This window comes from Caballeronia sp. INML3B (assembly GCF_023631305.1).
In the GTDB taxonomy this organism is placed as follows: Bacteria; Pseudomonadota; Gammaproteobacteria; order Burkholderiales; family Burkholderiaceae; genus Caballeronia; species Caballeronia turbans.
In genome coordinates, this window is record NZ_JALQDI010000008.1 from 1 (window position 1) to 57,671 (window position 57,671).

Consider the following 57,671-nt stretch of genomic DNA (forward strand, 5'->3'; position numbering starts at 1 on the left):
CCCCCCCCCCCCCCCCCCCCCCCCCCCCCCCCCCCCCCCCCCCCCCCCCCCCCCCCCCCCCCCCCCCCCCCCCCACGGCGCACCCCTCGCAACATTCGCGGTGCGGTGCCGGTTTCAAGGCACTACACTTGCTCGATGGTCCTGGTTGCCCGCTGCGGCGCCTTTCGCCACAGCGCGCTCTTCGCAAAGGAGTCGTCGCTCATGTCTCAAGCAACACCTCAGGCCAAAGATCTCGATCGCCTCGCGATCGACACCATCCGTACCCTCTCGATGGACGCCGTGCAAAAGGCCAATTCCGGCCACCCCGGCACGCCGATGGCGCTCGCGCCCGTCGCGTTCCATCTCTGGCAGAACCATCTTCGTTACGACCCCGACGCGCCGCTCTGGCCGAATCGCGACCGCTTCGTGCTGTCGGTCGGCCATGCGTCGATGCTGCTTTACTCACTGCTGCATCTGGCGGGCGTGAAGGAAGTCGACGATGAGGGCAAGCCGACCGGCAAGCCCGCCGTGTCGCTCGACGACATCGAGCATTTCCGCCAGCTCGACAGCAAGACGCCGGGTCACCCGGAATACCGCATGACGACCGGCGTCGAAACCACGACCGGCCCGCTCGGACAGGGTCTCGGCAACAGCGTCGGCATGGCGATGGCCGCGCGCTGGAAGGAAGCCCACTTCAACAAGGGCGAGGACACGATCTTCGACTACCGCGTCTACGCGCTGTGCGGCGACGGCGACATGATGGAAGGCGTGTCGCACGAAGCCGCGTCGCTCGCGGGGCATCTGCGGCTTTCGAACCTCATCTGGATCTACGACAGCAACCGCATCACCATCGAAGGCCATACGGATCTCGCGTATAGCGACGACGTCGAAGCGCGCTTTCACGGCTACAACTGGCACACGCTGCACGTCGACGACGCCAACGACGCGCAGGCGCTCGAAGATGCCATCAACAAGGCGAAGTCGCACACGGACAAGCCGACGCTGATCGTCGTGAAGAGCATCATCGGCTGGGGCGCGCCTAACAAGCAGGACACGGCGAGCGCGCACGGCGAGGCGCTCGGCGAGGAAGAGGTGAAGCTCGCGAAGAAGTTCTACGGCTGGCCGGAGGACAAGCAGTTCTATGTACCCGATGGTGTGATGCAGCACATCGCCGACGGCATGGGCGCGCGCGGCAAGAAGCTGCATGCCGAGTGGAAGCAGCGTTTCGACGCCTACGAGAAGGCCAATCCCGAGCTCGCGAAAGAAGCGTGGCTGATGCTCGGATCGAAGCTTCCCGACAACTGGGACGCCGATATTCCGACCTTCGAGCCCGACGCAAAAGGCATCGCCACGCGCGATTCGTCGGGCAAGGTGCTGAACGCCATCGCGCCGCGTCTTCCCTGGCTCATCGGCGGCGCGGCGGATCTCTCGCCATCGACGAAGACGAATCTCAAGTTCGAGGGCGCGGGCAGCTTCGAGCACGACAGCTACGGCGGACGCAATCTGCACTTCGGCATTCGCGAGCACGGCATGGGCGCGGTCTGCAATGGCCTGGCGCTCTCCGGATTGCGTCCGTATGGATCGACGTTCCTGATCTTCAGCGACTACATGAAGCCGCCGATCCGCCTCTCGGCGATCATGGAAGTGCCGGTGATCTACGTGTTCACGCACGATTCGATCGGCGTCGGCGAAGATGGTCCGACGCACCAGCCGATCGAGCAGTTGGCCTCCCTGCGCGGCGTGCCGGGCCTCTGCACGCTGCGCCCCGCCGATGCGAACGAGGTGAGCGAAGTGTGGCGCGTCGCGCTGTCGCATTCGAAGGAGCCGTCCTGCATCGTGCTCACGCGCCAGGCGCTGCCGACTTTCGATCGCAAGAAGTACGCATCGGCTGATGGCGTGAAGCATGGCGCGTATGTGCTCGCCGATGCCGAAGGCGGCAAGAAGCCCGAGGTTCTCCTGCTCGCGACCGGCAGTGAAGTGTCGCTGTGCGTCGAGGCCTACGAAAAACTGAAGGCCGAAGGCATCGCGGCGCGCGTCGTGTCCATGCCGTCGTGGGACATCTTCGAGAAGCAGGATACGGCGTACAAGGACTCGGTGCTGCCGCCGGACGTGAATGCGCGCGTCTGCGTCGAGCAGGCCGCGACGCTCGGCTGGGATCGCTATGTCGGCCGACTGGGAACCCAGATCGTGATGCACACATTCGGCGCATCGGCGCCGTTGAAGGCGTTGAAGAGCAAGTTCGGCTTCACGCCGGAAGCGGTCTACGAAGCCGCGAAGAAGCAGATCGAACGCGTGAAATCCAACGGCAAGGAGTGAATCATCATGCAGATCGGCATCGTGGGACTGGGGCGCATGGGCGGCAACATCGGGCGGCGGCTGATGCGCGGCGGGCATGCCTGCGTCGCGTACGATCACAATCCGCAAGCGACCGAAGCGCTCGCAAGCGACGGCGCGACGGGCGCGAAGGACCTGGGCGATCTCGTCGCGAAGCTGGCCGCGCCGCGCGTCGTCTGGCTGATGCTGCCCGCGGGGAAGATCACCGAAGACACGCTCAACGATCTGCACAAGATTCTCGGCGCGGACGACGTGATCATCGACGGCGGCAACAGCTTCTATAAAGACGATATCCGCCGCGCCGCGCAGTTGCGCGAGCAGGGCATCCATTACGTCGATGTCGGCACGTCGGGCGGCATCTGGGGACTGGAGCGCGGCTACTGCATGATGATCGGCGGCGATGAGGCGGTCGTGCGCCGGATCGATCCGATTCTCGCGACACTCGCGCCGGGACGCGGCGACATTCCCGAGACCCCCGGCCGCGAAGGGCGCGATCCGCGCGTCGAGAATGGCTACATGCATTGCGGACCGGTCGGTTCGGGGCACTTCGTGAAGATGGTCCACAACGGCATCGAGTACGGTCTGATGCAGGCGTATGCCGAAGGCTTTCACATCCTGAGGCACAAGGAGTCGAAGGACCTCGCGGAAGGCGAACGCTATACGCTCGATCTTGCGGATATCGCCGAAGTATGGCGGCGCGGCAGCGTGGTGTCGTCATGGCTGCTCGATCTGACCGCGGGCGCGCTCGCCAGCGACGGCACGCTCGAGCGCTTCTCGGCGGAAGTCGCGGACAGCGGCGAAGGGCGCTGGACGATCGAGGCGGCGATCGAGGAAGCGGTGCCCGCGCAGGTGCTGTCGGCGGCGCTTTACACGCGCTTCCGTTCGCGCGATGCCGAATCGTTCCCCGAACGCATGCTTTCGGCAATGCGCTTCGGCTTCGGCGGACATCACGAGTTTCCCGCGAAGTAGCGTTGCTTCGTCGACGGTGTAAATACGGCGATGGACTTGAGCGGTCCATCGCCGTTTTTCATTTCATCATGCGCCGCCGGAAGAGCCATGCGCACAGGAAGAACGGCACGAGCGCATACGCGAACAGCACGAGCACATGGAGGGCTGCGCCGTCGAACGGGCGGCCGAGCATCGCGGGGCGGATCAGTTCGACCGCGTGAAAGAGCGGCAGTACCTGCGTGACGCGCTGAGCGAGCGCGGGCAGTTGCGCGATCGGAAAGAACACGCCGGAGAGCAAGAGCATCGGCGTGAGCGCGAGCGTCTGATAGAACATGAAGAAGTCGTAGCTCGGCGCGAGCGCGGTGATGACCATCGCGGTGCTGGCGAACGCGAGTCCCGTCAGCGCGATGACGGGCAGCGCGATCAGCATCGACGGAAAGCTCGCATAGCCGAGCACGCCCGCGACGATCATGATCGCCACGCCAGAGAGCACCGACTTGCTCGCGGCCCATACGATCTCACCGAGCACGATGTCGCCGAGCGTGAGCGGCGTATGCATGATGGCTTCCCACGTGCGCTGAACGTGCATGCGCGAGAAGCCCGAGTACATCGCCTCGAAGCTCGCGGACATCATCACGCTCGATGCCGCCGTGCCCGCCGCGAGAAACGCGATGTACGACACACCGTCGACATGCCCGACCATCAGCCCGAGACCCAGTCCCAGGCCGAAGAGATAGATCATGGGGTCGGCGAGATTGCCGATCATCGAGGCAATCGCGAGCTTCTTCCAGACGAGATAGTTGCGCCGCCAGACCGACATCCAGTGCGTTGCATTGGCGGGCAGCGCGCTGGCTAGCGGCGTCACGCTTTGCGCGTGTTTCGGCTGCGCCCGCTCGCGTTTCTTGTTCTTGTCGATGCGGGATGGTTCGAGCGTATCCATTGAGTCAGTCCACCATTTCCCGTCCCGTGAGACGCAGGAAAACATCTTCGAGATTCGCCGGACGATGCAGATAGCGCACGTCCGCGCGGCCTTTCACGCGCGCATGCACGGGCTGCGGATCGTCCACGTAGCAAAAGAGCGTTTCGCCGCTCACTTCCATGCGCTCGACGAACGGCTCGAGTTCCGTCGCGAGCGCCTGCGGATCGGGCCCGTAAATCTCGATGACATCCGAGCCGATCACCGATTCGATGAGATCGTGCGGACGTCCTTCGGCAATCTTGCGGCCTTCCTCGATCACGCAGACGCGGTCGCACAGACGTTCGGCTTCTTCCATGAAATGCGTCGTCAGAAGGATGGTCTTGCCGCGCGTGAGCAGCGAGCGCAGGCGCTCCCAGATGAGATGCCGCGCTTGCGGATCGAGTCCGGTCGTTGGTTCATCCATCACGAGGACATCGGGATCGTTGACGAGCGCGCGCGCGAGCGTGAGACGCCGCTTCATGCCGCCCGACAATTCGCCGACGCGCGCATTCGCCTTGCTCTCCAGACGCGCGAATTCGAGCAGCGAAGGCACGAGCGCATCCATGCGCGCGCCGGTCAGACCAAAGTAGCGGCCGAAGACAGTCAGGTTTTCGCGCACCGTGAAATCGGGATCGAGGTTGTCGAACTGCGGCACGACGCCCACGCGTTCTCTCGCGAACCGGGCGCGCGCGGGGACCGGCTCGCCGACGAGACGAATCGCGCCGCTATCGGGCGAGGTGATGCCGAGCAGCATCTTGAGCGTCGTCGTCTTGCCCGCGCCGTTCGGGCCGAGCAGTCCGAAACATTCGCCGGGCCGCACATCGAACGAGAGACCATCGACGACGGTGCGTTCACCGTAGTGCTTCCTTACTTCGCTGAACTCGATGGCGGGCGCGCCGCTTTCATCGGACCCGCGTGCAGTGCGCTGTTGCAATGTTTGATCAGTCATGCATTCGTGCCGGGAAAACCGCGTGGGGAAATCCAGCGGGCTAGTGTAATCCATTGCACCAAGGCGATGCCTGGCGTGCAACCGCGTGCGGCGGGCGCGTTTCAAACCTGTGCGGCGAGCGTTGAACCGGTTCCGGCCGAAAGTGCCAGAGGCTTGTCCGTTGGCGTGTTCAGAGTTCTGGCACGGTGCGAGCTAGCATGTTCGCGCCGGTAAGCGTTTTCCAGCGTTGCCACGCATGTGGCGACACACGATGATGAAGCAACGCCGCGGGTAAATCGCGCTGTGGTCGCATCGAGCGGGCGCGAAGGGCAAGTTGGCCAGGGAGGTCATGATGGAAAGCTACCGAAAAATCCTGCTCTGCTATGACGGTTCCAGAGAGGGTCGCAAGGCATTGCGGCAAGGCGCGAATCTCGCGCTGGACCTGAATGCCGAGACGCACGTCCTCGCGGTGGTGGACATGCGATCGAGCATTGCGCAGAGCGCCGGACTGCTAACCGATATGGCCTGCGGACGCTTCGAGGAGGCCGCGCGCGATATTTTGCAGGAAGGCGTCGACTGGCTGCGCGAGCGGGGTCTTCAGGCGCAGGGACACTTCGCGTTCGGGCACCCGATCGACGAAATCGCGGCGCTTGCGGAAAGCCTTCAGGTCGATCTCGTCGTGGTGGGGCATCGCTGCCGCAACGGTCTCGCGCGCTGGTGGATGGGCGCGGGCAACACTCCGTTGCTCGACCGCGTGAAGTGCAGCATTCTTGTAGCCGTCTGTCAGGCCGGTGAATCGGCGGAGGCCGAAGATGAAGCGGCCTACGCCGCGAAACCGGTCAAGGCCGAAGCCGGCGCCTGAAGAGGACGTTCGACGCGTCACCCGTTGAGATCGACCGCGACGAGCTTCCATGTCATGAGGCCGTAGCGATGGAAGATCGCCGAGTAACGCGCATCTCCGGCGCCGTGCTGATACGTGACGACGAACGTGTTCAGGCTTCGATAACCGGCCGTGGTCTGGGGCGGCACCTTCGGTGTCTGCTGCGCGGTCGTGACGCCGGGGGCCGGCGCGTCCGGGTGCGCCGCCGATGAGCCGCTCCCGGCCGGCGGCGGCTGCTCGCCCGGATCGCCGCGCGGCGGAATGCCGTTCAGAATCGCCGCGACGCCGTCCGGTGTCGCATAGGAGTCCACCAGAGGACCGACGAGCGCTGCGCCGATCATCGCCCCGATGATCGCGAGCGGATTGCCGCTCTTTTGTATATCGACGCGGCGCGTGAGCAGCGCGCCGACCTGCTCCTTGAGGCTCGCGCGCAGCGCGGGAAAATCGACGTACTCGTTGACGGTCTGCGCATCGCGCGCATCGGCTGCGCGTTTTACGCGGTTCAGCGCGATGTAAGGCGACGCATAGATAAAAGCGAGCGCCGCGGCGAGAATCAGGACGACGACTGCGGCGGCGACGGAGCGGCTAGTGCGGGACATGCGACGGCGAAGCCTCTCTGCAAAACGTGAATCTGAAATTGACCTCGCAGGCGCGTGATAAATCCCGTTAATTCACATTCTGCGGGCGGTGCGCCTCGTTTCAGGCGAGGATGCCGCCGGTGAGCCCCGCGTTTTCCTCCGCGATGCAACGGTCGATCATGCGCGACACTTCGTCGATCTTGCCTACCAGAATCACGCGTGACTGGCCGCGATAGACACGCACCGGCGCGCGCTGTTCCGGCTCCGCATGCACTGTGCTGTTCAACGACACGCGCGCGAAAGCCGGCTGCTGGGACGGCAGCGCGGGCATTTCGTCGAAGAGATCCGACGTAGTTTCGGCGCGCGGCATGCCGCAGGCGATCAGCGCGCGCAGATGGCGCAGGCGGCCGAATTGACGGAAGGGCAGCAGCCGGGCAAAACGTTCCATGATGACTCTCCAGACGATAGGACGCACCGCGGCGCACCGCGCACGGCGGCCGTCATGCTTGTTATGTTTGAACCGGCTCGACTGAACGTCGAAAGCGGTTGGTGAGGCTATCTTGCGATGTCAATGAGACATTTCTTGTCCCGTTGCGAAAGTGAGCGAATGATTTGCCTCCGACTTTCGCTTCCCGCCCATGTCGCGCGGAGACCTCAGAACTCGCCTGAACGAATCAGCCCGACCGCGATGCCTTCCAGCGCGAAATCGCTGCTGCCGGAGCGCACGAAAATATTCTCGTAGTCCGGGTTTTCGGCGATGAGCTCGACGCCGTCCGGACGGCGTTTCCAGCGTTTGACCGTCACGTCGTCGCCGAGACGCGCGACCACGATCTGTCCGTCTTTCGCTTCGGTGCGCTTCTGCACGGCCAGCAAGTCGCCGTCGAGGATGCCGGCGTCGCGCATCGAGAGGCCGCGCACTTTCAGCAGATAGTCCGGCCGGCTGGAAAAGAGCGCGGGGTCGCAGGCGTAATGCTGCGAGATGTGTTCCTGCGCGAGGATCGGACTCCCGGCCGCGACACGCCCGACGAGCGGCAGCGACAGCTGCATGATGCTCTGATGCGGCAGCGTGAATTGATGGGGCATGTCCTCCGAACGATCGGAGCGCGAGGCATCGCCGAGCAGCCTGATGCCGCGCGACGAGCCCGCCGCGAGTTCGATCACGCCCTTGCGCGCCAGCGCCCGCAAGTGCTCCTCCGCGGAATTCGCCGAGCTGAAGCCGAGTTCCGCCGCAATCTCGGCGCGCGTCGGCGGAAAGCCCGTGCGGTCGATCGCGCGCTGGATCAGTTCGAACACCTGCTGCTGCCGCGCGGTAAGTTTTGATGTCTTGGTCACTGGCTCGGGCCCTTGGTGCACTGTATGGATGGACAGATGACTGTATTTTTATACAGTATTTCGCGCTTTTCAAGCTTTACTTTAAGTTCGCCCGTCTGCGGCTGCCGCGCGCACGCTTAGCGGCCGCGATCGCTTTTTCCATCCAGGAATATCGTTCTTAGCAGTTTTACGTATAAAAAAGTGAATAACGATTATTTCTAATCATATAGACGCCTCGATAGACTGATTCCGTCAATTCGATAAGACGGAGAACGGGGAATGCAAAGCATCAGACTGGGATTGGGCAAAGGCGCGCGGCGCCTGCTCGCGGCGGCGGCGCTGACGGCGGCGGGCGTTGGGATGGCCGCGTCGGCCTTCGCGCAGACGTCGTTTCTGAACGTCTCATACGACCCGACCCGCGAGCTGTATCAGGACTTCAATCAGGCGTTCGCGAAAAAGTGGAAGGCCGATACCGGCGAGACGGTGACCTTCAAGCAATCGCACGGCGGCTCGGGCGGACAGGCTCGCGCGGTGCTCGACGGTCTGCAGGCCGACGTCGTCACGCTCGCGCTCGCTTACGACATCGATGCGCTCGCCTCCAAGGGACTCGTCGGCGCGGATTGGCAAAAGCGCCTGCCGGACAACGCGTCGCCGTACACGTCGACGATCGTGTTCCTCGTGCGCAAAGGCAATCCGAAGCACATCAAGGACTGGGACGATCTGACGAAGCCCGGCGTGTCGATCGTCACGCCGAACCCCAAGACCTCGGGCGGCGCGCGCTGGAATTACCTCGCGGCGTGGGCGTATGCGCAGCACAAGCCGGGCGGCAACGAGCAGACCGCGAAAGATTTCGTGACGAAGCTCTATAAGAATGCCGGCGTGCTCGATTCCGGCGCGCGCGGCGCCACGACGAGCTTCGTGCAGCGCGGCCAGGGCGACGTGCTGATCGCGTGGGAAAACGAAGCGTTCCTTTCGGTGAAAGAGTTCGGCACCGACAAGTTCGAGATCGTCGTGCCGACGGTGAGCATCCTCGCGGAACCGCCGGTCGCGGTGGTCGACAAGGTCGTCGACAAGCACGGCACGCGCAAGCTCGCCGATGCCTATCTCAAGTACCTGTATAGCGACGAAGGACAGCAGATCGCCGCACGCAACTTTTATCGGCCGCGCTCGGACAAGGTGCCCGCCGAACTCACCAAGCAGTTTCCGAAGCTGAAGCTCTACACCATCGACGACACGTTCGGCGGCTGGACCAAGGCGCAGAAGACGCATTTCGCGGACGGCGGCGTGTTCGATTCGATCTATCAACCGCAGTAACAGAAGAAGCGGGCGACGCGGCGCATCCATGACGCCGCGCGCCCGAAGCAGCAACGCGCCTCACCCCGGCGCAAAAAAGGATCAATCAAGGATGACGACCCTCACATTCAAGAAGCCGAGCGCGCTTCCCGGGTTCGGCCTGACGCTCGGCATCACGGTGGCGTACTTGAGCCTCGTGGTGCTGATTCCGCTCGCCGCCACCTTCGCGAAGACGGCGACGCTCGACTGGGCGCAGTTCGTACGCGCAGTGACCTCGCCGCGCGTGCTCGCGTCGTATCGGCTCACGTTCAGCGCGGCGCTCGGCGGCGCACTCATCAACGCGGTGTTCGGCTTTCTCGTCGCGTGGGTGCTTGTGCGCTACACGTTTCCGTTCAAGCGCATCGTCGATGCGATCGTCGATCTGCCGTTTGCGCTGCCGACTTCCGTCGCGGGCATCTCGCTCGCCGCGGTCTATGCGGGCAACGGCTGGATCGGGCAATATCTCGCGCCGCTCGGCATCAAGGTCGCCTTCACGCCGCTGGGCGTGCTCGTCGCGCTGACGTTCATCGGCTTGCCTTTCGTCGTGCGCACGGTTCAGCCCGTGCTGGAAGAATTCGAACGGGAGCAGGAAGAGGCCGCCGCGTGCCTTGGCGCGACGCGCTGGCTGACGTTTCGCCGCGTCGTGCTGCCTTCGGTCTTTCCCGCGCTACTGACGGGTTTCGCGCTCGCGTTCGCGCGCGCACTCGGCGAGTACGGCTCGGTGATCTTCATCGCGGGCAATGTGCCGATGAAATCCGAGATCACGTCGCTGCTCATCATCACGAAGCTCGAACAGTACGACTATGCCGGCGCGACCGCGCTCGCCGTCGTGATGCTGTGCGTGTCGTTCCTGATGCTGCTCTTCATCAATACGCTGCAGTGGTTCCTGCAGCGGCGCACGAGCAGGACGGGCGCGGCGCCTGCCGTCGCGGCCGGCCCTTCGCTGCACGTCGGACATCCGGGCGGAGGTCACGCATGAGCACGCCCGATAGCAAGGCGCTTCCGGTGCACGCACCCGTGCGCGTGCGCAAGCACAGCCTCAACCCCGTCACCGAGCCGCGTGCCGTGCGCTGGCTGCTCACGGGCATCGCGCTCGTGTTTCTTGCGCTCTTTCTCGTGGTCCCGCTCGTCGCGGTGTTCGTGCAGGCATTCGCGAAAGGCATCGACTATTACTTCGAGTCGCTGAAGGATCCGGATGCGTGGTCCGCGATCAAGCTCACGCTGGTCACCGCCGCGATCGCCGTGCCGCTGAATGTCGTGTTCGGACTGGCGGCGTCGTGGGCGATCGCGAAGTTCGACTTCCGCGGCAAGGCGCTCTTGACCACGCTCATCGATTTGCCGTTCTCGGTCTCGCCGGTGATCTCGGGTCTCATTTACGTACTGATCTTCGGCGCGCAGGGCTGGTTCGGCCCGTGGCTCGCCGCGCATGACGTGCAGATCATCTTCGCGGTGCCGGGCATCGTGCTCGCGACCATCTTCGTGACGTTCCCGTTCGTCGCCCGCGAGCTGATTCCGCTGATGCAGGCGCAGGGCAACGACGAAGAGGAAGCGGCGCACGTGCTCGGTGCATCGGGCTGGCAGATCTTCAGGCGCGTGACGCTGCCCAACGTGAAGTGGGGCCTGCTCTACGGCGTGATCCTCTGCAACGCCCGCGCGATGGGCGAGTTCGGCGCGGTATCGGTCGTGTCGGGCCACATCCGCGGCCAGACCGACACGATGCCGCTGCACGTCGAAATTCTCTATAACGAATACAACTTCTCGGCCGCGTTCGCGGTGGCGTCGCTGCTCGCGCTGCTCGCGCTCGTCACGCTCGCGCTCAAGCTCCTCGCGGAGCGGCGCATGTCGCAAGCCGTCAGCGAAGCCCGGAAACCCGCACAGCATTGAAGAGGCCGACAACATCATGAGCATCATCGTTCGCAATCTGCAAAAACGCTTCGGCGATTTCACCGCGCTCGACAACGTCACGCTGGATTTTCCTGCAGGCGAACTGGTCGCGCTGCTCGGGCCTTCCGGCTGCGGCAAGACCACGCTGCTGCGGGTCATCGCAGGCCTCGAGTTCGCCGATGCGGGACAAGTCGTGCTGCATGGAGAGGACGTCGCGGCAGTCGGCGCGCGCGAGCGGCAAGTCGGCTTCGTGTTCCAGCATTACGCGCTCTTCAGGCACATGACGGTGTTCGAGAACGTCGCGTTCGGCCTGCGTGTGAAGCCGCGCCGCGAGCGTCCGAGCGAAGCCGCGATCCGCGAGAAAGTGCATGAACTGCTGAAGCTCGTGCAGCTCGACTGGCTCGCCGAACGTTTTCCGTCCGAGCTGTCGGGCGGACAGCGGCAGCGCATCGCGCTCGCACGCGCGCTCGCCGTCGAGCCGAAAGTGCTCCTGCTCGACGAGCCGTTCGGGGCGCTCGACGCGAAAGTGCGCAAGGAACTGCGCAGCTGGTTGCGCCGCCTGCACGACGATCTGCATATCTCGACACTCTTCGTCACGCATGACCAGGAAGAGGCGCTCGAAGTGGCGGACCGCATCGTCGTGATGAATCATGGGCGGGTGGAGCAGGTAGGTAGCCCGCAGGACGTGTACGATCATCCGCAGACGTCGTTCGTGTACGAGTTTCTCGGCGCGGCGAACCGGCTACAGGGCAATGTCGATGCGAACGGCTTCGTCGCCGATGGCGCCGCGAGCCCGATCGCCACACAGGCGCATTTCAGCGGCCGGGCGCTTGCGTATGTGCGCCCGCATGATCTCGCACTGTATCCCGCCGACGGCGCGCATCGCGATGGCATCGTGGTCGGCGTGCGGCGCGTCGTGACGCTGGGCGGCTCGGTGCGCGTCGAGCTCGAAGGCAGCGCGGGCAGCGTGATCGAGGCGGAGCTGGATCGGGAGGCATGGCGCGCGCTCAAGCTCGATATCGGCGATGGCGTGACGGCCGTGCCACGCGCGCTGCGGGTCTTTCCGGCGCCATCGCCGGCGCAATGACATAACGACATAAAAGGATCGCGGAGAGGTTCACATGAATTTTCAGCAACTGCGCTTCGTGCGCGAGGCCGTGCGTCAGAACATGAATCTGACGGAGGTCGCCAACGTGCTCTACACGTCGCAATCCGGCGTGTCGAAACAGATCAAGGATCTCGAGGACGAGCTCGGCGTCGATATCTTCATTCGACGCGGCAAACGTCTCACGGGACTCACCGAGCCGGGCAAGGAGGTGCATCAGCTGATCGAGCGCATGCTGCTCGACGCCGAGAACCTGCGGCGCGTCGCGCGCCAGTTCGCGGATCAGGACAACGGCCACCTGGTCGTCGCGACGACCCACACGCAGGCGCGTTACGCGCTGCCGAAGGTCATCCGCCAGTTCACGGAAGTGTTCCCCAAGGTGCATCTCGCGTTGCGCCAGGGCAGCCCGCAGCAGATCGCGCAGATGATCATCAATGGCGAGGCGGATATCGGCATCTCGACCGAAGCGCTCGACCGTTACCCGGACATCGTCACGTTTCCGTGCTATTCGTGGCATCACACGGTCGTCGTGCCGAAGGATCATCCGCTCGTCGGCCGCGAGAACATCACGCTCGAGCAGATCGCCGAATATCCGATCGTCACCTACGACCAGGACTTCACCGGCCGCTCGCACGTCGATCAGGCGTTCGCGAGCGCGGGCGCGATTCCCGATATCGTGCTGACCGCGATCGATGCCGACGTCATCAAGACGTATGTCGAGCTGGGCATGGGCATCGGCATTGTCGCGGCGATGGCCTACGACGCGAAGCGGGACACCGAGCTTGTCGCGCTCGACACGCAGCATCTTTTCGAGGCCAGCACGACGCGCGTCGGGCTGAGAAAGGGCGCGTTCCTGCGGGCGTACGCGTATCGATTGATCGAGATGTTCGCGCCGCAACTCGAAGAAGCGCAGATCGCGGCCCAGCTTCGCGAAACGGCGTGATTCACATGCCGGCTGATTTACAATCGCCGGCATGAATACTTCCTCTCTCCCTCGCATTGCCGTGCTGGCAACGGGCGGCACCATCGCCGGGTCCGCCGGTGATGCATCGAAGACGGCGGGCTACAAGGCGGGCGTCGTCGGCGTCGACAAATTGCTCGATGCCGTACCCGCGCTAGGTACAGTCGCGCGCATTCACGCCGAGCAGATCGCGAGCATCGACAGCAAGGACATGAGCGTTGCGCTGTGGACCGCGCTCGCCTCGCGCGTCAATGAACTGCTCGCGCAGGACGATATCGATGGCGTCGTCGTCACGCATGGCACCGATACGCTCGAAGAAACCGCGTATCTGCTGCATCTCACCGTGAAGCACGCGAAGCCTGTCGTGCTGACGGCGGCGATGCGTCCATCGACCGCGCTGTCCGCCGATGGCCCGCTCAATCTGCTGAACGCGGTGACGGTCGCGGCCTCGAAGGACGCGGCGGGCAAGGGCGTGCTCGTCGCATTCAATAATCAGATCCACTGCGCACGCGATGTCACCAAGACGAGCACCTACGCGGTCGATGCGTTCCGTTCGCCCGAGACCGGCGTGCTCGGCTTCGTGCAGGACGGGCGCGTCGAGTTTCAGCGTACGGTCGTGCGGCCGCATACCACTGCCAGCGAGTTTTCCGTGACCGATGAATGGCCGATGGTCGAGATCGTCGCGAGTTACGCGGATGCATCGCGCGTGATGGTCGATGCCCTCGTGGCGGCGGGTGTGCGCGGGATCGTCGTCGCGGGCACGGGCAACGGCTCGATGCATGCGACGCTCACGCAGGCGCTCGCCGATGCGGTAAGGCAGGGCGTCGCGGTGGTGCGCGCGTCGCGCGTGGGGTCGGGGCATGTGATGCGCAACGGCGCCGCGAATGATGACGCGCTCGGGAGCGTCAGTGCGGGGACGCTTAATGCCTATAAGGCGCGGGTGTTGTTGATGCTTGCTCTGGCTTCGGGGGTCGGAGACCTGCAGCGCGTTTTCGATGCTTACTAGTTTTTGTTTTGTTTGATTGATTGCAAGACAAAAAAACGCGAACCGAAGTCCGCGTTCGAATCGTCGAAACCAAGAAAAATCAGTTCGCCGCCGGAATACGCAGCACCTGCCCTGGATAAATCTTGTCCGGACTCTTCAACATCGGCTTATTCGCTTCGAAGATCACATCGTTCTTCGAGCCGTTGCCATAGTATTTCTCGGCGATCTTCCAAAGATTGTCGCCCGACACGACGGTGTAATACTGCGACTCGGGCTCGCTACTGGGCACGGTCAACTGGTCATCGACCTTGTCGACGTGCTGCACATTGCCCGCCGCGACGAGAATCTTTTCCTTCGTCGCCTGATCCGGCGCCTGGCCCGACACGGTCACGGTATGCGACGCGCCGTCATACTTCACATCCAGATTGTCCGCATTGAGACCCTGCGAACGGATGTACGTCGCGATGGCTTCGCCCGCTTTCTGATTCAGCGCCGCGACATCGACAGGCGCCGCGGCCGGCGCCGCTTCAGCCTTCGACGAGACTGCGCCGAAGAGTTTCTCACCTGCTTCCTTGATAAAGCTGAGGATTCCCATTGTTCAACTCCTTGATTAACACTGGTGTTACGGCTCGCGAAGTCTAGGCAGATTAGTCGCGATGACCACCAGATAGTTCTGAGTTTTCACAAAAGGATTTGTACACCGCTCATGCTTCAGCAGTAAGACACAAACTGCAACAATCCGACGCGGACACCCGACGACAAACCGTCTGACCGACCAAGGCTTACCCGGCGCACCGCCGGGTGCCGCTCTCGGACCCCACTTTGCCGCCCTCAGCCCAGAGCGACATTTGTCCCGCGTGCCCATACGCGGGACGCCCCACGGTTCAGGCGATACGAATCACGCAGCAGCCTTGGCCTGCTGCGGCTCTTCGGCCACCTGGAAGTTCGACATGATTTCGAGCGCACGCACGAGCGCCGAGTGATCCCACGCCTTTCCGCCGTTCGCGGCGCATACGCTGAACAATTGCTGCGCGCTCGCCGTGTGGGGCAGGGCGAGGCCCATCTTGCGCGCGCCGTCGAGCGCGAGGTTCAAATCCTTTTGATGCAGCTCGATACGAAAGCCCGGATTGAACGTGCGTTTCGTCATGCGCTCGCCATGCACTTCGAGGATGCGCGACGATGCGAAACCGCCCATCAGTGCTTTACGCACGCGCTCCGGATCGGCGCCCGAACGTGCCGCGAACAGCAGCGCTTCCGCGACCGCCTCGATGTTCAGCGCGACGATGATCTGGTTCGCGACCTTGCACGTCTGACCCGCACCGTTGTCGCCGATGAGCGAGATGTTCTTGCCCATCAGTTCGAACAAAGGCTTTGCGATCTCGAACGACTTCTCGGGACCGCCGACCATGATCGTGAGCGTCGCTTCACGCGCGCCGACTTCGCCGCCGGACACCGGCGCGTCGAGATAGTCGCAGCCGAGCGCGTTGATCTTCTTCGCGAACTCCTGCGTGTCGAGCGGGGCGATCGAGCTCATGTCGATCACGAGCTTGCCCTTCGTGAGACCCTTCGCGACGCCGTCATCGGCGAACAGCACATTGGCGACATCGGGCGTGTCGGGCACCATCGTGATGACGATCTCGCTTTCCTGCGCGACCGCGGTGGAATCCGCGACGACCTGCGTCTGCGCGCGGATATCGTCCGGCACCGGATACTTGCCGTTCACGACGAGCTTGTGACCGCCCTTGATGAGATTGCGCGCCATGTGCGCGCCCATGATGCCGAGACCGATGAAACCGATGGTTGCCATGCTTCCAGCTCCTCCTGTGTGTCAGATTTAAGCGGCAGCGGTGGCTTTCACGCCGCCGATGCTTTGCAGCCAGCCGAGGCCCGCTTCGGTGCCATTGAGCGGCTTGTACTCGCAGCCGATCCAGCCTTGATAACCAATCTCGTCGAGCAGGCCGAACAGATACGCGTAGTTGATTTCGCCCGTGCCCGGCTCGTTGCGGCCGGGGTTGTCGGCGAGCTGGATATGCGCGATCTGCGGCAGGTTCTTCCTGATCGTCGCCGCGAGTTCGCCTTCCATGCGCTGCATGTGATAGATGTCGTACTGCAGGAACAGATTGTCCGAGCCGACCGCGCGGATCACATCCAGTCCTTCTTTCGAACGGTTGAGCGCGAAGCCCGGAATGTCGTACGCGTTGCACGGCTCGACTAGCAGCCTGATGCCTTCCTTCTTCAGGGCGTCTGCCGCAAAACGCAGATTCTCGATGATCGTCGTGCGCGCCTGTTCCGCCGAGACGCCCGCCGTCGGAATGCCGACGAGGCAATTCAGTTGCGGCACGTTCAGCGCCTTGGCATATTCGATCGCGCGCGGCACGCCTTCGCGGAACTCCGCGACGCGATCCGGCAGGCAGGCGATACCGCGCTCGCCCGCTTCCCAGTTGCCCGCGGGCAGGTTATGCAGCACGATCTGCAGGTCGTTGTCCTTCAGGCGCCTCTGGATGTCGCTGATCGAGAACGCGTAAGGGAACAGGAACTCGACCGCCTTGAAGCCCGCGTTCGCCGCCGCGGCAAAGCGGTCGAGGAACGGGACTTCGTTGAACAGCATGGTCAGGTTCGCAGCAAATTTCGGCATTATTTTGTCCTGATGGTCGGTCAGTGGATGTGCGCCGCGCGGTCCGGTCGTTCGACACGCGGCGGCGATACTCAGTCGAGCGGCGTGATTGCGGTCGGTGCATCGACCTTGCTCGCGGCGAGCTCCTCGAATTCGTTGATCGCGTCGATCTCGGTGCCCATCGCGATGTTCGTCACGCGCTCGAGAATCATCTCGACGACGACCGGCACCTGATGTTCGGCAGCCAGCGCCTGCGCCTGCTTGAGCGCCGGTGCGATGTCTTCCGGCTTGTGCACGCGCAGCGCCTTGCAGCCGAGACCTTCGGCGACCGCGACGTGATCCACGCCATAGCCTTCGAGCTCAGGCGCATTGATATTGTCGAACGCGAGCTGCACGCAATAGTCCATGTCGAAGCCGCGCTGCGCCTGACGGATCAGGCCGAGGTACGAGTTGTTCACGACCACGTGCACGTACGGCAGCTTGAATTGCGCGCCGACCGCGAGCTCTTCGATCATGAACTGGAAGTCGTAGTCGCCCGAGAGCGCGACGATCTTGCGTTGCGGGTCCGCGGCACGCACGCCGAGCGCAGCGGGAATCGTCCAGCCGAGCGGGCCGGCCTGGCCGCAGTTGATCCAGTTACGCGCCTTGAAGACGTGCAGGAACTGCGCGCCCGCGATCTGCGACAGACCGATCGTCGTGACGAAGCAGGTGTCGCGGTCGAACGCGAGATTCATCTCTTCGTAGACGCGCTGCGGCTTCATCGGGACGTTGTCGAAGTGCGTCTTGCGCAGCATCGTGCGCTTGCGCTGCTGGCAGTCGGCGACCCACGCGCGGCGGTCCTTCAGCTTGCCGGCGGCCTTCCATTCCTTCGCCACTTCGACGAACAGTTCGAGCGCGGCCTTCGCATCCGACACGATGCCGAGGTCCGGTCCGAACACGCGGCCGATCTGCGTCGGCTCGATATCCACGTGCACGAACTTACGGCCCTTGGTGTAAACCTCGACGCTGCCGGTATGGCGGTTCGCCCAGCGGTTGCCGATGCCGAGCACGAAGTCGGAGGCGAGCATCGTCGCGTTACCGTAGCGGTGCGACGTCTGCAGGCCGACCATGCCGGCCATCAGCGGGTGATCGTCCGGAATCGCGCCCCAGGACATGAGCGTCGGAATGACGGGCACGCCGAGCGTTTCGGCGAACTGCACGAGCAGATCTTCGGCCGCTGCATTCAGCACGCCGCCGCCGGAGACGATCAACGGCTTTTCGGCGTCGTTGAGCATCGTCAGCGCTTTTTCGATCTGCGCGCGCGTTGCCTTCGGCTTGTAGACCGGCAGCGGCTCATACGTGTCGATGTCGAATTCGATCTCGGCGAGCTGCACGTCGATCGGCAGGTCGACCAGCACCGGACCCGGACGGCCCGAGCGCATCAGATGGAAGGCCTGCTGGAACACGCGCGGCACGAGCGCCGGCTCGCGCACGGTGACGGCCCACTTCGTGACCGGCTTGGCGATCGATTCGATGTCGACGGCCTGGAAGTCTTCCTTGTACAGACGCGCACGCGGCGCCTGGCCGGTGATGGCGAGAATGGGGATCGAATCCGCCTGGGCCGAGTAGAGGCCCGTGATCATGTCCGTGCCCGCCGGACCCGACGTGCCGATGCAAACGCCGATGTTGCCGGGCGCGGCCCGGGTATAACCTTCGGCCATGTGCGAGGCGCCCTCGACGTGGCGCGCGAGCACGTGGCTGATGCTGCCCGACTTCTTCATCGCCGAGTAGAAGGGGTTGATGGCGGCGCCCGGCACGCCGAACGCGGTGTCGATTCCTTCTTTTTCCAGCACGAGGACGGCTGCGTCGACGGCTCTCATCTTGGGCATGGTTGTCTCCTTCCTGGGGTCTCTATCCGAAATGGCTGTCTGCATTCAAGCAGGGTTCCGTTGCACTTTAAGTCTGTGAAAAAGGTTTGATAAGATCAGCCGGAGTCGCTTTTTCCCAAACAAAAAGTATCGAATGTCCGTTCCGCTCGATATGGCGGCTGGAGACGAGAGATGGACCGCTTCAAGCAGATAGAAACCTTCGTGCGCGTGGCCGAAGCCGGCAGCCTGGCCGCGGCGGCGCTGGAGGAGGGCGTGTCGCCGGTGATTCTCGGAAGGCGCATCGACGCGCTCGAAAAGCGCCTCGGCGTGAAGCTGATGTATCGCTCGACGAGGCGGCTCGTCGTGAGCGAAGAGGGCGCGGCGTTTCTGGACCGCTGCAAAAATCTGCTGTCGGAATGGGATCAGGCAGAGAACGAACTCGCGGCGGGACGGCGCGCGGTGGGCGGACATCTGATCGTGTCGGCGCCGGCGGCGTTCGGGCGCATGCACGTCGCGCCGCACGCGCCCGCGTTCGTCGCTGACAAGCCCGAATTGCAGATGTCGTTCAATCTGACCGACCGCGTCGTCGATCTGGTGCGCGAGGGCTATGACCTGTCGATTCGCATCGGCGGGGCGGTCGACCCGAATTTCGTCGCCGTCAAGCTCGCAAGCAACCGGCGCGTCGTGTGCGGCACGCCTGCCTACTTCAGGAAGCACGGCCGGCCGAAAGCGCTCGAAGACCTGCCGAATCACAATTGCCTTGCGTTCAATCTGCAGGGGGGACAGAACCGCGGCTGGTATTTCCGGCGTAGCGGCAAGGTCGTGACGGTTCGCGTCACCGGAAACCTCGATTGCAACGACGGCGAGTTGCTGCACCGCTGGGCGTCGGAAGGGCTGGGGCTCGGCTGGCGCTCGACTTGGGAGATCCAGCGGCAACTGGAGTCGGGCGAACTCGAAACCGTCCTCGACGAATTCGAACTGCCCGACTACGACATCCTCGCGGTCTATCCACAACAGCGCTACGTACCGGCGCGCGTGCGGTATTTCATTGATTATCTTAAGGAAATCTATGCGCAGCCCGGTTACTGGAGCCGTCCGCTGACGCTTCCCGGCGAATCGCATCCGCCGCACGAGCACAGCCGCTAACTGCTTGAAAAGCCGACGATTTGACTTGCCGGCCCAGCCGATTCGCGCTATAGTTTCGGGCTTCTCACTTGCCACACTGGTCCGACGCCCGGGTGGCTTCAATCCACAAGTAGCTACAAGGAGTGAACATGCGTCATTACGAAATCGTCTTTATCGTGCATCCCGATCAGAGCGAGCAAGTGCCCGCGATGATCGAGCGTTACAAGAGCACGATCACGTCGCACGGTGGCCAGATCCACCGCATCGAGGACTGGGGCCGTCGCCAACTGGCCTACATGATCGAGAAACTCGCGAAGGCTCACTACGTCTGCATGAACATCGAATGCGACCAGGCTACGCTCGAAGAACTGGAACACGCGTTCAAGTTCAACGACGCCGTTCTGCGTCACCTCATCGTCAAGATGAAGAAGGCCGAAACCGGCCCGTCGCCGATGATGAAGGAAGTGCAGCGCGAAGAAGCCAAGAAGGCGGCCAGCCAGCCGTCCGAAGCGCAGGCTTAAGGACAGTTTCGAACTGTCAAGCCACCAGGGGAAGCTATCTCGTGAACCGGCTGCAACTGACAGCAAGCGTCGTGGAGCGCGAACCGGTGCGGTACACGCCCGCCGGCATCCCGATCGCAAGCTGCACGTTGCAACACGCGGCAGAAGTCGTCGAAGCGGGCATCGCCCGAAAGATCGAGCTGACACTGCAGGCGGTTGCGGCTGGAGAGGCGAGCGGCAGGCTGGAAAACTATCCGATGGGCGTCGAAGCACGCTTCACCGGATTCCTGGCCAAAAAGAGCCGTAACGCGCGAACCCTGGTGTTTCACATCACAGAATTGCAGGACATTGGAAAGGACTAATCATGCCCCGCCCGACTGGTAAGAAATTCGACAAGCGTCGTCAGCAACAAAACCCGCTCTTCAAGCGCAAGAAGTTTTGCCGTTTCACGGCAGCCGGTGTCGAGTACATCGACTACAAGGACACGGAAACGCTGAAGGACTTCATCGGCGAAAACGGCAAGATCACGCCGGCTCGTCTGACTGGCACGAAGGCGCACTACCAGCGCCAGCTCGACACGGCGATCAAGCGCGCGCGTTTCCTCGCGCTCCTGCCGTACACCGACCTGCACAAGGCCTAATCAGACGACGCACTAAGGAAAGCCAAAAATGCAAATCATTCTTTTGGAAAAGGTCGTCAACCTGGGCAACCTGGGCGATATCGTCAAGGTCAAGGACGGCTACGCACGTAACTTCCTGATCCCCGGCAAGAAGGCACGCCGCGCAACGAAGGACGCGATCGCCGAATTCGAAGTTCGCCGCGCCGAGCTCGAAAAGGTCGCCGCCGAGAAGCTGACTGCCGCGCAAAAGCAAGGCGAAAAGCTGAACGGTTTCACGGTTCAGATCTCGCAAAAGGCGGGCGTGGACGGCCGTCTGTTCGGTTCGGTCACGAACGCGGACATCGCTGAAGCACTCAAGTCGCAAGGCTTCGCCGAAGTGGAAAAGGCGCAAGTGCGTCTGCCGCAAGGCCCGCTCAAGATGGTCGGCGACCATTCGGTTCAAGTGGCGCTGCACACGGACGTGCTGGTCGACGTCACCGTGTCGGTGCTCGGCGAGCACGCGTAAGTTTTTCGCGAGACTCCGGTCTCGCGTGCGGTACGAAAAAGCGGAGCCTTTCATGGCTCCGCTTTTTTTCGTCTGAACGTAGCCTAGCGCGCGACATTAATCGATAATTCCACCCCATGAACGCTCCGTCCAAAGACCCGCAACTCGACGCGCTGAAGGTCCCGCCGCATTCGATCGAAGCCGAGCAATCCGTGATTGGCGGCCTGCTGCTGGACAACGCCGCATGGGACCGCATCGCCGATGTCATGCACCAGGGCGATTTTTATCGCTACGACCATCGCATCATTTATGAGCACATCGGCAAGCTGATCGCGTCGACGCGCCCGGCGGACGTGATCACCGTCTACGAAGCGCTCACGATGGCCGGCAAGGCCGAGGAAGTAGGCGGGCTCGCGTATCTGAACGCGCTCGCGCAGAACACGCCCAGCGCCGCGAATATCCGCCGCTACGCGGAGATCGTGCGCGACCGTGCCGTGCTGCGCCGTCTCGTGTCGGTCGCGGATGAAATCTCCGCCGACGCCTTCAATCCGCAAGGCAAGGAAGTTCGTCAGATTCTCGATGAAGCCGAAGCGCGCGTGTTCTCGATCGCCGAAGAAGGGGCGCGCGGCACGCAGGGCTTCCTGGAAATCGGGCCGCTGCTCACGCAGGTCGTCGAGCGCATCGACACGCTGTACCACACGGCCAATCCGAGTGATGTGACCGGCACGCCGACCGGCTTCGTCGATCTCGACCGCATGACCTCTGGCATGCATGGCGGCGAGCTGATCATCGTGGCGGGACGCCCGTCGATGGGCAAGACGGCGTTCTCCATGAACATCGGCGAATACGTAGCGGTGGAGTACGGCTTGCCCGTCGCAGTGTTCTCGATGGAGATGCCGGGCACGCAACTGACGATGCGTATGCTGGGTTCGGTCGGCCGGCTGGATCAGCACCGCATGCGCACGGGCCGTCTCACGGATGAGGATTGGCCGAAGCTCACGCACGCGGTGCAGAAAATGAGCGAGGCGCAGCTTTTCATCGACGAAACCGGCGGCCTCAATCCGATGGAACTGCGCTCGCGCGCGCGGCGTCTGTCCCGCCAATGCGGCAAGCTCGGCCTGATCATCGTCGACTACCTTCAACTGATGTCGGGCTCGGGCGGCGGCGAAAACCGCGCGACTGAAATCTCCGAAATCTCGCGCTCGCTCAAGAGTCTCGCGAAGGAACTCGACGTGCCGGTGATCGCGCTGTCGCAGTTGAATCGCGGCCTCGAACAACGTCCGAACAAACGCCCGATCATGTCGGATTTGCGCGAATCCGGCGCTATCGAACAGGACGCGGACGTGATCCTCTTCATTTATCGCGACGAAGTCTACAACCCCGACAGCCCTGACAAGGGCACCGCCGAGATCATCATCGGCAAGCAGCGTAACGGTCCGATCGGGCCGGTACGCCTGACGTTCCACGGCCAATACACGAAGTTCGACAACTTCGCTGGTGCGCAGAATTTCTACGGCGGGGAATAAGCCCCGAATCGCATCACTGTCAATCCCTGCCGACAACCACCGCCGCGCGTCATGAACGCGCGGTGCGTCGGATAACACGCACAGGTACAATATGACAGTTTGATGTTGTGTCAACACTGACCCATTTAGCGGGAATTTCATGTTTGGTCGTTTCATGCCCACCGAGGGCAAATTCTTCGAGATCTTCAATGCGCACGCGAAGTGCATGGTCGATGCGAGCCGCGAGCTCGAACTGCTGATCGATAACCTCGACGATGCCGAGGTCCACAAGCAGAACGTCCAGGCGAACGAAAAGCGTGCCGACAAGCTCACGCACGAGACCATCGACCTGCTGCACAAGACGTTCATCACGCCGCTCGACCGCGACGAAATCCACAAGCTCATCACGACGATGGACGACATCCTCGATCTGATGGAGGACGTCGCGACGGCCATTTCGCTGTACGACGTGCGCGCCGTGACGTCGGAAGCCAGCCAGCTCGCGCATATCTGCACCGGCACGGTGATACGCGTGCAGCAGGCCGTCGAATTGCTGGCCGACATGAAGCGCGCGAGCGAAATCCTGAAGATCTGCGAGGAAATCGACCGTCTGGAGTCCGATGCCGACCGCGTGCTGCGCTCGGCGATGTCGAAGCTCTTCCGCGAGGAAGACGACGTGAAGACGCTCATCAAGCTGAAGGCGATTTACGAGCTGCTCGAGACGATTACCGACAAGTGCGAAGACGTCGCGAACATCATCGAAGGCATCGTGCTGGAAAACGCCTGACCAAGCCGTCCAAGCCCCCGGCGCGCGGCGGGCCCGCGCGCGGCGGGACACGAAAAAACCGGGACGACAAACCGGCAGCGCATTTCAAGACCGGTCAAAACAACACCAACTGATGCATTCGATTCAACTCGCCATCTGGGCAGTCGCCTTGCTCGTCATAGTCGCGCTCGCGTTCGACTTCATGAACGGCTTTCACGACGCCGCCAATTCCATTGCGACGGTCGTTTCGACCGGCGTGCTCAAGCCACAGCAGGCGGTCGCATTCGCCGCTGCGTTCAACGTCATTGCATATTTCATCTTTCACCTGAAGGTCGCGGCGACCGTCGGCAAAGGCACCATCGATCCCGAGATCGTCGATCACTACGTGATCTTTGGCGCGCTCGTCGGCGCGATCGGCTGGAATATCGTCACGTGGCACTACGGCATTCCGTCGAGCTCGTCGCACGCGCTCATCGGCGGTCTCGTCGGCGCCGCGCTCGCGAAGTCGGGCTGGGGATCGCTCAACTGGGACGGGCTGCTGAAAACGGTCGCGTTCATTTTCATCTCGCCGCTGCTCGGCTTCGTGCTCGGCTCGTTCTTCATGCTGCTCGTGTCGTGGCTGTATTTCCGCACACCGCCTTCGAAGGTCGACCGGCGTTTCCGGCGCATGCAGCTTGTCTCGGCAGGCCTGTATTCGCTCGGCCACGGCGGCAACGACGCGCAAAAGACGATCGGCATCATCTGGATGCTGCTGATCGCGACCGGCTACGCGTCGGCGGCCTCCGATGCGCCGCCGGTCTGGGTGATCGGCCTGTGCTATCTGTCGATGGGTCTCGGGACGCTCTTCGGCGGCTGGCGGATCGTGCGCACGATGGGCCAGAAAATCACGAAGTTGAAGCCGGTCGGCGGATTCTGCGCGGAGACGGGCGGGGCGATCACGCTTTTCGTCGCGTCGTTCCTCGGCATTCCAGTTTCGACGACGCATACGATCACCGGCGCGATCGTCGGCGTGGGCGCGACGCAGAAGTTCAGCGCGGTGCGCTGGGGCGTCGCGGGCAACATCGTGTGGGCCTGGATTCTGACGATTCCCGCCTCCGCCGCGCTCGCCGCAGCGGGCTGGTGGGTCGGCCACCGCTTCTTGTAAGCGTCGTGTCCCGTCTCGGGTCCCCGAACCGTCGCGCGGCCCGAGCGCATCAAATGATCGGCGACGACACTCCGTCCATCGGAATGATCGCGCCCGACACGTAACTCGCGCGGCGGCTCGCCAGAAAGAGCGCGACGTCGGCGATTTCCTCCGGTTTCGCGTAGCGCCCGAGGGGCACTTTCGCCTGGCTTTCGGCGAGCACCTGATCGCGCGTGACGCCTTGCCGTTTCGCTTCCAGATCCAGGGCTTCCTCGACGCGCTCGGTGAGCGTCGCGCCCGGATTGATCGCGTTGATGCGAATGCCGAGCTTCGCATAATGATGAGCGAGGCCGACGGTATTGAGCATCAGCGCCGCATTGGCCGCGCCGCCCGCGATGTGGATGTCCGTTGCGATCTTCCCGCCCATCCCGACGATATTGACGATCGCGCCAGGCTCGGCGCCGGGATCGTTGCGCAGGCGTTCGGCCATGCGCTTCAGCACGACCTGCTGCGGATAGACGTAGGAGAAGTACTTGGCGTCCATGGCCGCTTTGTAAGCCGCGGCATCGAGGGTGTCGGGATCGTAGCGCCGGGCGGCGCCGGCGCTGTTGATAAGAATATCGATCGGCCCGAGCGCGGCGCTCGCTTCCTCGACCACATCCTCGGCGCTGTGTGCTTCGTGCAGATCGGCGCGCGCGAGATGGACGTGATAACCCGCGCTCGCCAGTTGCTCGCGGGCGCGGGCGAGATTCGCGGCATCGCGCGAGACGATCGCGACTTTCGCGCCTTCGCTCGCGAACGCTTTAGCGCATGCAAATCCGATTCCCTTGCTGCCGCCCGTGATCAGGACGACCTTGCCCGCGAGTCCCAGGTCCATGGTGTTGCGCTCCGTCGACGAATGATCGGAACACGATAGCAGAGACGCGTGGCGGGCGTCAGTTCGTGCCGGTGGCGAAACGGGCGATGGGATCGTCGCTTTGCGCGGGCCGGGGCGCGGCGATCGAACCAGTCGAGGCGCGCATCACGCGTACGGGCGGTTCGGCGGCATCGTCGGACTTGGCGGCGGTCTGAGCGGCGCGCGCCTGTTGAACTGCGGCGCGCGAGCTGGGGGGCGGCGGCTCGAAGGCATCGGCGGCTGCCTGGATCGGATCGGGCGGCGCGTTGACGACGGCGGCGGTCTGAGGCGCGATCGCGCCCGCGGCCTGCGATTGTCGTTGCGCGGCGGTGAGCGTGGAGGGCGGCGGTTCGAAGGCGTCGGCGTTTGTCGGAGGAGGTGGCGTTTGCCGCGGATAGGCAGGAGCCGGCGCGGGCGAAGCCAGATAAGTCGGCGCGTCGAACGGCGTGGGTGCGGCCTTCGGCGGCGCGACGCGCCGGATGCCGTCAAAGCGCTTCGCCCAATAGGGGTTCGTCAGATAGTCGAGCCGCACGGTGCCGCCCGTCGATGGCGCATTCACGAAGCGCAGCTTGCCGACGTATATGCCCACGTGCGAATGCGGCCGCCCGGTCGTGTTGAAGAAGATCAGATCGCCCGGCGCGATCTCGTCCGGTTCGACCGATTCGCCTCGCGAACTCATGTCGGCGGTCGTACGCGGCAGATTGACCGACGCCGCACGGTCGACGACATAACGCACGAGTCCGCTGCAATCGAAACCGGCGTCGGGTGTATTGCCGCCCCAACGGTACGGCACGCCGACGAGCGACATCGCCTGAATGGAAATTTCCTCGCGCCCGACGCTGTGATCGACGAAGTTCGGAAAGCCGGGCGGCGTCTGGAAGGTGCGGTTGGCGGTCGTGCCGGCGGCGGGCCTGCGTGAGGTCTGCTGCGGCGCGGTTCCACACGCGGCAAGCAGTACGGAGACGGAAAGCAGGAACCAGATTCGACGCATTGCTATAGGCGAGCGAAATCTCGCCAGGAAGGGCACTGTGCCGATACTAGCCCGCCGAACGGAGCTGCGACAAGATGTCTTCAGGATTTACATGAAGTTCGTGCCGTAAGTGTTGCAGCCGGGGAACGTTCTGATAAAAGGAAACGGCCCGGGGGATTCCTCCACCGGGCCGCCGGGTACGCGCACGCGCTGCTTAGAGAATATCGGAGGCGTAATCCGCAAGACGCGAACGCTCGCCGCGCGCGAGCGTCACGTGCCCGCTGTGCGTCCAGCCCTTGAAGCGATCGACGACATACGTAAGCCCTGAACTGCCTTCGGTCAGGTACGGCGTGTCGATCTGCGCGATGTTGCCGAGGCAGATGATCTTCGTGCCAGGGCCCGCACGCGTGACGAGTGTTTTCATCTGCTTAGGCGTCAGGTTCTGCGCCTCGTCGATGATCACGTACTTGTCGACGAACGTGCGCCCGCGCATGAAGTTCATGCTCTTCACCTTCAGTCGCGAACGGATGAGTTCCTGCGTTGCGGCGCGGCCCCATTCGCCAGCGGCGTCGTCGGTCTTCTGCAGGACTTCGAGGTTGTCGTCGAATGCGCCCATCCACGGCTGCATCTTCTCTTCCTCGGTCCCCGGCAGGAAGCCTATATCCTCGCCGACCGGAACCGTCGCGCGCGTCACGATGATCTCGTTGTAGCGCTTGTCGTCGAGCACTTGAGCGAGGCCCGCGGCGAGCGCCATCAGCGTCTTGCCGGTGCCCGCCTGGCCAAGCAGCGTGACGAAATCGACTTCCGGGTTCATCAACAGGTTGAGCGCGAAGTTTTGCTCGCGATTGCGCGCCGTGATGCCCCACACGTTGTTCTTGTGATGACCGTAATCGCGCAGCGTCTGCAGGAGCGCGGTCTTGCCGTTCAACTCGCGCACGACCGCGTGAAACGACGGCTCGCCGTTCTGCGGCTCCAGATAGACGAACTCGTTGACGAGCATCGACGGGCACAGCGGCCCGGTCACGCGGTAATAGGTCGTGCCGGTCTTGGTGTCCTGCCAGCTTTCCATGCCCTTGGCGTGTTTGGTCCAGAAGTCCTGCGGCAGCGCGCGCACGCCCGAGTAGAGCAGGTCCTTGTCCTCGAGAACCTGGTCGTTGAAATAGTCCTCGGCGGGCAGCCCGAGCGCGTGCGCCTTGATGCGCATGTTGATGTCTTTCGACACCAGCACGACCTGACGATCCGGCCGCTCTTTTTGCAGCGCGCGCACGACGCCGAGAATCTGATTGTCCGCCTTGCCGACAGGCAAGCCTTCCACCGGCTCGATGTCAGTGAGCGTCGTCTGGAAGTAAAGGCGGCCGAGCGCGTCGCGGTTGCCTTGCGCGGCCAACGGCAAACCTTCCGCCATCTTGCCGGCGTCGCCCGCGTGCGCGACGAGCGCATCGAGCGTGCGGCTCACCTGACGGGCGTTGCGCGCGACTTCCGACATGCCCTTCTTGTGATTGTCGAGTTCTTCCAACGTCATCATCGGCAGATAGACGTCGTGTTCCTCGAAGCGGAAGAGCGAGCTCGGATCGTGCATCAGCACGTTGGTGTCGAGCACGAATAGCTTGCGCAACTCGTCTTCGGTTGCCGTGCCCTTGCGGCGCTTGTTCTGCGTGCGCGTGTCTCTTGCCACGGCCGGGGCCGATGCCTCGGGCGCCACAGGGGTTTCGGCGCGCCCGGTGCGGGCTTCGACGGGTTCCGGCGTGGCGCGCGCGCCCGGCGCCGCCTGCAGGAGCGCCGCGGTCTGTTTCGATTTTCGGCCGCGCGTCGGCACGGTGCCCGGCGCGGGCGGCGGCACGACCGCTTCCATATGCGGTTCGGCCGGAATCTGGGTCAGCACGTCGCTTGCGATCGAGCGCAGCGTGTGCGCGGCGTTCGTAGCGGCGGGACGCTCAGCCGCGACGGTTTCGACCGCGCCGTAGGCGTCGTCATCGCTCGCCGCGGCTTGTTTCTTCGACTGCTTCGAAGGCCGGGCTTTGGCCTTGTATTCTTCAGCCGGAAGGAGGTGGCCGAGCTTGGCCGGGGCGGTAGGCAAAGGCATAGTGTTCCCTCGAAAGGAATCGGGTCGTGTATCGTGCGCCGCCTGTCGCATCCTGCTCGTACGCCCTCGAAGCGATACGCATCCAGCAGTTTGCGCCCGGTGGCGCGCTTCGTTGTCGAAATCGCCGGTTCGCCTAAGTTTCGATCTGCTCCTTGGAGGTCGCGTGCAAGGCGTCGCGCATGAGCCGATGAACCTGGCTTTTGTGCGGCGCCAAATGAAAAAGCCGCCGTTCCGACTACCGGAACCAGCGGCTGACTTCTGCTTCAGAGCGCCTTTGCCTTGCCGACTCCACGTAGCCCGGGTCCATGCCGACCGTACCGGCAGGCACACGGCGGCTCGCGCTAAGGCAGAGGGAATGGGGAGGACAGGCGCTCATTGCGAACCAATATAACGTGCCTCAAATCGCTTGTACAGCCTCCACAATCGCCTCTACGTGGCCTGGCACCTTGACGCCGCGGAACTCGCGGCGGAGTACGCCATTCGCGTCGATGAGGAAGGTCGAACGCTCGACGCCGCGCACTTCCTTGCCATACATTTTCTTCATTTTGATGACATCGAAGGCCGAGCAGATGGCTTCGTCGCCGTCGGAAACCAGCGTGTAAGGCAGCTCCAGCTTGGCCTTGAAGTTGTCGTGCGATTTCACGCTGTCGCGCGAGATGCCGATCACTTCCGCACCTGCCGCCTTGAACTGGTCGTAGTGGTCGCGAAACTGCAGGCTTTCGGTCGTGCAGCCCGGGGTGTTGTCCTTCGGGTAAAAGAAGAGCACGACCTTCTTCCCACGCAGGGACGACAGGGTGAACTCGCCACCCGTCGCGGGGGCGGTGAAGTCGGGAACGGGCTGGTCGACTGCGACTGACACGTAGGTTTCTCCGGTAGTTCTGGTTTGAAGGTGAGAAATAGGACGAAGCTCGCGAGGCAGGCCGTAATCGGCCACGCGCCGCGTCAGCCCGGCTGAACGATCAGCTCGCCCGCGCGGCCCGGAATCTCGCCCCACGTCACAGGGTACGTGGGCAGCGACGCACGGTCCAGCGCCGCATGGTAATCACCCATCGTGGCGAAGCTGTGTCCCTGCGCGCGCCAGCCGGCGAGCAGTTGCTCGAACACGGGCGCGAGCTTCTGGCCTTCGAGCTCGGCGTGCAGGGTGAATACCTGATCGTGCGGATTATCGGCCGTATGGCGCAAGACGCGCGACGCAACGTTGCTTTCGTCGACGCCGTCGACACCGAGCACTTCGTCGAGCGTCGGAAGCGTGGTGGGCATCTGGATGTGATTCAGCGTGCGGCCTTCCAGCACGGGAATGTACGGCGAGTGGCCGCGCCCGTCGGACGCATAGCGCATGCCCCACGCGTCGATCTGCTCGAACGCATAGCCGTTCATTTGCCAGCCGGCCGCGCCGTGGGTGACGGGCGGGCCGCCGAAGATCTCGATGAAGCGCGCATGGCTCTGCTGCATCTGCGCGACGGTCCATTCGCGGTCGCGTCCACGCACGTTGTCCTGCCAGTACACGTGATCCCACGTATGGATGCCGCATTCGAAGCCGGCCTCGTGAATCGCGCGCATCTCCGATACCGCTTCGCGGCCGATGTCCGGCCCCGGCAACAGCACGCCGTACATGAGCGTCTTCACGCCGTAATGCTCGACCACCGAAGTGCGCGAAACCTTCTTGAGGAAGCCCGGCCGGAAGACCCGGCGCAGCGCCCAGCCCGTATGATCGGGGCCGAGGCTGAACAGGAACGTCGCGCGAGCGCTGTACTTGTCGAGCAGGCGCCCGAGGTTGGGTACGCCTTCGCGCGTGCCGCGCAGCGTATCGACGTCGATCTTGAGAACGATGCGCGCCACGCTTCTTCCTTACGACTGCTCGACGAGCTTGCGGGCCTCGCCCACGTGACCGCGATACGCTTCGAAGATCTTGCGCAACGCGTCGTCCATGGTGGCTTGCGGCGCCCAATCGAGCTCCTGCATCGTGTTGTCGATCTTGGGCACGCGGTTCTGCACGTCCTGATAGCCGTTGCCGTAGTACGCACCCGACGAGGTCTCGACGAGCTGCACCTTCTTCGCGGTCTCCGAGTATTCGGGGAACTCGTTTGCGAGCGTGAGCATCTTGTGCGCCAGTTCGCGCACCGAGAAGTTGTTCGTCGGATTGCCGATGTTATAGATCTTGCCCGAGGCCACGCCGTCCTTGTTCTCGATGATCTTCATCAGCGCGCCGATGCCGTCGTCGATGTCGGTGAACGCGCGCTTCTGTGCGCCGCCGTCGACGAGGCTGATGTTCTCGCCGCGCACGATATGGCCGAGGAACTGCGTCACGACGCGCGACGAACCTTCCTTCGGCGTGTAGATCGAGTCGAGACCCGGGCCGATCCAGTTGAACGGACGGAAGAGGGTGAAGTTCAGCCCTTCCATGCCGTAGCCCCAGATCACGCGGTCCATCAACTGCTTCGAGCACGCATAGATCCAGCGCGGCTTGTTGATGGGGCCGTAGGAGAGCATCGAGTTTTCCGGATCGAACTGCTCGTCCGCGCACATGCCGTAGACCTCGGAGGTCGACGGAAACACGAGATGCTTGCCGTACTTCACGGCCGAACGGACGATCGGCAGATTCGCTTCGAAGTCGAGCTCGAACACGCGCAGCGGCTGCTTCACGTAAGTCGCGGGCGTTGCGATCGCGACGAGCGGCAGGATCACGTCGCACTTCTTCACGTGATACTCGACCCACTCCTTGTTGATCGTGATGTCGCCTTCGAAGAAATGCATCCGCTCGTGATTCGCGAGCTCGCCCAGGCGATCGGTTTGCATGTCCATCCCGAAGACTTCCCAGTCGGTGGTTTCGAGGATGCGCTTGGACAGGTGGTGGCCGATGAAGCCATTGACACCCAGGATCAGAACTTTTTTCATGAATGACGAGAGGATTGAATGATGCGGCCGAATTCGGCGGGATCGACGGGGCGCTCTTCGTCCACGGGTTGCGAATCGGCGTCGAGCGTCCGATGGCGCAATTCGTGGATGGCGATGACGCGGCCATCGCCGCAGACGCCGAACAGCGCATTATCCGCCACCCTTAGGCCCGGGGGCAAACCCCGCAACTCACCGAGTCTTTCGGAGGAAAATCCGGGCGCGCCGGTTTCAGGCACGAGCCGCGCCCGCGCGACGATGAAACGGTCCGCGCCGATATCCGTGAATGCGCCCGGATAGGGCGGTGCAACCGCGCGGATCAGGTTGTAGACACGCTGGGCGGGCAGCGACCAGTCGATGCGGCCATCTTCCGGCTTGCGCCCGCCGTAATAGCTGCCCGCCGCGAGATCGTTCGGCAGATGCGCAGCTTCGCCCGCCAGGAGCGCGGGCAGCACGCGCCAGAGCGTCTGCTCGGCGGCGACGACGGTCTTGTCGAAGACGAGCGCCGCGGTGTCGTCGGGGAGAATCGGCACCGGCGTCTGCGCGAGGATCGCGCCCGCGTCGGGCTTCTCCGCCATTTCGTGCAGCGTCGCGCCGGTCTCGGTCTCGCCGTTGAGCACCGCCCAGTTCGTCGGCACCCGGCCGCGATACTTGGGCAAAAGCGAGCCATGCATGTTGTACGCGCCGCGCCGCGCGAGCGAGAGCAGCGAGACCGGCAGCATATGGCGGTAGTAGAACGAGAAGATGAAGTCCGGCGCGATCTTTTGCAGCGCGTCGTAGAGTTCGGGCGCCTTCGGATCTGCGGGTGTGATCGTGTCGATGCTGTGTTCGGCCGCAACTTGCGCGACGCTGCCGAACCAGATGTTTTCACTCGCGCTGTCCTCGTGCGTGACGACGAGCGCGACATCGACGCCGCGCGCGAGCAGCACCTGCAGACAGCGCACGCCGACGTTGTGATAGGCGAAGACGACTGCGCGCGGCTTCATCGGCCGTCTTCCTCACGCGTGACGACGGCCACGTGCTGTACGGATTCCTGAAGCGGCTTGATCGCGGAAGGCAGGCCGTCGCGCTCTTCGAGGATCGTCTGGACGAGATAGCGAGGCCGCGCGCGCACCTGCTGATAGATGCGCCCGATGTACTCCCCGAGAAGTCCGAGCGCGAAGATGATCACGCCGAGCATGAAGAACGTGATGGCGAAGAGGGTGAACACACCCTGGACTTCCGCGCCGAACATGAAGCGGCGAATCAACAGCAGCAGGAAGAGGCCCGCCGAGCCCACCGACAGAATCACGCCGATGAACGACAGCCATTGCAGCGGCACCACCGAAAATCCGGTGACGAGATCGAAGTTCAGGCGGATGAGACTGTAGAGCGAATACTTCGACTCGCCCGCGAAGCGCTCTTCATGCGCGACATCGACTTCGATGGGATTCTGCGCGAACGTGTACGCGAGCGCGGGAATGAACGTGTTGATCTCGCCGCAGCGGTTGATCGTATCGATGATATGGCGGCTGTACGCGCGCAGCATGCAGCCCTGGTCGGTCATGCGAATCTTCGTGATGCGCTCCCGCAGGCGGTTCATCGCGCGCGACGCCTTCTTGCGCCACAGGCTGTCTTGCCGCTGCTGACGAATGGTGCCGACGTAGTCGTAACCCTCGCGCATTTTCTCGACGAGCTTGGCGATTTCCTCGGGCGGATTCTGCAGGTCGGCATCGAGCGTGACGACGATCTCGCCACGCGACTGTTCGAAGCCCGCGAGAATCGCCATGTGCTGGCCGTAATTGCCGTTGAGCAGAATGACGCGCGTGGTGTCGGGCCGCTCGCGGAACTGCTGCGCGAGCAACGCAGCCGATTTGTCGCGGCTGCCGTCGTTGATGAAGATCACCTCGTACGACGTGCCGAGCGCGTCGAGCGCCGGATACAGGCGCTGAAAGAGGGCGGCGAGGCCGTCTTCCTCGTTGTACACCGGGATGATCACCGAAAGTTCGGGGGACGTCGCCGGAAAATCCAGATGACTCATGTTGCGCTGATTGTCCTTGGTTGCCCGCTGTAAGTTATCCATTCTCTTTCTGGTCGCCGCCGAACTGCTCGAAAATCTCGTCGACCGATTTCACGACGTGTTCGACATCGTCCGTGCTCATCAGCGTGAAGAGCGGCAGCGTGACCGTCGACGCGCCGTAGCGCTCCGCATGAGGAAACATGCCTTCCTTGAAGCCGCGCGCGCGATACAGCGTGAAAAGATGCAGCGCCGGGTAGTGCAGCCCCGTGCCGATGCCGCGATCCTTCATTTCACTCATGAACTCCGCGCGCGTGAGCCTGAGCCTCTCGAGCGGCAGCGCGATCTGAAACATGTGCCAGTTGCTGTCGGTGAAATTCGGCGTGGGCAAGCCGGCGCCGAGCCTGACCGCTGCCCCGCCTTCGAATGCGTCGAAGTACGCGCGCGCGAGTTCGCGACGCTTTTCGGTGAACCGCTCGATCTGCCGCAACTGGCCGAGCCCGACGCGCGCGGCCACATCCGTCAGGTTGTACTTGCCGCCGAGCACGTCGCAGTCCATGCCGTCGAATCCCGTGCGCGTGATGCCCTGCAGGCGATATTTGCGCGCCAGTTCTGCTTCGTCCTCATTGTTGAGCACGAGCGCGCCGCCTTCGATCGACGTCACGTTCTTGTTCGCGTGGAAGCTGAACGACACGATGTCGCCGATCGCGCCGATGCGCTTGCCGCGCCAGCTCGAGCCGAACGCCTGGGCGGCGTCCTCGATGACGCGCAGCTTGTGGGCGCGCGCGATGTCGTAAAGCCTGTCCATGTCGACGGGCAGGCCCGCCAGATAGACCGGCATGATCGCCTTCGTGCGCGGCGTGATCGCGCGCTCCAGCAGGTTCAGGTCGATGTTGCGCGTGACCGGATCGATATCGACGAACACCGGCGTCGCGCCCACTTCGAGGATCACGTTCGCGGTCGACACCCAGGTCATCGGCGTGGTGATGACTTCGTCGCCCGGGCCGACGCCGGCGATGCGCAAGCCGATCTCCATCGTGCAGGTGCCCGAGTTGAACGCCCGCACCGGGCGGCCGCCGACGTACGCCGACAGTTCGGCTTCGAACTGCTGGTTTTGCGGTCCGGTCGTGATCCAGCCCGAGCGCAGCACGTCGATCACGCCCTGAATGGTTTCCTCGTCGATCTCCGGTTTCACGAAAGGCAAAAACGGCCGCGTTGTTTGAGTCATTGGACTATGCGTTTAAAAAATGAATTGATCCGGCCGACGCTTCGATTCGGCGAACTAGCCGACGAGATTCGGCGAACTAGCCGCGCGCCAGCACCACGACGCCAATCAGAATGATGCCGATGCCGAGGAGCCGCTGCATCGACAGCACTTCGCCGAACAGGTACCACGCGGCGAACGCATTGACGACATAGCCGAGCGAAAGCATCGGGTAGGCGATCGATACGTCCACGCGCGACAGGCCGACGATCCACACGACGACGCTCAGCACATAGCACGCGAGCCCGCCGATGATGGGCCACTGCGTCGCAATCTTTAAGCCGACCGGCAAAATGTTGGCGGGCGTCATGTCGAAATGGCCCACCGCATTCACGCCGGCTTTGAGCAGAAGCTGGGCGCACGCGTTCAACGATACGCCGATGACGATGCAAATAAAGGAAATCGGGTTCATCGCGCGTTTTTCAAATCCGGAACAAGGATACTCGGTTCGTCGGCCAATGCCGAACGATCGTGCGGCGCAACATCGCCGCTCAAATAGAAGACGCGGCTCACGGCTGCGGCTTTTCGACGATCACACGGCGCTGGTCGCTCGCGATCAACTGCATCGGTACGTGGCGCGCCGTGAGTTCTTCGTAACGGGACGGCGGCATCAGCGCGAGCGCGTAGCGCTTCGAATCCCACACTTTGATCCACTCGTCGATGCTCGGCACCCATTTCTGCGGCTCGGTCTGCGTGCCGAAGGTCAACTCGTCGGCCTCTGCGACCATGATCATCGTGTGGCCGAGGTAGAAGGGCATCGTGTGATCGAGCTTCGCGATCGAATAGAACGGCGTGTCGGGCGGCAACTTCGCCATCGCGGCCTTCACGGCGGGCACCAGTGTTACACCCGAACTCTGCGTGCCGAAGACGTCGTGTCCGGAGCCTGCGATCGTGCCGAGCAGCAGCCACGCCGCACCCAGTCCCGCCGCGCCCGCGAGCACGCTGCGCCGGTTCAGCCAGATCGCGAACACCGTCACGACGAACGCGACGGCGATTCCCGCGTAGACCCAGATCTGGAACGCGCGATAGAGCGCGTTCGGCGTGTTGGCGCTGCCCGCGCGGCCGATGAAGATCGCGCCGAACGCCGCCGCGATGAGAAACACCGCGTAGCCGATAAGGTGCATGCGGTACCGAGCCTTCGTCAGCGACGGCAAATAGAGCCCGATCACAAGCGCGATGGCGGGCGCGACCGGCAACACGTAAGAAACGAGCTTGGAGTGCGACGCGCTGAAAAACAGGAAGATGAACGCCGTCCAGACGAGCAGCATCGTGACCGGCGCGAAGCCGTTCGGCTGGCGCGGCGTCTTCACGCCGTGGCGCACACTCTGAAAGGTGATCGACAGCCACGGCAGAAACCCAACGAGCAGTACGGGCACGAAATAGTAGAACGCGCCCGGGCGGTTCTGCTCGGGCGTCAGATAGCGCTTGAACTGCTGGACGATGAAAAAGAAATTGAAGAATTCCGGATTGTTCATCTGGACGAGCGCGAACCAGGGTCCGGTCACAATCAAGAACACGATCAACCCGCTGCCGATATAGAGCCTCCTCCAGAGCGCCCAGTCCCGCGAGACGAGGGAGTAGAGGACGAGAACCGCGCCCGGCAGGATCAGCCCGACCAGTCCTTTCGACAGCACGGCCGCGCCCATTGCGGCCCAGCAGAGCCACATCCACAGGCGCACTTCGCGCGTCGGCAGGCCGGGGCGCTGGGCGAGCAGCAACGCGCAGAGCGTCAGCTGCATCCAGAACGACAGGCCCATGTCGAGCGTGTTGAAGTGGCCCATCAGGTTCCAGTACGGACAAGTCGCCAGGATGACCGCGGCGGCGAAGCCCGTCATCGCGTTGAACACGCGCGTGCCCGTGTAACCGATGAGCAGCACGCCCGCGAATCCCGTGAGGGCCGTGTAGAGCCGCGCCTGCCATTCACCGATGCCGAACCAGGCGAAGGAGAGCGCGTTCGCCCAGGTCTGCAGCGGCGGCTTCTCGAAGTATTTGTAGCCGTTGTAGCGCGGCGTGATCCAGTCGCCGGTCACGAACATCTCGCGTGCCATTTCGGCGTAGCGGCCTTCATCGCTCGGCACGAGGTGACGATAACCAAGCGGCGCGAACCAGATGAACGCAAGCGCGAGTACGAGAAGGATGAGCGAAAGACGCGTGAGCGGTAGCCGGGAAGGCGTATCGTTCATGAAGTCGACCTGTCCGATGCCGCAATGAGCGGCGCTAGTGAAACGAAAATGGGCGATGAATGGAGCTGCGCGAGAATGCAGTACGCGCATGCTCAGGCACGCATTTTCGCTGTGAGTTCGCGAGTTCCGGCACGCGCCGTCCGGTGCGCGCCCCGATAGCCGTGCCGAAGCGACTCCGCCGAATGCCCACCGATTGATTTCGAGCCCCGCCCGCGCGTCGGCAAAGACAAACGCCGGGCGGGAGTGTAGCGCACGGCCGGCCGGCATTCGTCAAATTCGATACGTGTCAGCCACGGGCGCACCCCGATGTCGGACGGGCGGCGGAAGTCTGGCACTACTTCCTTAGCGTTTCCTTAGGCCTTCCTCAGGCTTCGATCAGGAGCGCCGCGGCCACGCGCCGGCCTTCGGACATCAGAATGTTGTAGGTGCGGCACGCCGCGCCGAAGTCCATGGTTTCGACGCCGATGCGGTGCTTCGCCAGTTGCGCCGTAAGCCGCGGATGCAAAAAGCGTAGCCGCGACCCGCTGCCGAAGATGACGACTTCGGGCGCCGCTTCGACGAGTGCATCGAAATCGCCGGGCGTGAGCGCTTCAAATGACGACACCGGCCACGCCGCGACGGGCGTCTCGGGCATGACGATCACGCTGCCTTCGTGCCTTTCGAGATTGATCGCCACGAAACCGTCTCCGTAGCTCGTGATGGTGTTGAGCGCGTTGTTGGATTCCTGGTGCAGTTTCAAAACGATGATCCGGCAAGAGAAAGGTTGACGGCCCAGCGTGTGCCGCAACGTTGGAAGCTGCCCGCGCGCGCCTTTTGGCGCATCGGCCTGCGCGTTCCTTTGGTGCATTGCGGAACTGAGCCATAATCAGTAAATTATAACTTTTCGGCTGCCGGGCTCGCTCGAGCGCCGTCCGTTGCACTCGCGTGCCGCCACAAGCCGCCTCCGACACGCAACCGGTCCGCATCGCTCACGCCCTACCTGGCGCGACGTCTAAAATGCATCGTTCGGCGCTCGGGAACGCGCGAGTCGTCCGGACGAGCCGCCTTCAGGCTTCAAACCCGGTTTTCATCGCAACGCCCGTGCGCTGCCGGCGCGCGGGGCTGTCCGCCCGAATGCCGAGCCGCACCTGATCGATTCAGAAAAACCAGTCCGCATCAACACCCAGACCCAGAGCGCCAGCCGTGAAACCGATTCTCAAATCCAACAAGCTGCAAAACGTCTGCTACGACATTCGCGGGCCCGTGCTCGAACACGCGAAGCGCCTCGAAGAGGAAGGCCATCGCATCATCAAGCTCAATATCGGCAATCTGGCGCCGTTCGGTTTCGAGGCGCCGGACGAGATCATTCAGGACATGATCCGCAATCTGCCGGGATCGTCGGGCTATTCGGATTCGAAGGGTGTGTTCGCCGCGCGCAAGGCGATCATGCATTACACGCAGCAAAAGGGCGTGACCGGCGTCGAACTGGACGATATCTACATCGGCAATGGCGCGTCCGAGCTCATCGTGATGGCGATGCAGGCGCTACTGAACGACGGCGACGAAGTGCTGCTTCCGGCGCCGGATTATCCGTTGTGGACGGCCGCAGTGAGCCTGTCGTCGGGTACGCCGCGCCACTATATGTGCGACGAAGGCAACGGCTGGATGCCCGATCTCGACGACATCCGCGCGAAGATCACGCCGAACACCAAGGCGCTCGTCGTCATCAACCCGAACAACCCGACGGGCGCGCTGTACTCGGACGAGTTGCTGCGCGAGCTGATCGCGATCGCGCGCGAGCACGGCCTCATCATTTTCGCGGACGAGGTGTACGACAAGATCGTCTACGACGGCCAGACCCACACGTCGATGGCCGCGCTGTCCGAAGACGTGGTCACGGTCACCTTCAACAGCCTGTCGAAGAGCTACCGTTCGTGCGGCTATCGCGCGGGCTGGATGGCGATTTCCGGGCTGATCGAAGAGAACCGCCGCCGCGCGAAGGACTATCTGGAGGGCCTCGGCATTCTCGCGTCGATGCGCCTGTGCCCGAACGTGCCCGGCCAGTACGCGATCCAGACCGCGCTTGGCGGCTATCAGAGCATCAACGACCTGATCTTGCCGGGCGGACGCCTCTACAAGCAGCGCGAGCTCGCCTACGACATGCTCACGGCCATCCCGGGCGTGACCTGCGTGAAGCCGCAGGCGGCGCTCTACATGTTCCCGAAGCTCGATCCGAAGATGTACCCCATCCAGGACGACCAGCAGTTCATCACGGACCTGCTGCTCGAGGAGCGGGTGCTGCTGGTGCAGGGCACGGGCTTCAACTGGCCGACACCGGATCACTTCCGCGTGGTCTTCCTGCCGAATGTCGACGATCTCGCGGATTCGATCAACCGTATCGCGCGCTTCCTCGACGGCTATCGCAAACGACATTCCGCTTAATCTCTCTTTTAAAGACTCGCGCTGCATGGAATCGATCAAAGTAGGACTCTTGGGCTTCGGCACGGTCGGCAGCGGCACCTTCACGGTGCTGCGCCGTAACCAGGAAGAAATCAAACGACGCGCGGGGCGCGGCATCGACATCGCGCGCGTCGCGGTGCGCACGCCGGCGAAGGCCGAAGCCGCGAAGCGGGAAGGCATCGCGGTGACGGACGACTTCAACGCGGTCGTCGACGATCCTTCCATCGATATCGTGTGCGAAATGATCGGCGGCACGGGTTTCGCGCGCGAGCTGGTGCTGCGCGCGATCGCGAACGGCAAGCATGTCGTGACGGCCAACAAGGCGCTGCTCGCGGTGCATGGCACGGAGATTTTCGAAGCCGCTCGCGCGAAGGGCGTGATGGTCGCGTTCGAAGCGGCAGTGGCGGGCGGCATCCCGATCATCAAGGCGCTGCGTGAAGGGCTGACGGCAAACCGCATCGAGTACATCGCGGGCATCATCAACGGCACGACTAACTACATTCTCTCGGAGATGCGCGACCGAGGGCTCGACTTCGCGACCGCACTGAAAGCCGCGCAGGAGCTCGGTTACGCCGAAGCCGATCCGACCTTCGATATCGAAGGCGTCGACGCCGCGCACAAGGTCACGATCATGAGCGCGATCGCCTTCGGCGTGCCGGTGCAGTTCGACCGCGCGTATGTGGAAGGCATCAGCAAGCTGGCCGCCATCGACATTCGCTACGCGGAAGACCTCGGCTATCGCATCAAGCTGCTCGGCATCGCGCGGCGCACGGAGAAGGGCATCGAGTTGCGCACGCATCCGACGCTGATTCCGGCCAAGCGTTTGCTCGCGAATGTCGAAGGTGCGATGAACGCGGTCGTCGTGCACGGCGATGCGGTCGGCACCACGCTCTACTACGGCAAGGGCGCGGGCGCCGAGCCGACGGCTTCCGCCGTGGTCGCCGATCTCGTCGACGTGACGCGCCTGCACACGGCCGATCCGGAACATCGCGTACCGCACCTGGCGTTCCAGCCGGATAGCTTGTCGAACACGCCGATTCTGCCGATCGACGAAGTGACGAGCGGCTATTACCTGCGCCTGCGCGTCGCGGACGTGACGGGCGTGCTCGCGAACATCACGCGCATCCTCGCTGACAAGGCCATTTCCATCGACGCGTTGCTGCAGAAGGAATCGGAAGAAGTCGACGGCGCGAACAAGGGCGAAACCGACATCATCCTCATCACGCACGAGACGCTGGAGAAGAACGTGAACGCGGCGATTGCGCAGATCGAAGCGCTGTCCACGGTCGTTTCGAAGGTGACGAAGCTGCGCATGGAAGCGCTCAACTAAGGGCAGGGACGCACGATGAACTACATTTCGACGCGCGGCGCCGGCAGCAACGAGCGCCACACGTTCTCGGACATTCTTCTCGGCGGGCTCGCAAAAGACGGCGGGCTGTATTTGCCGGCGGAGTATCCGCGCGTATCGGCCGACGAGCTCGCGCGCTGGCGCTCGCTGTCGTATGCGGATCTCGCATTCGAAGTGCTGTCGAAGTTCAGCGACGACATCCCCGCCGAAGACCTGCGCTCGCTCACGCGCAAGACCTACACCGGGCAGGTGTACAGCAACGTGCGCCACGAAGAGAGCGCGGTGCAGATCACGCCGCTCAAGACGCTCGGCGTGGAAAACGGCACGACGCTGTCGCTGCTGGAACTCTCGAACGGCCCGACGCTCGCCTTCAAGGACATGGCGATGCAACTGCTCGGCAACCTCTTCGAATACGCGCTGGCAAAGCACGGCGAGACGCTGAACATCCTCGGCGCGACCTCGGGCGACACCGGCAGCGCCGCTGAATACGCGATGCGCGGCAAGACCGGCGTGCGCGTCTTCATGCTGTCGCCGCACAAGAAGATGAGCGCGTTCCAGACCGCGCAGATGTTCTCGCTGCAGGACCCGAACATCTTCAATCTGGCCGTCGAGGGCAACTTCGACAACTGTCAGGACATCGTCAAGGCCGTATCGAACGATCACGCGTACAAGGCGAAGCACAAGATCGGCACGGTCAACTCGATCAACTGGGCACGCGTCGTCGCGCAGGTCGTCTACTACTTCAAGGGCTATTTCGCCGCGACGGCGAGCAACGACGAGCGCGTCTCGTTCACGGTGCCGTCGGGCAATTTCGGCAACGTGTGCGCGGGTCACATCGCGCGCATGATGGGCTTGCCGATCGAGCAGCTCGTCGTCGCGACCAATGAGAACGACGTGCTCGACGAGTTCTTCAAGACGGGCGTGTATCGCGTGCGGGGCGCGGCGGAGACGTATCACACGACATCGCCGAGCATGGATATCTCGAAGGCTTCGAACTTCGAGCGCTTCGTCTACGATCTGCTCGGGCGCGATCCGGCGCGCGTGCTGCAACTGTTCCGCGACGTCGAGGAGAAGGGCGGTTTCGATCTCGCGGCGAGCGGCGATTTCGCGCGCGTGCAGGAATTCGGCTTCGTGTCGGGCAAGAGCGATCACGACGATCGCGTGAAGACCATCCGCGACGTGTACGAGCGTTATCAGACGATGATCGACACCCACACCGCCGATGGCGTGAAGGTCGCGCGCGAAAACCTGAAGCCGGGCGTGCCGATGATCGTTCTGGAAACCGCCCAGCCGATCAAGTTCGGCGAGACCATCCGCGAAGCGCTGAATCGCGAGCCGGAGCGGCCGGCGGCTTTCGTGGGACTTGAAAAACTGCCACAAAGGTTCGATATCGTTCCGGCGGATGCAGGCGTGGTCAAGGCTTTCATCGCCGAGCGCACATAACGCGATACGCGTCTGCGCATCGCGCGGTCTTCACGGAGTTCAAGGGGCGCGGCTACATTGGCCGCGCCCCTTTTTCACGATGCGGCAATGCGTGAGCGCGCCGCCCGCTAGCCGCGAAAACGCCGCTATCCGGCAAAACACCGTCAAAAGCTGCTAAAATCTTAGGTTTTTCGTCGTACCCCATTCAAAAGGACGCGCCGTGCTGTCTACCGCCAATATCACCATGCAATTCGGGCCCAAGCCCCTCTTCGAGAACATCTCGGTCAAGTTCGGCGAAGGAAACCGCTATGGCTTGATCGGCGCCAACGGCTGCGGAAAGTCGACCTTCATGAAGATCCTCGGCGGCGACCTCGAGCCGAGCTCCGGCAATGTCATCCTCGAACCGAACGTCCGGCTCGGCAAGCTGCGTCAGGATCAGTTCGCGTATGAAGACATGCGCGTGCTCGATGTCGTGATGATGGGCCACACCGAAATGTGGGCCGCAATGACCGAGCGCGATGCGATCTACGCGAACCCGGACGCCACCGACGACGACTACATGCGCGCCGCCGACCTCGAAGCCAAATTCGCCGAATACGACGGCTACACGGCCGAAGCGCGCGCGGGCGAATTGCTGCTCGGCATCGGCATTAACATCAACGATCACAACGGCCCGATGAGCAACGTCGCACCGGGCTGGAAGCTGCGTGTGCTACTCGCCCAGGCGCTGTTCTCGAAACCCGACGTGCTGCTGCTCGACGAGCCGACCAACAACCTCGACATCAATTCGATCCGTTGGCTGGAAGACGTCCTCAACCAGTACAACTCGACGATGATCATCATCTCGCACGATCGTCACTTTCTGAACCAGGTCTGCACCCACATGGCGGACATGGACTACGGCACGCTGAAAGTCTGGCCGGGCAACTATGACGACTACATGCTCGCGTCGACGCAGGCGCGCGAGCGCCAGCAGGCAGCGAACCAGAAGGCGAAGGAGCGCGTGGCCGACCTGCAGGACTTCGTGCGCCGCTTCTCGGCCAACAAGTCGAAGGCGCGCCAGGCGACCAGCCGCCTGAAGATGATCGACAAGATCAAGATCGAGGAATTCAAGCCGTCGTCGCGCCAGAATCCGTTCATCCGCTTCGAGTTCGAGAAGAAGCTGCATAACATCGCTGTCGTGGCCGAGGATCTGACCAAGAAGTACGACCGGACCATCTTCCAGAACTTCAGCATCAGCGTGCAGCCGGGCGAGCGTATCGCGATCATCGGCGAGAACGGCGCGGGCAAGACCACGCTGCTCAAGTCGCTCAAGGGCGCGATCGAGCTCGATCACGGCACCGTGAAGTGGGCGGAAAACGCGAACGTCGGCTACATGCCGCAGGATACGTACGAAGAGTTTCCGAAGGACGAAACGCTGACCGAGTGGATCGACCAGTATCGCAAGGAAGGCGACGACGAGCAGATGATGCGCGGCACGCTCGGCCGCCTGCTGTTCAATGCGGACGACATCAAGAAAAACGTGAAGGTGCTGTCGGGCGGCGAGAAGGGCCGCATGATCTGGGGCAAGCTGATGCTCGGCCGCCACAACGTGCTGCTGATGGACGAACCGACCAACCATATGGACATGGAGTCGATCGAGTCGCTGCAGATCGCGCTGGAGAAATTCGAAGGCACGCTGATCTTCGTGTCGCACGACCGCGAGTTCGTGAGCGGACTGGCGGACCGGATCATTGAAGTCAAGACCGACGGCACGCTGCGCGATTTCGGCGGGAATTACGAGGATTTCCTGTCGAGCCAGGGGATTCAGTAATCTCCCTGTTCACATACGCGTCGAAGCGGCCCGTCTCGAAAGAGCGGGCCGTTTTTCGTTGCGCTCAGAGCCTGTCATTGCGGAACCGCATCGCCGTGCCCTCGCGCGTAATGCGCGTCCAGATCGCGCGTTTCTCCTCGTCGGTGAGGAAGACCCAGTTGGACACCTCGCCCGCGGTGCGGCCGCAGCCTTTGCAGACGTCGTCGAAAAGCGTGGAGCACACGCCGATACAGGGGCTGTCGGGCAGGTCGTGAAGATTCGAAGACATTGGGCTAACTCGTGAGCGCGCTATCGCCGGGAAAAGAGGGCGGCAACGCGGCGTTCAGATTCGTAAAAAAACTCAGCGCGCGATACTGTAGCCTATCCGCGCGATCCAGTGATGTCGCTGGTTGTAATCGAGGATGTCCTCGCCGTATCCGTTGAAGTAGCTCACGAACAGATAGCCGCCCCATGCGCTGCCGATCAGCTTCGCGAGCGGGTACGTGAGCTGGGAGTCGATGCTGCCGTACCAGTGCTTCGTGCCTTTGCGCAGTGTCGTCGCGAGCTGCCAGCCGTCGGGGCTGCCGTATTTCACGAGAAAATCCACATAGCCGCGGTAATCCGCGATGTCCTCGTTGCCCGACTTCGACAGGTAGTAATAGAACTTCGGCGAAAGCGTCAGGTGATTGCCGTTCAGGTCGCCGAAATCCCAGGTGGGACGCACGAAGGCAATGTTGATCGAGCGCGAATCGTCGCCGCTCCTTCCATTCGATTCATGTCCGAAGCCCGCTTCCATGCCCATACGCGTGAAGAGCGGACTCTTCCAGCCGGTGTCCTGCACGTAGTAGAACAATTGCGGCTGAAAACTGATGTCGCGGAACGGCACGGACTCGGCCGAGAGATTCCATATCGCCGTCTGCGTGTAGCCGAAGTAGAGGTTGTCCAGCAAGCCTCGTGAGCGCGGATCGTCGGGGAGATGCAGGCGATATTTGAAGCTGAACTGGAATTTCGCGAGGTTGTCGCCGTTCTTGCCGTCCGCGAAGTAAACCGGTTCGAAGGTCGAGAAGCGGCCGGAGAGCATCGTGTCGCCGGTGCTCGTCGGCACGGCTGCGGTGTTCGCGGCGGCGCTTGCGCTCGCGAGCTGCTCGGGCGTCGTCGCCTGCGTTTCGCGGCGCTCGGCGGCCGCGACCTGCGTCTGCGTCTCGCTCCGATTGATCGTGACGAGCATCGGCGACGCATCGAAGCCTACCGGATCGATCGTCACCGTGCCGCGCGCCGAATCCGGCCAGGGCGCGGAAAAGCGCACCCGGCGATATTGGCCGGGCGCGAGACGCAGACGATCCGGCACTGCGGAATCGCGCTCGAGCGTGAGCGGCGCGGGCGGCAGATCGCCGTTCGTCAGGCTCACGGTCAATTGCCTGGGCACGTCGACGGTGAGCGGCTTCGCGTCATCGTCGGTGTAGAGAAGGGTCAATTCGAGCGGCTGTGAGGCGGCCGCTTCGCGCGCAGGCTGAAGGACCGCGACGGTCGCGTGAGCCGCCTCGTTTGCACCGAGGGTCGCGAAAACAAGCGCGAGCGTGCGCGCGTGGCCGGCAAAGCGATGGAAATGTTGCAGCGAAATCGATCGAGGGCCTTGAGCCATATGGTTCGTGTCCTGTCTGGGGCGGAGGCGGGCGTCCGAACGGTCTGACAACGCGGGGCGCGTCGCGATCCCGAAAATTCGGCACGACATCAGCGACTCAGCCCACCGACACCGCCTGCCAAAGCATCGCGCCGTTCAACGCGACGATCACGCCCGCGCACGCCCACGCGAGCGCGAGCGGCACGCGCGCGACGCGCCAGCGACCCATCAGGCCGGCGTCGGAGGCGAAGCGCACGAGCGGAATCACCGCAAGCGGCAACTGCAGGCTCAGCACGACCTGCGTCGCGACGAGCAGCGCGTTCGAGCCGTGCTGCCCGAAGCTCGCGACCGCGACGAGCGCCGGGCCGATCGCAAGGCCGCGCGTCAGGAGCGCCCGGGCCCAGGGCGCCATCTTCAGCCGCAGGAAGCCCTCCATCACCACCTGGCCGGCGAGCGTGCCGGTCACGGTCGCGTTCAGGCCGCAGGCGAGCAGCGCGGCGGCGAACACGACGCCCGCCCAATGACTGCCGACGAGCGGCTCGATGAGCCGGTGCGCATCGGCGAGATCGTCGACGTTCGTATGGCCGGTCGCATGGAACACCGCGGCCGCGACTACCAGCAGCGATGCGTTGACGACGAACGCGAGCCCGAGCGAGCCGAACGTGTCGATATTCACGCCGCGAAGCGCGCGCCCGATCGTCGCGTCGTCGCGGGCGCCCGCGTGTTCCTTGACGAGCGCCGAGTGCAGATAAAGGTTGTGCGGCATGACCGTCGCGCCGAGCACGCCCGCCGCGAGCCAGAGCATGCCGGCATCGCGCAGCAACGCGGGCGACGGCGCCAGCCCGCGCATTGCGTCGCCCCAGACCGGATGCGCGAGGGCGAGTTCCACCACGAAGCAGAAGCTCACGAAGAAGATGAGCACCGCCACGGCGCGCTGCAGCGGACGCCTGCCGCGGCTTTGCAGCGCGAGCATCGTAAAAGTCGCGACTGCCGAGATCAGCACGCCCACCGTGAGCGAGAGGCCGAAGAGCATCTGCAGGGCCACCGCGCTGCCGACGACCTCCGCGACGTCGCACGCGATGATCGCAATTTCGCACGCAATCCACAGCACGAGCGTCGTGCGCCGGCCGAAGCGCTCGCGGCAGAGTTGCGCGAGATCGCGCCCGGTCACGACACCCACGCGCGACGCGATCCATTGCAGCAGCATGCCCATCAGGCTCGCGAGCAGCACGACGAAGAGCAGCGAGTAACCGTAGCGCGCACCGCTCGCGAGCGCCGTCGCCCAGTTGCCGGGATCCATATACCCTACGGCGACGAGTGCGCCCGCGCCCGCGAACGAATACCAGCGGCCGCGCGGGCGCGCGGCACGCTGCCGGCGCTCGCGGCTTGCCGCGGGCGACTGCGCGTCGGATTGCGCGGCTGAAAGCTCGGCGAGCGCGGGGGGATTCGTGTTCATGCGGGAACTTGCCTCGAATTGCGAGGCAACGTGGCGCCAACTCAGTCGTGCGCACGCGTTGCCGGTTCAGAAGACGCCGCATTTCGCGGCGCACGTCGAACTGGCTCGCAACAACTGTTCCGCTGGCTGTTCGTCAGGCGCGGGCGCCCATTCGGCGGACGCCGGAGGCCGAGCACGAATAATGACATTGCATCGGGCTTACGCTCACGCGTCCCCTTTTGACGAGCGTGGTCTTATCGGGTGCCCCCGGGGGCCGAATAGGGGCTAAAATGCGCGCTCTTTCCTGCCGGCCGCGCGTGGCGCGAGGCCGTCGAGAAGCCCGCCTGGCAAGACTGTGGCCCCGCCGCGCAAGGGCGTGTACATTTTGCGCGACACGCGACTTTTTATTTTTTGTCGGACATGCGTTTAATGGTAGTTTTCGGGGTTTTAAGGGAGTCGCGGACCAGTTCGGGCGATGCAACCATGCGCCGGGTCGGCGCGGCGCGACACCGTGACAAGTCGGAACAAGGGAGAATCGAAATGAACCAGAAACTGGCGGGCCGCACGGCCAAGCTGGCGGGCGCACTGGCATGCGCCGCGATGCTGACTCCGCTCGCAGCTCTTGCGAAGGACACGCAGTTGAATGTGTACAACTGGTCGGACTATATCGCGAAGGACACGATTCCCAACTTCACCAAGCAGACCGGCATCAAGGTGAAGTACGACAACTACGACAGCGACGACACGCTGCAGGCAAAGCTTCTCACCGGCCGTTCCGGCTATGACATCGTCGTGCCGACGAGCAATTACGCGGGCAAGCAGATCGCCGCGAATATCTTCATGCCGCTCGACAAGTCGAAGCTGCCCAACCTCAAGTATCTCGATCCCGAGCTGATGAAGCTCGTCGAGGGCGCGGATCCGGGCAACAAGTACGTGGTGCCCTGGGCCTACGGCACGACCGGCCTCGGCTACAACGTCGACAAGGCCAAACAGATCCTCGGCCCGAGCGTCGAACTGAACAATTGGGACATCCTCTTCAAGCCCGAGAACATCTCGAAGCTGAAGGCGTGCGGCGTCTCGGTGCTCGACGCGCCGGATCAGATGTTCGCGGCCGCGCTGCATTACATCGGCAAGGACCCGATGAGCACGAATCCGGCTGATTATCGCGAAGCGCTCGCGATGATGAAGAAGATCCGCCCGTACATCACGCAGTTCAACTCGTCGGGCTACATCAACGACATGGTCGGCGGCGACATCTGCTTCACCTACGGCTGGTCGGGCGACGTCGTAATCGCGAAGCATCGCGCGGTCGAGGCGAAGAAGCCGTTCAAGATCGAGTACTACATTCCGAAGGGCGGCGCGCCCGTGTGGTTCGACGTGATGGCGATCCCGAAGGACGCGAAGAACAAGGACGCCGCGCACGAGTGGATCAACTACATCGAGACGCCGCAGGTTCATGCGGCGATCACGAACGCGGTCTACTACCCGAGCGCGAATCTGGAAGCGCGCAAGTATGTGGACAAGGACGTTGCGAACGATCCCGCCGTGTATCCGCCGCAGGACGTCATCAAGACGCTGTTCCTGCTGAAGCCGCTGCCGCCTGAAATCCAGCGCCTGCAGACGCGGCTCTGGACGGAATTCAAGTCCGGCCGATGAATCCCAAAAGCCGGTTATTCTTCTGAAACGACGAAGCCCCTGGACCTCCGGGGGCTTTGTTCGTGATCGCATCGCACGTCGGGCGAGTCACGAAAAGACGCATGGAAGCAAGGAGTCGAACAGGCAATCATGAGTGAGCAGTCGAGCGCGTTGAAGGCAGCGCCTAATGCCGGCCGGCGCGAGCCGGGCATATCTCCATCGGCCCGGAACATGGACGACAACTTCGTGCAGATCGTCAACGTCGTGAAGAAATTCGGCGAGACGACGGCCGTGCGGGGCGTCAACCTGTCGGTGAGGAAGGGCGAGCTGTTCGCGCTGCTCGGCAGTTCCGGCTGCGGCAAGTCGACGCTTTTGCGCATGCTCGCCGGGCTCGAATCCGTAACGGAAGGGCAGATCCTGATCGACGGCGAAGACCTCGCGAAGATGCCGCCGTACAACCGGCCGGTGAACATGATGTTCCAGTCCTACGCGCTCTTTCCGCACATGAGCGTGGAGTCGAATGTCGCGTTCGGGCTGAAGCAGGAAGGCGTCAAGGGCGGCGAGCTGAAGGATCGCGTGAACAACGCGCTGGAGCTCGTGCAGATGGCGAAGTTCGCCAAACGCAAGCCGCATCAGTTGTCGGGCGGTCAGCAGCAGCGTGTCGCGCTCGCGCGCAGCCTCGTGAAGCGCCCGAAGCTTCTGTTACTCGACGAGCCGATGTCCGCGCTCGACAAGCAGATCCGCCAGCGCACGCAGATCGAGCTCGTCAACATTCTCGATCAGGTCGGCGTCACCTGCATCATGGTGACGCACGATCAGGAAGAGGCGATGACGATGGCCAATCGCCTCGCCGTGATGAGCGAAGGGCAGATCGTTCAGCTCGGCACGCCGCACGAGGTCTACGAATACCCGAACACGCGCTTCTCGGCGCAGTTCATCGGCTCGACCAATCTCTTCGATGGCAATGTCGTGGAAGACGAGCCGGATCACGTCTTCGTCGAATCGCAAGACTTGCCCGTGCGACTTTATGTGAGCCACGGCATCACCGGCCCGCTCGGCATGCCGGTGACGATCTCCGTGCGCCCGGAGCGCATCGCGCTCACGCGCAAGCCGCCCGAAGGCGCGTACAACTGGGGCCGCGGCAGGGTGACGAACATCGCGTACATGGGCGGCTACACGCTGTATCACGTGACGCTCGATTCGGGCAAGGTCGTGGTTGCGAACCTGTCGAGTCTCGCGATCGGCGAGATCGAATCGCCGACCTTCGACGACGAAGTCTACGTGCGCTGGAGCGCGTCCGCGGGCGTGGTGCTGACCTCATGATGAAGCTGCTCAACCGCTTGGGCGTGTCAGGGCGCACGCTCGTCATCGGCGGGCCGTACCTGTGGCTCCTGCTGCTGTTCTTCGTGCCGTTCCTGCTCGTCGTGAAGATCAGCTTCGCGGACAGCCAGCTCGGCATTCCGCCGTACACGGATCTCGTGTCGATGGAAGAAGGCGTGATGCATATCGCGCTCGACTTCGCGCACTACGCATTTCTGATCAAGGACAGCCTGTACTTCGCGACCTACATGAACTCGCTGCTGGTCGCGGCGGTGTCGACGCTGCTGTGCCTCCTGATCGGCTATCCGATGGCGTATTACATCGCGCGTTCGAATCCGTCCACGCGCAACATTCTGATGATGGCGGTCATGCTGCCGTTCTGGACGTCGTTTCTGATCCGCGTCTATGCATGGATCGGCATCCTCAAGAACAACGGCCTGCTCAACAATTTCCTGATGTCGATCGGCCTGCTGCATTCGCCGATCGAGCTGTATCACACGAATATCGCGGTGTATATCGGCATGGTGTATTCGTATCTGCCGTTTCTCGTGATGCCGCTCTACGCGCATCTCGTGAAGATGGACCTGACCTTGCTCGAAGCGGCCTACGATCTCGGCGCGAAGCCGTGGAAGGCGTTCGTGCAGATCACATTGCCGTTGTCGAAGAACGGCATCATCGCGGGCTGTCTGCTCGTGTTCATTCCGGCGGTGGGCGAGTACGTGATTCCTGAATTGCTCGGCGGCGCTGACACGCTGATGATCGGCCGCGTCATGTGGAACGAGTTCTTCAACAACGCCGACTGGCCGATGGCGTCCGCCGTCACCTGCGCGATGGTCCTGCTGCTGCTCGTGCCGATGGCGCTCTTCCAGCACTTCCAGGCGAAACAACTGGAGCAGAAGCGATGATCAAGCCCAGCCGTCCGTTGCAAATCACCGCGCTCGGCCTCGGGTTTGCGTTTCTGTATATCCCGATCCTGAGTCTCATCGTCTATTCGTTCAACGACTCACCGCTCGTCACGGTGTGGACGGAGCCGTCGCTCAAGTGGTATCGCGCGCTCATCACGGATGACGAACTGATCAACGCCGCGTGGCTGTCGTTGCGCATCGCGTTCCTGACGGCGTGCGCGTCGGTCGTGATCGGAACGTGGGCGGGTTTCGTGCTGGCGCGCATGGGACGCTTCAAGGGCTTCACGCTCTACGCGGGCATGATCAACGCGCCGCTCGTGATCCCCGAAGTCATTCAGGGCATTTCGCTGCTGCTGCTGTTCGTCGAAATGGCGAAGCTCATTGGCTGGCCCGATCGAGGCTTCTTCACGATCTGGATCGGGCACGTGATGCTGTGCATCTCGTATGTCGCGATCATCGTGGAATCGCGCGTGCGGGAGTTGAATCCGTCGCTGGAGGAGGCCGCGCTCGATCTCGGCGCGACGCCGCTGCGCGTATTCTTCGCGATCACGCTGCCGCTGATTTCTCAGGCGCTCGTCGCAGGCTGGCTCCTCTCGTTCACGCTGTCGATCGACGATCTCGTGCTGTCGGCGTTTCTCTCCGGGCCAGGATCGACTACGCTGCCGCTCGTCGTGTTTTCGCGTGTGCGCCTGGGCCTGAATCCCGAAATGAACGCGCTCGCGACCTTGTTCATCGCGCTCGTGACGATCGGTGTGATCGGGGCGAATGCCTTCATGCAGCGCAGTGAGCGCAGAAGGCTCGCGGGCGTTCTGTAGCGCCGGACGCCCACGAATGGAATCGCGGCCCCTGCATGGGGCCGCGTGCATTTTCAGGCGTTCGCCAGATGCTTCGCGAAGGTCGCCGGATCGGTATTGGTGCCACACAACAGCACACCGACGCGCTTGCCTTGCAGACGTTCGCGCAACGGGCCGAGCAGGGCGGCCGTGGCAGCCGCGCACGCCGGTTCGACCGCGAGCTTGAGCTCGCTGAAAAGCTGCAGCATGCCATGCCGCAACTCGTTGTCCGACACGGTCACGATGTCATCGATATGCCGCCGGCACAACTCATAGCTGTACTGCTCGGTGTGCGGGGCCATCAGAGAGTCGGCGATGCCGTGCATCGCGCCCATCTTGATCGTGTGATTGGCTTCGAAACTGCGCTTCATTGCGTCCGATCCTTCCGGCTCCACGCCGTACACGTGTAACGACGGATTCGCGAGACGCATCGCCGTGGATACGCCCGCAGCCAGGCCGCCCCCGCCGATCGGCAGGATCACCGCGTCGAGATCGGGTGCTTGCGAGGTCCACTCATAGCCGAGCGTCGCCGTGCCGAGCACCGTACGGTAGCCGTTGAACGGATGGATGAAGACACGTCCTTCTTCCGCTTCCACTCGCCGCACGACATCGAATGCTTCGGCGACGTTTTCCGCGAACACGACCTCCGCGCCGAAGCGCCGGCACAGCGCGACACGCGCCGGACTCGCGCTCTTGATGATGACGACCTTCGCGCCCACGTCCATGCGCTGCGCCGCGTAAGCCACCGCCACCGCGTGATTGCCCGCCGACACGCAGGTGACGCCCGCCGAGCGTTCGCTGTCCGAGAGCGCGAGGATGTTCGAGAACGCGCCGCGCGCCTTGAACGTACCGCTCGCCTGCAGCAGTTCGAACTTGAACGTGATCGGCGTGCCTTCGAGCGTCGGAAAATCGTGACGCTCGAAAGTCGGCGTGCGCGCGACCCAGGGCGTGAGCGCCATGTGCTGCTCGGCGATTTCGTCGAGCGTCGGAATCGGCGTGCCGTCGATCGTGTTGTCGGAATGCTGCGTGGCAGTGGACATGGCTTTTTGTTATGAAAAGGTCAGCGAGCCTGCGCTTCGACGGACATGCTGTGAATGAACTTGCCCAGGAACGCTTCGCACTGGACGAGCTGTTCGAGCGACACATACTCGTTTGCCTTGTGCGCCTGCTCGATATTGCCCGGGCCGCACACGATGCTAGGCACGCCCGCGTTGGCGAACAGGCCCGCTTCGGTGCCGTAGGCAACCTTGTGCTTCTCCTGATTTTGCGTGAGCGCGCGCACGAGCTGCGTGATCGCGGCCTGTTCGGTGGCGTCGAGCCCCGGTGCGGACGCGAGCTTCGTGAATTCGATGGCCGCGTTGCCGTGCTCCTTCAGCATCTTCGGCAGCAGCGTCTCGTGCGCGTACGACTCGATGCGCCTGAAAATCGCGTCCGGATCGATAGTCGGCAGATTGCGGAACTCGAACTCGAAGTTGCATTCGGCGGGCACGGTGTTGATCGCGTTGCCGCCCTTGATCGTACTCGTCTGGCCGGTGGTGAAGGGCACGTCGTAAAGCTCGTCGAACGGACCTTTCGCGCGGAACTCGTCGACGAGATCGCGGATGTGACAGATGAGCCGCGCCGCATATTCGATCGCGTTCAGCCCCTTCGGCGTGAGCGACGAGTGCGCCGCAAACCCGCGCACGCAGCAGTGATACGTGTTGATGCCCTTATGAGCGATGATCGGGCGCATCGATGTCGGCTCGCCGACGATGCAGCCATCCGGCTTCACGCCGCGTTTTTGCAGGTCCGCGATCATCAGCGGCGCGCCGGCGCAGCCGACTTCTTCGTCGTACGACAGCGCGAAGTGGATGGGTTTCGCGAGCTTCGTCGCCTGCATCTTCGGCAGCATAGCGAGCGCCGCGCCGATGAAGCCCTTCATGTCGCACGAGCCACGGCCGTAGAGCAGGCCATCGCGGACTTCGGGCTTGAACGGGTCGCTCTGCCAGTCCTGGCCATCGACCGGCACGACATCGGTGTGACCCGACAGCACGATCCCGCCGTTGGTCTCGCCATCGTGCGCCGGGACCGTGGCGAACAGGTTCGCCCACTGACCGCGCGGATCGTTGGTGACGGTCGCTTCGATGCCCGCGTGGCGCAACGCGTCGCGCACGGTTTCGATCAGGCCGAGATTCGGATTGCGGCTGACGGTATCGATCGAGACTAGGCGTTCGATCCACGCCAGGGAAATCGGCGTTTCGTTTTCGGACTGAACTTTGGGATGCGCCGCATCGGCGGTTTGTGACATTTTTTGACTCCAGCGAGGAGAGTTTGATCATAGCCCAAATTTAGGTGTTGGCCTGCACCTAAGGCTTTTGGGTCTTGGTTTCGAGCACTCATCACCGCGCGGCAACCGGCTGCCTCACCGGGCCGCCCAACGCCCGCAACGTCTCTTTCACCGTCGAAATCCGCACCGCGAGATCGGGGCTGCGCGACTCGATGCGCAGCTTGTCCTGCCCCGCGAGCTTGATGTGCTTGTGCTTCTGAACCATCTCGATGATCTTCATGCCATCGACGGGCGGGTTGGGGACGAACTGCAGCGAGATGGACTGCTCGGCCGCATCGATCTTCGTGATGCCGAGCGGCTTTGCGGCCAGTCGCAGCCGATGCGTCTCGACGAGCGCATGCGCTTGCGGCGGCAGCTTGCCGAAACGGTCGACGAGCTCTTCGAGAATGCCGTCGATGGCATCGCTCGATTCGCAGTTCGCGAGCCGCTTGTACAGCGACAGACGCTCCTGCACGTCGCCGCAGTAGTCGGCGGGCAGGATAGCGGGCGCGTGCAGATTGATTTCGGTCGTCGCGGCAAGCGGCGCGTTCAGATCCGGCTCGCGGCCTTCCTTCAGCGCGCGCACGGCGTCGTTCAGCATGTCGGTGTAAAGCTGGAATCCGATCTCGTGAATCTCGCCGGATTGCTTGTCGCCGAGCACCTCGCCGGTGCCCCGGATTTCGAGGTCGTGCATCGCGAGATAGAAGCCTGAGCCCAGTTCCTCCATCTGCTGGATCGCTTCGAGCCGGCGTTGCGCCTGCTTCGTCAGCGACTGCGTATCGTGGACGAGCAGATACGCATACGCCTGGTGATGCGAGCGCCCGACGCGGCCGCGCAACTGATGCAACTGCGCGAGCCCGAACTTGTCCGCGCGATGCATGAGGATCGTGTTCGCGCTAGGCACGTCGATGCCCGTTTCGATAATCGTCGTGCACAACAGCACGTTCGCGCGCTGGCCGACGAAATCGCGCATGACGCGTTCGAGCTCGCGTTCGTGCATCTGGCCGTGCGCCACCGCGATGCGCGCTTCGGGCACCAGCGCTTCGAGCATCGTGCGGCGATTCTCGATCGTTTCGACTTCGTTGTGCAGGAAGTACACCTGGCCGCCGCGCTTGAGCTCGCGCAACATCGCTTCGCGAATCACGCCGTCTTCCTCGCGCCGCACGAAGGTCTTGATCGCAAGGCGCTTCTGCGGCGCGGTCGCGATCACGGAGAAATCGCGCAGGCCTTCGAGCGCCATGCCGAGCGTGCGGGGAATCGGCGTCGCGGTGAGTGTGAGCACGTCGACTTCGGCGCGCAGCGCCTTCAACGCTTCCTTCTGCCGCACGCCGAACCGGTGTTCCTCGTCGATGATCACAAGCCCGAGGCGCTTGAACTTCACATCGCCCGACAAGAGCTTGTGCGTGCCGATGACGATATCGACCGAGCCTTCATTGATCTGCTGCACAGCCGTCGACACTTCCTTGCCGCTCTTGAAGCGCGACAGCTCCGCGATGCGCACGGGCCAGTCGGCGAAGCGGTCGGTGAAGGTCTGTGTGTGCTGTTCGGCGAGCAGGGTAGTGGGCGAAAGAATCGCGACCTGCTTGCCCGCCATGACGGCGATGAACGCGGCGCGCAGCGCGACTTCCGTCTTGCCGAAGCCGACGTCGCCGCATACGAGGCGGTCCATCGGTTTGCCGCTCGTCATGTCGCCGATCACCGCCGCGATCGCCGCCGCCTGATCCGGCGTTTCCTCGAAGCCGAAGCTTTCCGCGAACTTGGTGTAATCGCGCGGTTCGAGCTTGAACGCGTAGCCCTCGCGCGCGGCGCGGCGCGCGTAGAGGTTGAGGAGTTCCGCGGCAGTATCGCGGATCTGCTGTGCAGCCTTTCGCTTGGCCTTTTCCCACTGGCCCGAGCCGAGCGTGTGCAGCGGCGCGCTTTCCGGGTCCGCGCCGCTATAGCGCGAGATCACGTGCAACTGCGCAACCGGCACGTACAGCTTCGAGTCGTTCTGATACTCGAGATGCAGGAATTCGGTTTCGCCTTCGCCCAGATCCATCGACACGAGGCCCATGTAGCGGCCGATGCCGTGCTGCGCATGGACGACGGGATCGCCGACCTTCAGCTCGGCCAGATCGCGGACCATCGAATCGACGTTGCTCGCCTGCTCCTGGCGACGTCGTCCCGCGCGGCGTGCGAGCGGCCCGTACAGCTCCGTCTCGGTGATGATCGAGAGCTTCTCGAGCGGCAGCGCGAAACCGTTCGACAGAGGCGCGATGCCGAGCGTGAACTTGCCGTCGCTCGTGAGCCATTCCTGGAACGTGTCGCGCGACTCGCCGCGCAGGCCGTTATCCGCGAGCAATTGCTGCATCGTTTCGCGCCGTCCCGCCGATTCCGCGACGAGCATCACGCGGTTCTCGGTTTGCTCCAGATAATGGCGCAGCGCGAGCAGGGGTTCGTCGGCGTGACGATCGATGGCGAGCCCCGGCAGCGGCACCGCCCAGCCGCCTTCCGGCGTGCTCGGGAATTTCAGCTGCGCGAACGGTTTTGCGAACGTGAAGAAATCGTCGTCGGTCAGAAAGAGCCGGCGCGGTTCGAGCAAAGGCCGTTCGCGGTCGTGCCGGAGAAAGTCGTAGCGCTGCTTCGTGTCGTTCGTGAAGCGTTTGATCGCCGCGTCCATGTCGCCGACGAACGCGAGCTGCGACCCTTCCGGCAGATAGTGGAAGAGCGTCGCGGTTTCGTCGAAGAAGAGCGGCAGATAGTATTCGATGCCCGCCGACGGCACGCCGTTGCCGATGTCCTTGTAGATCTGCGAGCGGCTCGGATCGCCCTCGAAGACTTCGCGCCAGCGGCTGCGAAACGCGGTGCGCGCGGCTTCGTCGAACGGAAACTCGCGGCCCGGCAGCAGGCGCACGTCGCGCACGGGGTAGAGGCTGCGCTGCGTGTCGGGATCGAACGCGCGGATGGAGTCGACCTGATCGTCGAACAAGTCGATGCGATAGGGCAGCGCCGAGCCCATCGGATACAGATCGATGAGCGAGCCGCGCACGCAGTATTCGCCCGGCCGCACGACCTGGCTCACGTGCTCGTAGCCGGCGAGCGTCAATTGCGCCTTGAGCTTCGCCTCGTTCAGGCGCTCGCCCTGTGTGAACGAAAACGTGTAGGCCGCGAGAAACGACGCGGGCGGCATGCGATAGAGCGCCGTCGTCGCGGGCACGATGAGGATGTCGCAGCGGCCTTCGCCCAGATCGTGCAGCGTCGCGAGACGCTCGGACACGAGATCCTGGTGCGGCGAGAAGGTGTCGTACGGCAGCGTTTCCCAGTCGGGCAGCAGCCGCACGCGCGCGTCCGGCGCGAAGAAGGGAATTTCAGCGGCGAGACGCTGCGCATCGACGGCGCCTGCGGTCACGACCGTCAAAAGCGGCACCTTCTCGCGATACGCGGCGTGATAGCGAGCGATGGCGAGCGCATCGGCGGAGCCGGAGGCGCCGTCGAAGACGAAGCGCTGGCCCGGCTTTACGAGCGCGATGGGAGAACTGGACTGCGCGTTGACGGCTTTGGAAGGCATAGAGTGTGCGTGGAGCCGTC

At 63.3% G+C, this 57,671-nt stretch carries 52 protein-coding genes; 25 read left to right on the forward strand and 27 right to left on the reverse strand.

Translation table 11 applies throughout. From position 1 onward, the window contains the following. Positions 1-201: 201 nt before the first annotated feature. Both tkt and gnd read left to right on the forward strand, forming a co-directional pair. Positions 202-2,295, forward strand: a complete 2,094-nt coding sequence (gene tkt / locus NCS58_RS07020; RefSeq protein ID WP_250476645.1) for a transketolase — start codon at positions 202-204, stop codon at positions 2,293-2,295. 6 nt (positions 2,296-2,301) lie between these two features. After that, positions 2,302-3,282: a phosphogluconate dehydrogenase (NAD(+)-dependent, decarboxylating) gene (gene gnd, locus NCS58_RS07025; protein ID WP_061117429.1), complete on the forward strand. Its 981-nt coding sequence runs from the start codon at positions 2,302-2,304 to the stop codon at positions 3,280-3,282. A gap of 58 nt (positions 3,283-3,340) precedes the next feature. On the opposite strand, the gene NCS58_RS07030 is transcribed toward gnd, so the two are convergent. Both NCS58_RS07030 and nodI read right to left on the reverse strand, forming a co-directional pair. Beyond that, positions 3,341-4,201, reverse strand: a complete 861-nt coding sequence (locus tag NCS58_RS07030; protein ID WP_284502157.1) for an ABC transporter permease — start codon at positions 4,199-4,201, stop codon at positions 3,341-3,343. Between the two features lie 4 nt (positions 4,202-4,205). After that, on the reverse strand, positions 4,206-5,168 hold the full coding sequence (gene nodI, locus NCS58_RS07035) for a nodulation factor ABC transporter ATP-binding protein NodI (RefSeq protein WP_250476591.1): 963 nt from the start codon (positions 5,166-5,168) through the stop codon (positions 4,206-4,208). Positions 5,169-5,499: 331 nt separating this feature from the next. On the opposite strand from nodI, the gene NCS58_RS07040 reads away from it, so the two are divergent. Further along, on the forward strand, positions 5,500-6,009 hold the full coding sequence (locus NCS58_RS07040) for a universal stress protein (protein WP_061117618.1): 510 nt from the start codon (positions 5,500-5,502) through the stop codon (positions 6,007-6,009). Positions 6,010-6,026: 17 nt separating this feature from the next. Here the strand turns inward: NCS58_RS07040 and NCS58_RS07045 are convergent, their stop codons facing one another. The 3 genes from NCS58_RS07045 to lexA form a co-directional block, all read right to left on the reverse strand. Next, a complete protein-coding gene (locus NCS58_RS07045) occupies positions 6,027-6,626 on the reverse strand; it encodes a DUF2939 domain-containing protein (protein ID WP_250476592.1) in 600 nt (199 codons plus the stop codon). A gap of 100 nt (positions 6,627-6,726) precedes the next feature. After that, the gene (locus tag NCS58_RS07050; RefSeq protein WP_061117426.1) at positions 6,727-7,053 is read right to left on the reverse strand and encodes a hypothetical protein; all 327 of its coding nucleotides are present in this window, start codon (positions 7,051-7,053) and stop codon (positions 6,727-6,729) included. Positions 7,054-7,259: 206 nt separating this feature from the next. Continuing rightward, positions 7,260-7,937 carry a transcriptional repressor LexA gene (lexA, locus tag NCS58_RS07055; RefSeq protein ID WP_061117425.1) on the reverse strand — a complete coding sequence of 226 codons (678 nt, stop codon included), beginning with the start codon at positions 7,935-7,937 and terminating at the stop codon, positions 7,260-7,262. Positions 7,938-8,195: 258 nt separating this feature from the next. On the opposite strand from lexA, the gene NCS58_RS07060 reads away from it, so the two are divergent. The 6 genes from NCS58_RS07060 (at position 8,196) to NCS58_RS07085 (ending at position 14,204) form a co-directional block, all read left to right on the forward strand. Continuing rightward, positions 8,196-9,230, forward strand: a complete 1,035-nt coding sequence (locus NCS58_RS07060; RefSeq protein ID WP_061117424.1) for a sulfate ABC transporter substrate-binding protein — start codon at positions 8,196-8,198, stop codon at positions 9,228-9,230. Positions 9,231-9,321: 91 nt separating this feature from the next. After that, positions 9,322-10,227 (forward strand): sulfate ABC transporter permease subunit CysT, encoded by a 906-nt coding sequence (gene cysT, locus NCS58_RS07065; RefSeq protein WP_061117423.1) that lies wholly within the window; start codon positions 9,322-9,324, stop codon positions 10,225-10,227. Further along, positions 10,224-11,132, forward strand: a complete 909-nt coding sequence (gene cysW, locus NCS58_RS07070; protein ID WP_061117422.1) for a sulfate ABC transporter permease subunit CysW — start codon at positions 10,224-10,226, stop codon at positions 11,130-11,132. The genes cysT and cysW overlap by 4 nt, the downstream gene beginning before the upstream one ends. 16 nt (positions 11,133-11,148) lie before the next feature. Then, positions 11,149-12,219, forward strand: coding sequence for a sulfate/molybdate ABC transporter ATP-binding protein (locus NCS58_RS07075; RefSeq protein ID WP_061117421.1), 1,071 nt, complete (start codon positions 11,149-11,151; stop codon positions 12,217-12,219). Between the two features lie 34 nt (positions 12,220-12,253). Beyond that, complete coding sequence (locus NCS58_RS07080; RefSeq protein ID WP_061117420.1) at positions 12,254-13,180, forward strand: CysB family HTH-type transcriptional regulator; 927 nt, start codon at positions 12,254-12,256, stop codon at positions 13,178-13,180. 31 nt (positions 13,181-13,211) lie between these two features. Beyond that, positions 13,212-14,204 carry an asparaginase gene (locus tag NCS58_RS07085; protein ID WP_250476594.1) on the forward strand — a complete coding sequence of 331 codons (993 nt, stop codon included), beginning with the start codon at positions 13,212-13,214 and terminating at the stop codon, positions 14,202-14,204. A 79-nt stretch (positions 14,205-14,283) separates the two neighbouring features. Here NCS58_RS07085 and lysM read toward each other — a convergent pair whose 3' ends face one another. From lysM to gcl, 4 genes are all read right to left on the reverse strand, one after another. Beyond that, entirely contained in the window at positions 14,284-14,778 is a 495-nt protein-coding gene (gene lysM, locus NCS58_RS07090; protein WP_061117418.1) for a peptidoglycan-binding protein LysM, read from the reverse strand. 303 nt (positions 14,779-15,081) lie between these two features. Beyond that, positions 15,082-15,990 (reverse strand): 2-hydroxy-3-oxopropionate reductase, encoded by a 909-nt coding sequence (locus tag NCS58_RS07095; RefSeq protein ID WP_061117417.1) that lies wholly within the window; start codon positions 15,988-15,990, stop codon positions 15,082-15,084. Positions 15,991-16,017: 27 nt separating this feature from the next. Continuing rightward, positions 16,018-16,818 (reverse strand): hydroxypyruvate isomerase, encoded by an 801-nt coding sequence (hyi, locus tag NCS58_RS07100; RefSeq protein ID WP_250476595.1) that lies wholly within the window; start codon positions 16,816-16,818, stop codon positions 16,018-16,020. Between the two features lie 71 nt (positions 16,819-16,889). After that, positions 16,890-18,665 carry a glyoxylate carboligase gene (gcl, locus tag NCS58_RS07105; protein WP_061117415.1) on the reverse strand — a complete coding sequence of 592 codons (1,776 nt, stop codon included), beginning with the start codon at positions 18,663-18,665 and terminating at the stop codon, positions 16,890-16,892. Between the two features lie 171 nt (positions 18,666-18,836). Here gcl and NCS58_RS07110 point away from each other — a divergent pair, with 171 nt between their 5' ends. From NCS58_RS07110 to NCS58_RS07145, 8 genes are all read left to right on the forward strand, one after another. Next, a complete protein-coding gene (locus tag NCS58_RS07110) occupies positions 18,837-19,790 on the forward strand; it encodes a LysR family transcriptional regulator (RefSeq protein ID WP_061117414.1) in 954 nt (317 codons plus the stop codon). Positions 19,791-19,918: 128 nt separating this feature from the next. Next, the gene (rpsF, locus tag NCS58_RS07115; protein ID WP_061117413.1) at positions 19,919-20,290 is read left to right on the forward strand and encodes a 30S ribosomal protein S6; all 372 of its coding nucleotides are present in this window, start codon (positions 19,919-19,921) and stop codon (positions 20,288-20,290) included. A gap of 41 nt (positions 20,291-20,331) precedes the next feature. Next, positions 20,332-20,631 carry a primosomal replication protein N gene (gene priB, locus NCS58_RS07120; RefSeq protein WP_061117412.1) on the forward strand — a complete coding sequence of 100 codons (300 nt, stop codon included), beginning with the start codon at positions 20,332-20,334 and terminating at the stop codon, positions 20,629-20,631. A gap of 2 nt (positions 20,632-20,633) precedes the next feature. Beyond that, positions 20,634-20,909, forward strand: coding sequence for a 30S ribosomal protein S18 (rpsR, locus tag NCS58_RS07125; protein WP_007000150.1), 276 nt, complete (start codon positions 20,634-20,636; stop codon positions 20,907-20,909). Between the two features lie 28 nt (positions 20,910-20,937). Continuing rightward, positions 20,938-21,393, forward strand: a complete 456-nt coding sequence (rplI, locus tag NCS58_RS07130) for a 50S ribosomal protein L9 (protein WP_061117411.1) — start codon at positions 20,938-20,940, stop codon at positions 21,391-21,393. Between the two features lie 116 nt (positions 21,394-21,509). Beyond that, complete coding sequence (locus NCS58_RS07135; RefSeq protein WP_008349838.1) at positions 21,510-22,898, forward strand: replicative DNA helicase; 1,389 nt, start codon at positions 21,510-21,512, stop codon at positions 22,896-22,898. Positions 22,899-23,037: 139 nt separating this feature from the next. Further along, positions 23,038-23,664 (forward strand): DUF47 domain-containing protein, encoded by a 627-nt coding sequence (locus tag NCS58_RS07140; RefSeq protein WP_061117410.1) that lies wholly within the window; start codon positions 23,038-23,040, stop codon positions 23,662-23,664. Positions 23,665-23,776: 112 nt separating this feature from the next. After that, positions 23,777-24,787, forward strand: a complete 1,011-nt coding sequence (locus NCS58_RS07145; protein ID WP_061117409.1) for an inorganic phosphate transporter — start codon at positions 23,777-23,779, stop codon at positions 24,785-24,787. Between the two features lie 49 nt (positions 24,788-24,836). On the opposite strand, the gene NCS58_RS07150 is transcribed toward NCS58_RS07145, so the two are convergent. From NCS58_RS07150 to NCS58_RS07205, 12 genes are all read right to left on the reverse strand, one after another. After that, positions 24,837-25,643 (reverse strand): SDR family oxidoreductase, encoded by an 807-nt coding sequence (locus tag NCS58_RS07150; protein WP_061117408.1) that lies wholly within the window; start codon positions 25,641-25,643, stop codon positions 24,837-24,839. 58 nt (positions 25,644-25,701) lie between these two features. Then, positions 25,702-26,652, reverse strand: coding sequence for a C40 family peptidase (locus tag NCS58_RS07155; RefSeq protein ID WP_250476597.1), 951 nt, complete (start codon positions 26,650-26,652; stop codon positions 25,702-25,704). A gap of 193 nt (positions 26,653-26,845) precedes the next feature. Then, a complete protein-coding gene (locus NCS58_RS07160; RefSeq protein WP_061117406.1) occupies positions 26,846-28,714 on the reverse strand; it encodes a PhoH family protein in 1,869 nt (622 codons plus the stop codon). Positions 28,715-29,111: 397 nt separating this feature from the next. Continuing rightward, complete coding sequence (locus NCS58_RS07165) at positions 29,112-29,573, reverse strand: peroxiredoxin (RefSeq protein WP_250476598.1); 462 nt, start codon at positions 29,571-29,573, stop codon at positions 29,112-29,114. Between the two features lie 83 nt (positions 29,574-29,656). Further along, positions 29,657-30,553, reverse strand: a complete 897-nt coding sequence (locus NCS58_RS07170; protein WP_250476599.1) for a polysaccharide deacetylase family protein — start codon at positions 30,551-30,553, stop codon at positions 29,657-29,659. A 9-nt stretch (positions 30,554-30,562) separates the two neighbouring features. Then, positions 30,563-31,609, reverse strand: a complete 1,047-nt coding sequence (locus tag NCS58_RS07175; protein ID WP_061117403.1) for a bifunctional UDP-4-keto-pentose/UDP-xylose synthase — start codon at positions 31,607-31,609, stop codon at positions 30,563-30,565. Next, positions 31,606-32,592, reverse strand: coding sequence for a formyltransferase (locus tag NCS58_RS07180; protein WP_250538187.1), 987 nt, complete (start codon positions 32,590-32,592; stop codon positions 31,606-31,608). Before NCS58_RS07180 ends, NCS58_RS07175 begins: the two co-directional genes overlap by 4 nt. After that, positions 32,589-33,626: a glycosyltransferase gene (locus NCS58_RS07185; protein WP_061117617.1), complete on the reverse strand. Its 1,038-nt coding sequence runs from the start codon at positions 33,624-33,626 to the stop codon at positions 32,589-32,591. The genes NCS58_RS07180 and NCS58_RS07185 overlap by 4 nt, the downstream gene beginning before the upstream one ends. Before the next feature lie 34 nt (positions 33,627-33,660). Further along, positions 33,661-34,830 (reverse strand): DegT/DnrJ/EryC1/StrS aminotransferase family protein, encoded by a 1,170-nt coding sequence (locus NCS58_RS07190; protein WP_250476601.1) that lies wholly within the window; start codon positions 34,828-34,830, stop codon positions 33,661-33,663. 76 nt (positions 34,831-34,906) lie between these two features. Next, on the reverse strand, positions 34,907-35,278 hold the full coding sequence (locus tag NCS58_RS07195; protein WP_061117400.1) for an SMR family transporter: 372 nt from the start codon (positions 35,276-35,278) through the stop codon (positions 34,907-34,909). A gap of 97 nt (positions 35,279-35,375) precedes the next feature. Beyond that, positions 35,376-37,049, reverse strand: coding sequence for a glycosyltransferase family 39 protein (locus NCS58_RS07200; RefSeq protein WP_250538188.1), 1,674 nt, complete (start codon positions 37,047-37,049; stop codon positions 35,376-35,378). 364 nt (positions 37,050-37,413) lie between these two features. Continuing rightward, positions 37,414-37,788 (reverse strand): Mth938-like domain-containing protein, encoded by a 375-nt coding sequence (locus tag NCS58_RS07205; RefSeq protein WP_061117616.1) that lies wholly within the window; start codon positions 37,786-37,788, stop codon positions 37,414-37,416. Positions 37,789-38,231: 443 nt separating this feature from the next. On the opposite strand from NCS58_RS07205, the gene NCS58_RS07210 reads away from it, so the two are divergent. The 4 genes from NCS58_RS07210 (at position 38,232) to NCS58_RS07225 (ending at position 44,071) form a co-directional block, all read left to right on the forward strand. Next, positions 38,232-39,470, forward strand: a complete 1,239-nt coding sequence (locus tag NCS58_RS07210; protein ID WP_061117398.1) for a pyridoxal phosphate-dependent aminotransferase — start codon at positions 38,232-38,234, stop codon at positions 39,468-39,470. A gap of 25 nt (positions 39,471-39,495) precedes the next feature. Beyond that, entirely contained in the window at positions 39,496-40,818 is a 1,323-nt protein-coding gene (locus tag NCS58_RS07215) for a homoserine dehydrogenase (RefSeq protein WP_250476603.1), read from the forward strand. 15 nt (positions 40,819-40,833) lie between these two features. Further along, positions 40,834-42,279 (forward strand): threonine synthase, encoded by a 1,446-nt coding sequence (gene thrC / locus NCS58_RS07220; protein ID WP_250476604.1) that lies wholly within the window; start codon positions 40,834-40,836, stop codon positions 42,277-42,279. Positions 42,280-42,478: 199 nt separating this feature from the next. Further along, positions 42,479-44,071, forward strand: a complete 1,593-nt coding sequence (locus NCS58_RS07225) for an ABC-F family ATPase (protein ID WP_061117395.1) — start codon at positions 42,479-42,481, stop codon at positions 44,069-44,071. Positions 44,072-44,135: 64 nt separating this feature from the next. On the opposite strand, the gene NCS58_RS07230 is transcribed toward NCS58_RS07225, so the two are convergent. The 3 genes from NCS58_RS07230 to NCS58_RS07240 form a co-directional block, all read right to left on the reverse strand. Further along, entirely contained in the window at positions 44,136-44,339 is a 204-nt protein-coding gene (locus tag NCS58_RS07230; protein WP_061117394.1) for a DUF1289 domain-containing protein, read from the reverse strand. 72 nt (positions 44,340-44,411) lie between these two features. Beyond that, positions 44,412-45,692, reverse strand: a complete 1,281-nt coding sequence (locus NCS58_RS07235) for a phospholipase A (RefSeq protein WP_250476605.1) — start codon at positions 45,690-45,692, stop codon at positions 44,412-44,414. A 97-nt stretch (positions 45,693-45,789) separates the two neighbouring features. Further along, on the reverse strand, positions 45,790-47,127 hold the full coding sequence (locus NCS58_RS07240) for an Nramp family divalent metal transporter (RefSeq protein WP_250476606.1): 1,338 nt from the start codon (positions 47,125-47,127) through the stop codon (positions 45,790-45,792). A 519-nt stretch (positions 47,128-47,646) separates the two neighbouring features. Between NCS58_RS07240 and NCS58_RS07245 the strand changes: the two genes are divergently transcribed. The 4 genes from NCS58_RS07245 (at position 47,647) to NCS58_RS07260 (ending at position 51,781) form a co-directional block, all read left to right on the forward strand. Continuing rightward, positions 47,647-48,762, forward strand: coding sequence for a polyamine ABC transporter substrate-binding protein (locus tag NCS58_RS07245; protein WP_061117391.1), 1,116 nt, complete (start codon positions 47,647-47,649; stop codon positions 48,760-48,762). Positions 48,763-48,891: 129 nt separating this feature from the next. Next, the gene (locus NCS58_RS07250) at positions 48,892-50,064 is read left to right on the forward strand and encodes an ABC transporter ATP-binding protein (RefSeq protein WP_061117390.1); all 1,173 of its coding nucleotides are present in this window, start codon (positions 48,892-48,894) and stop codon (positions 50,062-50,064) included. After that, positions 50,061-50,966: an ABC transporter permease subunit gene (locus tag NCS58_RS07255; protein WP_061117389.1), complete on the forward strand. Its 906-nt coding sequence runs from the start codon at positions 50,061-50,063 to the stop codon at positions 50,964-50,966. The genes NCS58_RS07250 and NCS58_RS07255 overlap by 4 nt, the downstream gene beginning before the upstream one ends. Further along, positions 50,966-51,781, forward strand: coding sequence for an ABC transporter permease subunit (locus tag NCS58_RS07260; RefSeq protein ID WP_061117615.1), 816 nt, complete (start codon positions 50,966-50,968; stop codon positions 51,779-51,781). The genes NCS58_RS07255 and NCS58_RS07260 overlap by 1 nt, the downstream gene beginning before the upstream one ends. A 53-nt stretch (positions 51,782-51,834) precedes the next feature. On the opposite strand, the gene NCS58_RS07265 is transcribed toward NCS58_RS07260, so the two are convergent. The 3 genes from NCS58_RS07265 to mfd form a co-directional block, all read right to left on the reverse strand. After that, the gene (locus NCS58_RS07265) at positions 51,835-52,839 is read right to left on the reverse strand and encodes a threonine/serine dehydratase (protein ID WP_061117388.1); all 1,005 of its coding nucleotides are present in this window, start codon (positions 52,837-52,839) and stop codon (positions 51,835-51,837) included. Between the two features lie 20 nt (positions 52,840-52,859). Then, positions 52,860-54,086, reverse strand: coding sequence for an acetylornithine deacetylase (argE, locus tag NCS58_RS07270; protein ID WP_250476607.1), 1,227 nt, complete (start codon positions 54,084-54,086; stop codon positions 52,860-52,862). A gap of 91 nt (positions 54,087-54,177) precedes the next feature. Beyond that, on the reverse strand, positions 54,178-57,651 hold the full coding sequence (mfd, locus tag NCS58_RS07275) for a transcription-repair coupling factor (RefSeq protein ID WP_061117386.1): 3,474 nt from the start codon (positions 57,649-57,651) through the stop codon (positions 54,178-54,180). Between the last annotated feature and the right edge of the window lie 20 nt (positions 57,652-57,671).

Excerpts from the sequence above, each read along its gene's own strand:
- NCS58_RS07110 (WP_061117414.1), top strand. The coding sequence starts at position 18,837 with ATGGACCGCTTCAAGCAGATAGAAACCTTCGTGCGCGTGGCCGAAGCC.
- NCS58_RS07145 (WP_061117409.1), top strand. The coding sequence starts at position 23,777 with ATGCATTCGATTCAACTCGCCATCTGGGCAGTCGCCTTGCTCGTCATA.
- NCS58_RS07215 (WP_250476603.1), top strand. The coding sequence starts at position 39,496 with ATGGAATCGATCAAAGTAGGACTCTTGGGCTTCGGCACGGTCGGCAGC.
- nodI (WP_250476591.1), bottom strand. The coding sequence starts at position 5,168 with ATGACTGATCAAACATTGCAACAGCGCACTGCACGCGGGTCCGATGAA.
- rpsR (WP_007000150.1), top strand. The coding sequence starts at position 20,634 with ATGCCCCGCCCGACTGGTAAGAAATTCGACAAGCGTCGTCAGCAACAA.
- NCS58_RS07230 (WP_061117394.1), bottom strand. The coding sequence starts at position 44,339 with ATGTCTTCGAATCTTCACGACCTGCCCGACAGCCCCTGTATCGGCGTG.
- rplI (WP_061117411.1), top strand. The coding sequence starts at position 20,938 with ATGCAAATCATTCTTTTGGAAAAGGTCGTCAACCTGGGCAACCTGGGC.
- cysT (WP_061117423.1), top strand. The coding sequence starts at position 9,322 with ATGACGACCCTCACATTCAAGAAGCCGAGCGCGCTTCCCGGGTTCGGC.
- NCS58_RS07030 (WP_284502157.1), bottom strand. The coding sequence starts at position 4,201 with ATGGATACGCTCGAACCATCCCGCATCGACAAGAACAAGAAACGCGAG.
- NCS58_RS07235 (WP_250476605.1), bottom strand. The coding sequence starts at position 45,692 with ATGGCTCAAGGCCCTCGATCGATTTCGCTGCAACATTTCCATCGCTTT.
- NCS58_RS07155 (WP_250476597.1), bottom strand. The coding sequence starts at position 26,652 with ATGCGTCGAATCTGGTTCCTGCTTTCCGTCTCCGTACTGCTTGCCGCG.
- mfd (WP_061117386.1), bottom strand. The coding sequence starts at position 57,651 with ATGCCTTCCAAAGCCGTCAACGCGCAGTCCAGTTCTCCCATCGCGCTC.
- NCS58_RS07075 (WP_061117421.1), top strand. The coding sequence starts at position 11,149 with ATGAGCATCATCGTTCGCAATCTGCAAAAACGCTTCGGCGATTTCACC.
- NCS58_RS07240 (WP_250476606.1), bottom strand. The coding sequence starts at position 47,127 with ATGAACACGAATCCCCCCGCGCTCGCCGAGCTTTCAGCCGCGCAATCC.
- thrC (WP_250476604.1), top strand. The coding sequence starts at position 40,834 with ATGAACTACATTTCGACGCGCGGCGCCGGCAGCAACGAGCGCCACACG.
- NCS58_RS07160 (WP_061117406.1), bottom strand. The coding sequence starts at position 28,714 with ATGCCTTTGCCTACCGCCCCGGCCAAGCTCGGCCACCTCCTTCCGGCT.
- NCS58_RS07040 (WP_061117618.1), top strand. The coding sequence starts at position 5,500 with ATGGAAAGCTACCGAAAAATCCTGCTCTGCTATGACGGTTCCAGAGAG.
- NCS58_RS07245 (WP_061117391.1), top strand. The coding sequence starts at position 47,647 with ATGAACCAGAAACTGGCGGGCCGCACGGCCAAGCTGGCGGGCGCACTG.
- NCS58_RS07175 (WP_061117403.1), bottom strand. The coding sequence starts at position 31,609 with ATGAAAAAAGTTCTGATCCTGGGTGTCAATGGCTTCATCGGCCACCAC.
- NCS58_RS07255 (WP_061117389.1), top strand. The coding sequence starts at position 50,061 with ATGATGAAGCTGCTCAACCGCTTGGGCGTGTCAGGGCGCACGCTCGTC.
- NCS58_RS07045 (WP_250476592.1), bottom strand. The coding sequence starts at position 6,626 with ATGTCCCGCACTAGCCGCTCCGTCGCCGCCGCAGTCGTCGTCCTGATT.
- NCS58_RS07200 (WP_250538188.1), bottom strand. The coding sequence starts at position 37,049 with ATGAACGATACGCCTTCCCGGCTACCGCTCACGCGTCTTTCGCTCATC.
- NCS58_RS07185 (WP_061117617.1), bottom strand. The coding sequence starts at position 33,626 with ATGAGTCATCTGGATTTTCCGGCGACGTCCCCCGAACTTTCGGTGATC.
- argE (WP_250476607.1), bottom strand. The coding sequence starts at position 54,086 with ATGTCACAAACCGCCGATGCGGCGCATCCCAAAGTTCAGTCCGAAAAC.
- NCS58_RS07050 (WP_061117426.1), bottom strand. The coding sequence starts at position 7,053 with ATGGAACGTTTTGCCCGGCTGCTGCCCTTCCGTCAATTCGGCCGCCTG.
- NCS58_RS07265 (WP_061117388.1), bottom strand. The coding sequence starts at position 52,839 with ATGTCCACTGCCACGCAGCATTCCGACAACACGATCGACGGCACGCCG.
- NCS58_RS07250 (WP_061117390.1), top strand. The coding sequence starts at position 48,892 with ATGAGTGAGCAGTCGAGCGCGTTGAAGGCAGCGCCTAATGCCGGCCGG.
- NCS58_RS07180 (WP_250538187.1), bottom strand. The coding sequence starts at position 32,592 with ATGAAGCCGCGCGCAGTCGTCTTCGCCTATCACAACGTCGGCGTGCGC.
- NCS58_RS07135 (WP_008349838.1), top strand. The coding sequence starts at position 21,510 with ATGAACGCTCCGTCCAAAGACCCGCAACTCGACGCGCTGAAGGTCCCG.
- lysM (WP_061117418.1), bottom strand. The coding sequence starts at position 14,778 with ATGGGAATCCTCAGCTTTATCAAGGAAGCAGGTGAGAAACTCTTCGGC.
- NCS58_RS07080 (WP_061117420.1), top strand. The coding sequence starts at position 12,254 with ATGAATTTTCAGCAACTGCGCTTCGTGCGCGAGGCCGTGCGTCAGAAC.
- NCS58_RS07060 (WP_061117424.1), top strand. The coding sequence starts at position 8,196 with ATGCAAAGCATCAGACTGGGATTGGGCAAAGGCGCGCGGCGCCTGCTC.
- rpsF (WP_061117413.1), top strand. The coding sequence starts at position 19,919 with ATGCGTCATTACGAAATCGTCTTTATCGTGCATCCCGATCAGAGCGAG.
- tkt (WP_250476645.1), top strand. The coding sequence starts at position 202 with ATGTCTCAAGCAACACCTCAGGCCAAAGATCTCGATCGCCTCGCGATC.
- hyi (WP_250476595.1), bottom strand. The coding sequence starts at position 16,818 with ATGCCGAAATTTGCTGCGAACCTGACCATGCTGTTCAACGAAGTCCCG.
- NCS58_RS07190 (WP_250476601.1), bottom strand. The coding sequence starts at position 34,830 with ATGACTCAAACAACGCGGCCGTTTTTGCCTTTCGTGAAACCGGAGATC.
- NCS58_RS07085 (WP_250476594.1), top strand. The coding sequence starts at position 13,212 with ATGAATACTTCCTCTCTCCCTCGCATTGCCGTGCTGGCAACGGGCGGC.
- NCS58_RS07140 (WP_061117410.1), top strand. The coding sequence starts at position 23,038 with ATGTTTGGTCGTTTCATGCCCACCGAGGGCAAATTCTTCGAGATCTTC.
- gnd (WP_061117429.1), top strand. The coding sequence starts at position 2,302 with ATGCAGATCGGCATCGTGGGACTGGGGCGCATGGGCGGCAACATCGGG.
- cysW (WP_061117422.1), top strand. The coding sequence starts at position 10,224 with ATGAGCACGCCCGATAGCAAGGCGCTTCCGGTGCACGCACCCGTGCGC.
- NCS58_RS07095 (WP_061117417.1), bottom strand. The coding sequence starts at position 15,990 with ATGGCAACCATCGGTTTCATCGGTCTCGGCATCATGGGCGCGCACATG.
- NCS58_RS07195 (WP_061117400.1), bottom strand. The coding sequence starts at position 35,278 with ATGAACCCGATTTCCTTTATTTGCATCGTCATCGGCGTATCGTTGAAC.
- gcl (WP_061117415.1), bottom strand. The coding sequence starts at position 18,665 with ATGCCCAAGATGAGAGCCGTCGACGCAGCCGTCCTCGTGCTGGAAAAA.
- NCS58_RS07150 (WP_061117408.1), bottom strand. The coding sequence starts at position 25,643 with ATGGACCTGGGACTCGCGGGCAAGGTCGTCCTGATCACGGGCGGCAGC.